The following is a 57,671-nucleotide window of genomic DNA, read 5'->3' on the forward strand; positions in this document are numbered from 1 at the left end:
AAGATGAAGTAAGCCCATGGCCACTGGAATCATGAGGACATTGTAAATGAATGCCCAAAATAAATTTTCCTTGACAATTCTCATAGTCACTCGACTCAATGACATAGCTTTCACCAAATCCAGCATATCAGGTTTCATCAGAATCACATCCGCCGATTCAATGGCAATATCTGTCCCTGACCCCATAGCTATCCCAATGTCTGCTACAGCCAATGCCGGAGCATCATTAATACCATCACCTACCATTGCAACTTTTCTCCCTTGAGAGCGGAGGTCTGCTATCACGCCTGCTTTTTGATCAGGTAAGACTTGACTGATCACATCTGTAATCCCCACTTGAGAGGCAATAGCCTTAGCGGTAGCATCGTGGTCACCTGTTAGCATGATGGTGTGAATTCCCAGTTGATGCAAAGCTTCGACGGTAGCTTGACTATCTTCTTTGACAGCGTCAGCAATACTGAAAAGAGCTCGTAGCTGCCCCTCTTTAGCATAATATACAAGGGTTTGGCCTTTCTCAGAAGCCTTAGCACAAACCGACTGAACACAAGATAAATCGATACCAAGAATTCCCATTAAAGCAGCATTTCCAATCGCCAAACGACGCCCTTCAAGCTGACCAGTAACTCCTAGGCCGGTTAAAGACTCAAACTCTTCCACTGGTAGACTATCGTAACCAGCTTCCTGAGCAGCACGAACAATAGCCTCCCCTAAGGGGTGTTGAGAATAGGCCTCCAAGGAAGCAGCTTCTTGCAAGATAAGGTGATCATCTCCCGAAAAAGTTAGGAGCTTTTGAAGACTTGGTTTCCCCTCCGTAATCGTCCCCGTTTTATCAAAAACAACCGTATCTACCTGATGTGCTTGTTCTAAGATGTCACCACCTTTAAAAAGAATACCATTTTCAGCTGCACGCCCTGTTCCAACCATAATCGCTGTCGGCGTTGCTAAACCAAGCGCACAAGGGCAAGCAATGACTAGAACAGCGATGGCTGTTGTCAAACTAAAACGAAGACTTTCCTGCATGAATACCAACCAAAACACCCCTGTTAACAGAGCTAATACCAAAACCACCGGAACAAAGACACCTGAGACTCTATCAGCAATAGCTGCAATAGGTGCTTTATTTTCTTGAGCATTCTCAACTAGTTGGATAATTTGTGCTAACAAGGTATCATTTCCAAGCTTATCTGGTTTAATCGTGAGGGCGCCTGGCCCATTCAAGCTGCCCGCAAAGACATTATCTTTTTCTCCCTTTTCAACAGGCAAACTTTCCCCGGTTAAAAAGGATTCATCCAAACTGCTATGTCCTTCCACGATAATACCGTCAATAGAAACTTTTTCACCTGGTTGAACCAGGACAAGGTCATCATAGCTAACTTCTTCTAATGGTAACAATTGCCATTGGCTGTTTCTCCATACCCTCACAACAGTAGCCTTCAAGGATAGGAGCTTTTGAATAGCTTGAGAAGTACGGCCCTTAGAACGACTTTCAAAATACTTTCCTAGACCGATGAGTGTCAAAATCACTACCACCGATTCAAAATAAAGGGAGTGCACAAAGTGCGCCCGGCCCAGACTGATTTCAACCACTCCATAAAGACTATAAGCAAAAGCAAAGCTGGTTGCTAAAGCTACCAAGGAGTCCATATTAGGATGTCCCTTAAACAAAGCTTTAAACCCATTATGGTAATAATGACGATTTAATACTAAGACTGGAATCGTCAAGAGTAGCTGACTAAAGCTGTAAACGAAAGGATAGCGATCTGGTTGCAGAAATGGAGGAAGCCATAAGCCCACCATGTGACCCATAGCTAGGTATAATATAGGAATGGTGAATAGGGCAGACCACAAGACCTGAGACCAAATAACCTTTAGGTCTTCGTCACGACGACCTGTTTGCATGTGTTTTGCATGTTCATCAAAGACTTGTGCACCATAACCAGCAGCTTTCACCGCTTGAATAACTTTGGCCGTTTCTAAATCGTCATCTTGATAAGTAACCGTGAGCTTCTCAGTCGCTAAATTCACAACAGCCTGTTCTACTTCAGGCAATTGATTGACCGTTTTTTCAATTGTTAGAGCACAAGAGGCACAACTCATTCCCTCCACTAAAAATATCTCTTTAGCCATTAATACGTCTCCTTTCTCTGACAGTGGCACTGCCCAGGCAGACAATTACACGGCACCTCAAGAACTGCATTTTCTTTTTTGACTTCTAGTAGCTCTTGGAATGCCCCGATTTCCTCTAAGGTCATCGGTAAGTGATAAAGCCGTTCAAGAAGTAGACGCGTGTGTTGCCGCTGACAAATACCGTCTAAAACAGTCGCTAGTGCTTCTTTTTGTAGCAAAGTCTCATCCAAAAGAGCTTGATAAATATAAGCTCTTCCTTGCCGATAAGACGTTAAAAAATTTTTTTAACTAGCCTACCAATGAGGGTCTTAATAGTGGAATCTGACCATTGATATTTTTTCCTTAAAATAGTAATAATATCGCTACTTTTAATATCACCACTGGCCCACACCACACGCATGACTTCCCATTCAGCAGCTGATATCTGTTGCATAACGTCACCTTCATTCACAATATATTTACGTTTGTAAATTAATTATAACGAATTTAACTACATTTGTAAATAAATAACTTTTCTCATTTTTCTATCCTTATATTGACAAATGAATCGTTTTTACTATAATATTATTGCAATAAAAATAACATTTACATTAAGGAGATACCCTTGAAACATCCTATTCGAAAAACACTTGTCACCTTAGGTCTATTACTGACCTTATGCCTGCCGACTCCAGTTGCAGCTAGTTCTCGTTCTTGGAAGAGCTGGTTTATCGAGCAATATTTCTGGTTAAAACGTGACAAGAGTTACTATTCTAAACAAGATGACCCAAGCTTCCAAAGATACCTTGATGCCTGTCGTGAACAATCTGATAAACCTTATCAACTAGATACTAATTTAGTCAATGGTCCCCTTGTTCAAGAAAATCTTTATGGCATGCAGGTTTACTCTTGGAATGATAATGGAAAACCTGATCAAAAAACAATTATTTATCTTGCCGGTGGTTCTTATCTTAACAATCCAACGACATACCATATTAATATGTTAAAGACATTATCCACAAGTCTTGACGCTAAAATTGTTTTACCCATTTATCCTAAAGCCCCACGTTATACCTATAACTATACTATGCCAAAATTGGTCAATCTTTACCAACACTATTACCATAAAAATCAGAATGTTTTCCTTATGGGAGATTCAGCAGGTGGAGGTTTAGCCTTAGGTCTAGCTCATGCCCTACACAATGAATCAGTCCCTCAACCAAAGCAGCTCGTTCTTTTATCACCTTGGTTAGATGTTACTATGTCACACCCAGAGATTCCAGAATACGAAGATGCTGATCCTATTCTATCTTCTTGGGGATTAAAACGAGTGGGAGAATTGTGGGCCTACTCTGCTGATAATACCAACCATATTTATGTCAGTCCTAAAAATGGTCCGATCACTTATCTACCACCAATTACTTTATTTACTGGGACACGAGAGATCTTTTATCCTGATATTCGCGATTATGCCGCAAAACTGAAAGCCGCTAACCACAATATTACCTTTATTACCCAAGAAGGCATGAACCACGTTTACCCAATTTATCCTATCGAAGAGGCAAAAACAGCTCAATACCAAATCATTGATGCCATCAACAAAACTCCTTAATGAGGGGAATAACTCCTACCTGCCACCAGTTAATCTGGTGTTTTTTTTGTAGTTTGCACCACAAAATAACAATTAAAAAGAGCCCTATCATAATGATAAGGCTCTTTCTGTCATAACATCCGCACCGCAATACTTAGGATTTGTTGTCAAGATCTCGTAAGAGTTGATCAATTTTATTACCATAGGCGATGGAATTGTCTTTTTCAAACACCAAATCTGGAATTTTGTACATGGTCAATTGTTCGCCAAGTTCACGTTTAATCGTTCCAGTCGCTTTTTCAAGCCCTGTTTGTGCTTTTTGATTATCAGATGCCAAGTCACTCATAATAGTGTAATAAACTTTAGCAAGTGACAAGTCACCCTGCATTTGCACTTCTGTAATCGTTACTCCCTGAACGCGTGGATCACGCACTTTTTTCTGAAGAATATCATTTACTTCGCGCTTGATTTCCATCCCAACGCGGTCAATACGATGATTAGCCATAGCCATTTCCTTTCCACATTTTAAAACAAAAGCTAGGCTGAAAGCCCAGCTTATGACATTGCTACCTGTTTTGATAACGACAATTAAAGGGAATCTGAGAATTCCATGACGAGACTGGAAGGAATGCCCCAAGTAGCTCATCTGGTAGAAAAAGTCATTATTTCCGACAGAGGAAAAACGTTACATCTCAGACCTTCTTAGCCCCTATTTTCTCACAATTTCTTCCATAATATAGGCTTCAATAGTATCGTCAACTTTAAGATCGTTAAAGTTTTCAATCATCAACCCACCTTCTTGAGCATTACCGACTTCTTTAACGTCATCTTTGTAATGTTTCAAGCTGGCCAGTTTACCATCAAAAATAACGACACTATCACGGATAACACGAACACTCGAATCACGTGTCACCTTACCGTTGATTACCATAAAGCCACCAATTGTTCCCACTTTAGAAACTTTGAAGGTTTCACGGATAATGGCTTCACCAAGAATTTTTTCTTGGTAAACAGGGTCAAGTTTCCCTTTCATGGCTTCTTCTACTTCTTCAATGACTTTATAGATAATACTATGAAGACGAATTTCCACATCATCCGTATCTGCTTGTTGACGAGCTTGTGGGGTAGGGCGAACGTTGAAACCGATAATAACAGCATTTGATGCTTCAGCAAGGGTCACATCAGACTCATTGATAGCACCTACAGCAGAGTGAACGACATTGACACGGACACCTTCCACTTCAATCTTTACAAGAGATGCTGCAAGGGCTTCAACAGAACCTTGAACGTCTGCTTTGATGATGACATTAACAGTCTTGATTTCTCCTGCTTTAAGGGTATCAAAGAGATTATCAAGGCTAACACGCTGTGTATTTTGACGTTGTTTGAGGAGGGCACGTTTTGATCGCTCCTCACCAGCTGCACGCGCAGCTTTTTCATCAGCGTAAACAGCAAAGTGATCACCAGCCATTGGTGTTTCGTTCAAACCAGTAATGGAAACTGGTGTTGATGGCTCCGCAGATTTAACACGACGCCCAAGGTCATTTACCATGGCACGGACACGACCAAAGGTATTACCAACAACGATTGGATCTTGAACATGAAGAGTTCCTTGTTGGACAAGAAGCGTAGCGATAGCACCTTTACCTTTATCTAAGCGTGCTTCAATTACAGTACCAATAGCACGAACCGTCGGATCAGCTTTCAATTCTTCCACTTCAGCAACCAAAAGGACTGTTTCTAATAGTTCATCAATATTTTTATTAAATTTAGCAGATATCTCTACAAATTCGCACTCTCCGCCCCAAGCAGTTGAGATGATACCATATTCTGCCAATTCTGCGATAACACGTTCTGGATTAGCACCTGGTTTATCAATTTTGTTGATAGCAACAATAATTGGAACACCAGCAGCTTTTGAGTGATTGATCGCTTCAATCGTTTGTGGCATAACACCATCATCAGCTGCAACAATCAAAATGGTGATATCGGTAACGGAAGCTCCACGTGCGCGCATACTTGTAAAGGCCGCGTGTCCGGGAGTATCCAAGAAGGTAATTTTCTTGCCAGCTTCTTCAATCTGGTAAGCACCAATATGCTGAGTAATTCCTCCAGCTTCTCCTGTTGCCACACGTGAGTTACGCAAAGTATCAAGCAAAGTTGTCTTACCGTGGTCTACGTGTCCCATGATAGTTACAACAGGTGCGCGTTCTACAATATTTTCAGGATTGAGGTAATTTTCATCCTCAAAGAAGCGCTCGATATCAGCATCATCTACTTCTACCTTAGCCTTAGCCTCAATACCATAATCTACCATCAATAATTCGATAGTGTCACCATCTAAAGATTGGTTTTGAGTTGCCATAACACCCATCATAAACAGCTTTTTAACAATTTCAGCGGGTTCGCGTTTGATACGTTTTGCGATTTCGGCAACTGTCATGCCTTCAGTATATTCAAATTCTTTTGGCAATTCATGGAATTTACGCTCGGTTACTGGTTTTGGAGCGGTGTTGGTATTCTTAACATTTTTGCCTTTTTTGGTCTTTTTATTTTTATTCCAGTTACTATTTTTTTGATTTCTCACTTGGTTTTGACTATTCCAACTCTTCTTATTTTTCTTTTGTCCTTCTTGTGAATGATGAGTTAACTCACGATTCTTTTCAGGACGTGCTTGTTTTTTACGGCGATTATCAGCAGTAGATTTAGCACTAATATTTGATGACTTTAATTTAGTTTCTGCTTCTTCAATAGATTTCAATGCTGCTTCACGATGGCTCATCTCCTCAGCTTGTGCTTTTAGAGCCGCTTCTTTAGCTTCTTGTCTTGCCAACTCAGCTAAACGCTTAGCTTCTTGCTGTGCACGAAAACGTGTTTCACTTTGGCGTGAGTATTCAGCATTTTGTTCAGCTTTTAAGGCAGCAGCACGAGCTTTGAAATCAATTTTAGGACTTTTCGATTGAGGCTCTTGTCGTCCTTGCTTTTTTTGGTTTGTGAATCGACCATTCTTGTGATTCTCCTTAGCAAAGGAACGGTTACGATCACCAACTAGCTGATGATTATCATGTCTAGGTGATACATTCGATGCTTTTCGCTCAATACGCTTATCGTTTGTATCACCTTGAGAACGATGGGTAATCCTCTTATCTCCTTGTTCGTTAGTTTGATGATTATTGGGCTGGCGATAACCTCCTCGACGTTCTTGAGAACGATGAGAAGAGCCATTTGCTTGTTTTCGAGCAGCCTGTTCCTTTGCACGAGCCTCTCTTTCAGCTTTAAAATTACGACTCTTTGGCTTAGAGACCTGTGTTTTCTCTACATGCTCAGAACCTGTTTCTTTGACCACTGTTACAGAGGGTTGAGCAACTTCTTTGGGTTTGACTGTTTGAGAAGCTGTCACATCAGGTTTAGAAGCCTTTGAAAAACTTGAAATAATCTTTTTCGCATCCGCTTCTTCAACACTTGATGCATGGCTTTTCACATCTAATCCTAAGTATTTAGCGTGTTCAACCACCTCTTTACTACTTTTACCAATTTCCTTGGCAATTTCATGTAATCTTTTCTTTGACAATTTGTGTCCTCCTATTCATCTATTCCATAAGAGTCCTCATTTTCTTTGAAAATCCAGCATCTGCAATGGCAGCAACCTTCCTTGGTTTACCTAGTGCAGCACTTAATTCCAGTGCATTCAACACTGTGGAGACTTCTACATTATAATAATTACTTTTATCTGTCACTTTTTTTGTCACATTAGGACCAGCATCATTGGCTAAAAATACTAATATTACCTGCTGGTGTTGAATAGCTTTTACTACTAGTTCTTCACCTGAAATCACTTTTCCAGCCCGTTGAGCTAGACCAATAAGACTAGATAATCTTTCTAAATTAGTCAAGACCTAACTCTCTTCTTTTGATTTTGTGATCAACATAAGCAATCAAGTCATCGTAAAAACTTTCTGGAATGTCCATTGAGAAACTCCTGTTGAAAACTTGTTTTTTCTTGGCCATTAAGGCCTCTTGATTGTCTAATTTGATATAAGCACCACGACCATTTTGTTTACCAGTTGGATCAATGAAAACTTGACCATCCTTAGTTTTTACAATCCTAAGAAGATCTCGTTTAGCAATAATTTCACCAGAAACAAGTGATTTTCGTAAAGGTATTTTTTTGACTTTAGACATCAAACACCTCTTTTCTTATACTTCCTCGGCAGTCATAACATCGTCAACAACTGGCTCTTCCACAGCTGTTGCTGCTTCTTTTTCCGCCTCAAGACGATCATATTCGCTAGCTGATTTGATATCAATACGGTAGCCAGTCAAATGTGCCGCTAAACGAACATTTTGGCCGCGACGCCCGATAGCTAATGATAATTTGCTATCAGGAACTACTACCGTAGCACGTTTAAGATCTTCATCGTCAAAAAGTACCATGTCTACTTCAGCCGGAGCAATGGCATTGTAGATGAACTCAGCTGGATCATCTACCCATTGAATCACGTCAATATTTTCTTCAACTGGAATTTCAAGCCCCGTCTTAGCATCTACACGTTTTGGATGGAACTTGCTGATGACCTTTTTAATATTACTTCCACCACGTCCAACAATTGTTCCGATGGCATCAACGTTAGGATTATGACTGCGCACAGCAACCTTGGTGCGGTCACCTGCTTCACGAGAAACACTCATGATTTCAACAGTACCATCAAAGACTTCAGGAATTTCTTGCTCCATAATACGTTTGATGAATTCTGGATGGCTACGACTAACAAAGACGTTAACTCCTTTAGGATTATTTTCAACTTTGTAGACATAAACGTCAATACGGTCATGTGATTTGAAAGTTTCACCTGGAATCTGGTCTTGGTGAGACAATTGTGCTTCTAAGGAACCAAGATTGACATAAATAAAACGTTGATCAAACCGTTCAACTGTTCCTGTCATAATTTCACCTTCATGCTCTTTGTATTCATTGAACATCACTTCACGCATTTGGCGGCGCATCTTTTCCATAATAGTCTGTTTAGCTGATTGAGCTGCGACACGTCCAAATTCATTGACAGATTCTTCAAAGCGAATCTTATCACCCAATTCATAGGCAGAACTGATAGCAAGAGCATCTTTCAAACTAATCTCAAGCCGGCTGTCAAAAACTTCTTCAACAACCTCACGAACCGTAAATACTTGAAAATCAGCTGTTTTTTCATTAAATTCAATAACACATGATTCTGATTGACCATAGCGACGTTTATAGGCAGACTTTAATGATTCTGTCACTGCGTCAATAATATCTGCTTTATCAATGTGTTTTTCTTCTTCCAAAATACGGAAGGCTTCTAGCATTTCTTTGCTCATAATGTTATCTACCTTGCTTGTAAAGCTTGGCAAAAATCCTTTCTTAAATTAATACGATCAATAGCCCCCTAAAGGCTCCCTTAATTCCTTTTGTTTAGCTTGTATAAACTCTATAGGTGTTGTTTCAAATTTGCTTAAATGTTCCTAAAAAAGTTTAGTGCTTTGAAATAAAAGTTATAATTTGACAGCCATTCTCACCTTAGCAACTGCTTGATATGGTATATTCACGATCTTATGACGTGTTTTATCAAGATAATCAATGGTCAACGTTTCACCATCAAAGGCTAATAAGTCTCCTTGAAAAACTTTCACCTTATCAATAGCTTGATAAAGACTCACATTGATATAAGAGCCAACTGCTGCTTTTAAACTGTCAGCTGTCTTGAGCGGACGCTCCAAACCTGGACTAGAGACTTCTAGCATATATTGGTTTGGAAAAGGATCTGGATCAATCGTATCTAACAGCGGACTAATAATATTCGTCAAGTCAGATGTATCTTCCACTGTGATTCCACCTTCCTTATCGACTAAAATACTAAGGATGTAGTCACTACCCATTTTGTCATACTCAACGTCTACTAATTCATAAGGTGCCTTAATCTCAGGCGTTACTGTCTTGGTTACGATATCGATAATAGATGTATTTGCTATTTTGATTACCTCCTCTATTTTTATGCTCTTCTCTAAGATAATTGGTCCTTGGGAATCCACTTAATACAAAAGTGGCGAGACATATCCCACCACCTTTCTGTATTATTTAAGCCTATTATACCATAATTTAAGAGGAATGCAAGGATATGCACTTTGTTTTACTCACAAGGAGAGGAGGGGATTCGAACCCCCGAGCCTCGTTAAGGACTACACGCTTTCCAAGCGTGCGCACTAAGCCACTATGCGACCTCTCCATTACTAAAGAAGTTAATACTGTATCAACTCCTTTATGTTATCATATTTTGAAACAAAATACTACTAGAAATTTGCCTCAACTCGGTAAATGACTTGACCTTTATTAGAGAACTTCTCTTCATATTCTGTCATGACATTTCCTTCATAGTTACTAGCGTGTAAGTCAAGCCAGATCTGTCTCAAGGTCATGCCGTATTGAGAAAAACTAGCTAAACTGTACTCAAACAAGCCCCGATTATCGGTTTTAAAATGAATTTCACCGTGTTCTGGCAAGATACGCTTGTAAGTGTCTAAGAAATCCTTGTAGGTCAAACGACGTTTTTCATGCTTGGTTTTTGGCCAAGGATCTGAAAAGTTGAGGTACATCATATCCACCTCACCATCTTCAAAATAGTTGGTTAAACTTGATCCATCCACTCGCAGAAGTTTGACATTGGGTACTTCTGAAGCTAATACCTTATCCAAGGCGTAGCTTAGGACAGATAATTGAATATCAATGCCAATGTAGTTAATATCAGGATTTTTCAAGGCCATCCCTGTGATAAATCCGCCCTTTCCTGAACCAACTTCGATATGAATAGGACGGTCATTTCCAAAAACGTCATGCCAACGGCCCTTGGCATCTTCTGGATTTAATATCACATAGTGTGGGTTATTAGCTAAGTGCTCCTCAGCACCTTTTCGTTTTCTAACTCGCATTATTTCTTTCTAAATATTTCTCTAAATTTTCTGAGGGCATAAATCTCCTGATTCACATGCTCCATGTCACGCTTGTCAAAACACTTGAGAATTTGTGTCAGGTGAGAAAATTGACCATACCAAATAATTTTTTGCATAACCTTGTCATTATTTTTATAGCCATAATAAGACAGCCATTCTGACCAACGAGACCGTGGAATATAGTGGCTCAACAGGTAAGCAACATCATACATCCGATCAGTTAGACGAACAGAATCCCAATCTACTAAAAAAATCATACCACTAGTAGTAATCACCCAATTGCTATGTTTAATATCTCCATGCACAATCGTTGCTACTTCTGATTTGAACTCTGGTAAGCTCCGTTTTAATTCTTTAACGATAGCTTGTAAGTATGAATTTTGCTGAATTTGCAAGGGTGCATTTTGCTCAAAATCAACCAATAAATCGTATGGGTTTTCAATCTTATAATTGAGCTGAAGCAGTTGATTGACTAATTTTTTAGATTTGTGAAGGCGCAATAGAATATGAATGATTTGCTTACTGTTCATATCTTCTTTGGTCAATGTACGGCCGTTAAGCCATTCTTGGGCACTCATCATATCACCATTGCCCATGCGTTTGGCCCAAAGTAACTGTGGCGCAATCTGTTCTTTTGCTAAGGCAGGTAGAATAGGGGTCGTATTTAATTTTATAAAGACACATTCCCCATTTGGATAAGTGCCTTTATAAGCTTTGCCACTTTTCCCACGTAAGGGAGTCAAGGTAAGTTCTTGTTCCGTCGTTGTCACCTTATCGCCCTCCTTTTCTATCTTTTATAGTCGTTTACCCCTATTTTACTTGTTTTAGGCTACTTAGTCAATGATCTTCTTTAACTTATAAGGTAGATATATACAAGCTATGAAAACCATACCTACAATCAAAATGAGTGCTTTTGGCGCTGATGAGCAACACAGCATATTGACGATTAACATTAAAAAGCTTAAACCTCGTAAAAAACTTAACATATTTTTCTTCTTGCTCCGACTATTTTCAGGATAAAGACTAGTCATATAATGGTAATCGTAGTGATAATAAAGGGAAAGTAATTGGAATACAACTAAATAGTTAAAAATGAGTGCTAAACTTACTGACAAATAAAGATTATGGATAAAAAATACAGATAATGAGCTTAATAGCATTAGTCGTAAAAATAAGCCCAAATAATCTGAACTACGTAAAAAGGCTCTAGCATAAAGGGACAGCCAAAGGTTTGAAGGAGTTTGCTTAACTAATTTTAAAAGAGGATTTAGATAAGTTCTTTCTTTCACTTTTGTAGAAATTCCTTTGACTGTTGTAAAAAGAGAATAAAACTTTAAAATACTTTGCTTGCGATTGCTTTCAAATGCGACAGCTTTTGCCCAATCTAAACGATTTCCTCTCAAAAAATATCTTGTCTTTCGACTAAGCACTACTCTTTTTAGTGCCAATAATATCAAAACTAAGATAATAAAAATAAATAAAGACAGACCTAAACGTCTAAAAATAGGATATAAAAAGAGCAATACAGCAGTCTGCAAAGTTCCCCAAAGCAAAAAAGAGAGTCGTTCAGCTTGTTTGATATAAGAAATCACTTCTTCTTCTTTTGGAAGTAAGAAATGCTGATCTGCCTCTTCTAGATACGTTGCTATAGATCCCATACTGAGCAATAATGGGATCAATATCCCAAGGCAAACCTGAATAGGTAGATGATTCGTTGGAAAATGGTTTAGTAGCTGACCATACTGCACCATAGCAAAGCCTAATAAAAACATCAACACCAAAACAAAGTGATCATTTAAGACGTAACGAAGGTATTTGTTTTGTTGTTTTTGAAAGTCTTGACGGCGTTTCAGAAATAATGCTTTCATACTTAATCCTCTTTTGTTAATGCAAGATAGATATCATTTAAGCTCGCTGAACGGTCACCAAAAGCTTCTTGCAAGTCAGCAAGAGTTCCTTGGGCACGAACTTGTCCATGATGCAAAATCACAAAACGATCACACATTCTTTCAGCAGAGTCCAAAACATGTGTACTCATCAAAATAGATTTTCCTTTTGCTTTTTCGACTTCTAGCGTTTGGATTAAGTCTGAAATAGCTAAAGGGTCTAACCCTAAGAATGGTTCATCAAGAATAAATAGACTTGGATCAATGACAAAGGCACAAATAATCATGACTTTTTGTTTCATCCCTTTAGAAAAATTGACAGGAAACCATTCAAGTTTGTCAGTTAAACGAAACATTTCCAAGAAAGGTTGTGCTCGTTTTTGTGCCACTTCTAAGTCGATATCATAAGCCATAGCTACGGTGTTGATATGCTCTGATAAGGTCAATTCTTCATAGAGACTAGGAGTTTCTGGGATAAAACCTATTTTTTGACGGTAGGCAACTGCATTTTCTGCTAGAGTTAAACCATCAATAGAAATACTTCCTTGATAAGGCTTCAAAAAGCCAATAATTTCGTTGATAGTTGTTGACTTTCCAGCACCATTTAGCCCGATCAAACCGACTAACTCTCCATTGTCTACAGAAAATGAGACATCGTTTAAAACAGGGATATTGTGATATCCTCCTGTTAGATTTTTAATGTTTAACATATAATTTCTTTCTAGTTTTTGATATACTTATAATATATTATAACAAATTCAAGTAGAGAAGGTGATATAAAATGGAAAATTGTATTTTTTGCAGCATCATTCAAGGGGATATCCCCTCTTCGAAAGTCTACGAAGATGAGCAGGTCCTCGCCTTTTTAGATATCTCACAAACTACAAAAGGGCATACTCTAGTCATTCCTAAGCAACATGTTCGTAACTTACTAGAAATGACTGCTGAGACAGCTAGTCATCTCTTTGCTCGTATTCCTAAAATTGCTCGTGCTATCCAGTCAGCTACTGGCGCTACTGCCATGAATATCATTAACAATAACGAAGCCTTAGCGGGACAAACTGTTTTCCATGCTCATGTTCATCTCGTTCCTCGTTATAATGAAGAAGACGGTATCTCAATTCAATACACCACTCATGAGCCTGACTTTCCTGTCTTGGAAAAGCTCGCCCGACAAATCAATCAGGAGGTTAGTTCATGAAAGTTAAAACCGTGATAGCCGTCGGATTATTATCTTTTACCGCTTACAAAGCATATCAAAAACGTTGTACCATAAAAGAGCTGTTATCCATCAGTAGACAAGCAAAAGATGCTGCCCAACTTGATTTAGATAACATTAAAGCAAACCTTGACCTCATTCACAGTCAAGGAAAAGTAATTCAAAATATTAGTCAGGACTTGGCCCATAAATGGCGCTACTTTAACCAAGAGACACAAGCACACCTCACTGAAATCCAAAATCGTATGGCCAAATATCAAGAAGATAGTGAGCTAATTTCTAGTGAATCACCTACTTGCCAAACCGTCATTTTAACTAACAACCATTCCAGATAGTATTATCTCCCTCATATACTTTATTTGAAATCACAGACAGCTATCATCTTTGATACCTGTCTTTTTTATATTCAAAATCGGATATTTTAAACATAAAAACCCTCAGAACGTTAGGTCTGAGGGTTGATATTAGCAGGAGGAACTAATGATCCAGACCCTGATGAGCTAGACTCATCAGCTGCTAAAGCATCTGATGAAGAAGACGGCGTAGCTGGCCTATGGCTTGAAGCAGTAGAGTCCTGGTCTGTACTAGCACTCTGGCCGGTATCTACTCCACTTGAATAATTAGCGTAAGAGCTATGACTATCAGAATAAGATGGAGCCTGGCCTGAAGAGTCATAGTTGTTGTTTACTGTCTGAGACTTAGTTGACCCATACAAATTTTCATAAACAGTAGCATTTGTTTTTAATTGATTAACCTTATGAAGTCCTAATTCTGTTCGGATACGATTTTGGATTTCTAACAAATGATTAGAGGTAACAATTTGGTATGATCCACCATCTGATAAAGTGGCATCTTCTCCTTTTAGTTGATAAGTCTTAATAGTTCTAAGTGCGTCACGATAACCTAATAGACTAGGGATAGTGCGAGAAGAGATTTCGATATTCGTTTGCATATTACTACTTACAGCAGATAAAATCTTCCGATAAGAGCTAATGCTATCAAGAGCAAGGATTTTTTTCAATACCTTTTGAATGACTTCACGTTGACGCTTTTGTCGACCATAATCTCCCTCAGGATCATCATAACGCATACGAGCATAAACCAAAGCTTGTTCACCGTTAATTTTGTGTGTTCCAGGCGCAACAGTAGCTTGATATTCAGGTTCGTTTTCAGCAATCGAGATAGGAAAATCAAACTCATTTGTAACTGTAATCCCTCCAACTGCATTCACAAGATCAATAAGGCCTTGCATATTAATTTGAACATAGTTATCAATGGTGATATTCAAAAGATCTTGCACGGTCATAATAGCCATCTGAGCGCCACCTGCTGCATAAGCAGCGTTAAGCTTAGCTTCAACACCATTCATTTCATTATTTTTGGGTCCAGATAACGTGGTTAAGGTATCTCGTTCTAAACTAGTCATAGTTGTTTTCTTGGTCTTTGGATTAACCGTAACCAAAATCATCGAATCACTGTTTCCTTCCCACTTGGAGGCACGCTCTGAAGAGCCTGTATCAACACCCATCAACAAGATAGAAAAAGCTCTTGTTTGTTTAATGGCATCACTTTTGTTTGAAGATGTCGAAAAATCTTTAAAGGTCTTTGATAATTCTCCTGTTGAGAAGGTATAAGCACTAGTTAGATAGACACCTAATGCCAAGACAGTTGTTAACACAATAGCTGTGAACATTAAAACTATTTTTTTTCCAATTTTCATCGATTCACTTACTGACTTACAGATTTACGCATATGATAAACATCTAAGTCATCTCCATTTTTTGATTTGATGTCGTTTTTTCGCATACTTTCAATACGAAAACCATACTTTTTATACAGGTAAATAGCCTTAGTATTTCTTACTTGAACGTCCAACTTAAGGCTTTCGATATAAGGGTTTTCTTCAGCCCAATCAAGAGCAATCTCTAACAATAATTGACCGATACCATAACCACGGTAAGTCTTAGCAACTAACATAAATACATCTGCTTCAGCTTGGCCTTGGGATAATACTTCCCCAGAAAGATTTAAAAGCCCTACTACTTTTTCATCTAATCTAGCTAGCAGGCAAAAATCAATAAAAGAGGTTTGACTTCTTGATAAAAAGTCTGACAATTCTTGAGGAGTAGCCTCTAATATAGTCTCTACGCCTGTTATAAAATCTGTTTCTTTGGCAGCTGCCGTCACTAAGGAAAGTACAGCTTTTGCATCTTGAGGTACGCCTTCTTCAATAACGAGACTTTGCTGAACCATGTGACATTATCTCCAGAAGCTGACGAGAGCGCTCACCATGCGCTAACAAGTCTAGTTGACGACCTTTGTCTCGTTTAGTAATGGTAATTTGCAAATAGTCTTGTAATAATCCCTCTCCTAATAATTCTCCCCACTCAATAACGGTAACACCATTACCAAAAAGAAAATCATCTAAATCAATAGAGTCTGGATCATCACCAACACGGTAAATATCTAAGTGATAAAGAGGTAGACGTCCTTCATATTCTCTAACAATAGTATAAGTTGGGCTTTTGATCATTTGACTAATCCCCATCCCTTTAGCAATACCTTTTGCCAATGTTGTTTTACCGGCACCTAAGTCGCCAGACAATACAATCACATCTCCAATAGACAAATAAGTACCTAGGGTTTCTCCGTAAGCTTTAAGAGTATATTCATTTTCACTATAAAACATAGCAACATTATATCAGAAAAAAAACATACTTCCAAGCACTACCTAGAAGATGACTCCAATAAGGTATTCGTAAAGTAAAAACGCTTCTTTATATTAAAGGTTAAAATCAATTAAAGAAGCGGCAGTTAGTAGCAAAATAAGTAAATTATTTGGTTATAAGATAGTTAATATGATGAAATTTACAATGAACAAGAAGGTTGCTCCCCAAATAATAGGGTGAATATCTTTTGTTTTTCCCTCAACAACTTTTACTAGACAATAGAAAATAAAGGCAGCGGCAATACCATAGGAAATAGAGTAACACAGCGCCATAAAGAAAGCTGCAAAAAAAGCTGGAAGAGCATCTGCAAATTTACTCCAATTAACATCAAGAAAAGAAGACACCATCATGACACCCACAATAATTAAAGCTGGAGCCGTAGCAGCAGCTGGGACAATACCTACAAGCGGTAATAGCAATATTGATAATAAGAAGCATACTGCGGTGGAGACTGCTGTTAGTCCAGTACGTCCACCTTCAGCAATTCCTGCTGCTGATTCAACATAGGTAGTCGTATTTGAAGTTCCAACCAAAGCCCCAATAGAAGTACCGATAGCATCTGCAAAAAGCGCACGGTCCATTTTTGAACTAAAGCCTATACTATTTTCCAAAGCATTCTCATCGTCTTGAGAGAAAATACCTGTTCGACGACCAGTTCCGATAAAGGTACCAATTGTGTCAAAAGTATCTGATAGACTAAAAGCAAAAATAGTCATGAAAACTAGCGGTAAACGACTTGAATCGCTAAAAAGAGAACTCAAACCATCGAAAGCTGCAAGGAAAGTTGTACCTAATTCAGTCCAAGCTTCACCAATATGGCTGATCCCAAAATTGAGGTTGGACACATCCACTATTCCTAAAGGAATACCTACAAGAGTTGTTGCGACAATACCAATTAAAATAGCACCTCTAAAATTTCGAATCACAAGAGCTGTCGTTAAAAGTAAACCAAAAATAGCAAGTAATACACCGGAATCCGTAAAACTAGAAATCGTAGGTACAACTCCACCATTGGCGTCTACAAATAATAGACCATCTGCAAATGTTTTAGCCGATGCTTTAGCCGGTTCAACACCATTTACCATTACTATATTTTCAGCAGAGATAGAAAAAGTAATGATATTTGCGTTTTTAAATCCTAAATAAGCTACAAAGACACCAATTCCCCCACCAATAGCATGCTGTAAACTAACTGGAATCGCCTTGATGATACTTTTACGAAACTTGGTTACGGTAATAAAAATATTGAATAATCCACAAATGAAAACCATTGCCAAGGCTTCTTGCCATGAAAACCCTAAAGCAAAAACAACTGTATAAGTGAAAAAAGCGTTAAGTCCCATTCCTGGTGCCAACGCATAAGGCACATTGGCAAATAGTCCCATAATTAAGGTTGATATGGCTGCTGCGATAATCGTAGCCAAAAAGACAGCATTAGAGGGCATCCCCGCTGCACCTAAAATACTTGGGTTAACAAACAAAATATAGGACATGGCAAAAAAGGTCGTTAAACCAGCCATAATCTCAGTTGAGACAGTTGTCCCATTTTCGCTTAACTTAAAAAACTTTTCCATTGAAATGGAGTCTCCTTAATTAAATAGTAGGTAAAATCAAAAAGCGCTTATCACTAGATAAGTCTTTTTGACACCTCATTATTATTGTTATTGTTCGTATTAAAATGAACAATAACAATATGTTACCATTTTTTTGTTCACTTTTCAACGTCTATAACTTCATTTATTCATTAAAAAAACAGTTATCCTATCTTTTTTACTAATGAATACGCTTAACTTATCTTTTCTCTTTATCTTGGAGCAAAATTTGCTATAATTTAATTATGACTAAAAAATTGATTGCCATTGATTTGGATGGAACCTTATTACATCATGACAACACCATCTCTACCTATACTCAAAAAACCATCAAAGCTGTCCAAGACAAGGGCCACCACGTCATTATTTCAACAGGCCGTCCTTACCGCATGGCACTGGGCTACTATCTGCAGCTCAATTTAAAGACCCCAATCATCACTTTTAATGGGGCCTTGACCCACATGCCTGAACAAAAATGGGCCTATGAACATAATGTCACTTTGGACAAAGGCTACCTACTAAGGTTACTAAAATATCAGGATGATTTCCAGATGGATTTTATTGCCAGTGAGTATCGAAAAAATGTCTACATCACCATGACCAATCCAGAAAGTATCGACCCGCAACTCTTTGGTGTTGATGAAATTACTCAGGACATGGCATTAGAGATTACCAAAATCACTCGAAATCCAAACGCCTTATTGATGCAAACGCATCACGAAGACAAGTATGCCTTAGCTAAAAACATGCGTGCTTGCTTCAAAGATGAAATTGAAATTGATTCTTGGGGAGGCCCTCTCAACATTCTTGAAATTTCGTCTAAGAATGTCAATAAAGCTTACGCTCTGAACTATCTCCTTGGAATTTACAATATGGATAAAAAGGATTTAATCGCCTTTGGTGATGAACACAATGACACTGAGATGCTAGCTTTTGCTGGAACTGGTTATGCTATGAAAAATGCTAGCCCTGTGCTACTGCCTTATGCTGATCAGCAGCTTAATTTTTCCAACGAAGAAGACGGTGTTGCCAAAAAATTGGAAGAACTTTTCTTGTAGTAGCAAACGAAACCACTATTTTTCAGAAAATGGTGGTTCTTCTTCTGTCAACAGCTATCAAAAAATGAAAATCATTTTAATAATTTCAACATTTTTCAGCATATTTTTGTTTTAAACAGCTTGAAAACACCTTTAATATCAATAATCTGCCTATTTAATCCTAAATTCTGAAAATTTTTTCATGTTTTGTACTATTTTTCCGAAAGGGCTTGATTTTTTAGTGAAAACGTTTTAAAATAGAAACGTTCTTGAATTTCGTTTAAGTGAAAAAGAATTGCCAAAATTTAGTTTTGGAAGGAGATTATTCTTCTTCATTTCAACGAAAAATATTTTAAAGGAGGAAGAACAAGAATGGGTATCGGTATTATTATTGCCAGCCATGGTAAATTTGCTGAAGGTATTCATCAATCTGGTTCTATGATTTTTGGTGAACAAGAGAAAGTTCAAGTTGTTACTTTCATGCCAAACGAAGGACCAGATGATTTGTATGGACACTTCAACAATGCTATCCAACAATTTGATGCTGATGATGAAATCCTTGTGCTAGCTGACCTTTGGAGTGGTTCTCCATTTAACCAAGCTAGTCGTGTGGCAGGTGAAAATCCTGACCGCAAAATGGCGATCATCACTGGTCTCAACTTGCCTATGCTTATTCAAGCTTACACTGAACGTCTTATGGATGCTGGTGCAGGTGTTGAACAAGTTGCTGCAAACATCATTAAGGAATCTAAGGACGGTATCAAAGCCCTTCCTGAAGACCTTAACCCAGTTGAAGAAACTGCTGCAACTGAAAAAGTTGTTAACGCACTTCAAGGAGCTATTCCTGCTGGAACTGTCATCGGAGATGGTAAATTAAAGATCAATCTTGCTCGTGTTGACACTCGTCTTTTACACGGTCAAGTTGCAACAGCATGGACTCCAGCTTCTAAGGCTGACCGTATCATTGTTGCTTCTGATGAGGTTGCTCAAGATGACCTTCGCAAACAATTGATCAAACAGGCTGCACCTGGTGGTGTCAAAGCTAACGTTGTTCCAATTAGCAAATTGATTGAAGCTTCTAAAGATCCTCGTTTTGGTAACACACACGCACTTATTCTTTTCCAAACCCCTCAAGATGCCCTTCGAGCGGTTGAAGGTGGTGTTGAAATCAACGAATTGAACGTTGGTTCAATGGCTCACTCAACTGGTAAAACAATGGTTAACAACGTTTTATCAATGGACAAAGAAGACGTTGCTACTTTTGAAAAATTACGCGACCTAGGTGTTACATTCGACGTCCGTAAAGTTCCTAACGATTCTAAGAAAAACTTATTTGAGCTTATCCAAAAAGCTAACATTAAATAAGTTTCAAACGCTATAAGGTTTTAAAACGATGACTAGCTAACTTATTAGCAAAAAGTCCTCGTTTACTATACTTTGAAAGGATTACAACATGTCAGATATTTCGATTATTTCTGCAATTTTGGTCGTTATCATTGCCTTCTTCGCTGGTCTTGAAGGTATCCTCGACCAATTTCAAATGCACCAACCACTTGTTGCCTGTACTTTGATTGGACTTGTAACTGGACACCTTGAAGCTGGTGTCATCCTTGGTGGTACACTTCAAATGCTTGCTCTTGGTTGGGCAAACATCGGTGCTGCCGTTGCCCCTGATGCTGCCCTTGCCTCTGTTGCAGCTGCTATCATCATGGTCAAAAGTGGCGACTTTACTCAAAAAGGAATTACCTTTGCTTACTCAACAGCTATCCCACTTGCTGTTGCTGGTCTTTTCCTTACAATGATCGTTCGTACTTTGTCAACTGCCCTTGTACACGCTGGTGACAAAGCTGCCGCTGAAGGTAATTTCGCAGGTATTGAACGCTTCCACTTTATTGCCCTTCTTCTTCAAGGATTGCGTATCGCTGTCCCTGCAGCTCTTCTTGTTGCTGTTCCTACTTCAGCCGTACAATCTGTTTTGAATGCTATGCCAAACTGGTTGAACGAAGGTATGCAAATCGGTGGTGCGATGGTTGTTGCTGTAGGTTATGCTATGGTTATCAACATGATGGCTACTCGTGAAGTATGGCCATTCTTCGCCCTAGGTTTTGCTCTTGCAGCTATCAGCCAATTAACCCTTATCGCTATGGGTGTTATCGGTGTAGCAATTGCCTTCATCTACCTTAATCTTTCTAAAAAAGGTGGTAACGGTGGTAATGCAGCAGGTTCAGCTGATCCAATCGGCGACATCTTAGAAGACTACTAGAAAGGGGTAAGAACAAATGACTGAACAAATTAAATTAACTAAATCAGACCGTCAACGTGTTTGGTGGCGTTCACAATTCTTACAAGGTTCTTGGAACTACGAACGTATGCAAAACATGGGCTGGGCTTATGCACTTATCCCTGCTCTTAAAAAATTGTATACGTCTCCTGAAGACCGTGCAGCTGCTCTTGAGCGCCACATGGAATTCTTTAACACTCACCCATACGTTGCAGCTCCAATCATTGGTGTAACACTTGCCCTTGAAGAAGAACGCGCAAATGGTACGCCAATTGATGACAAGGCTATCCAAGGGGTTAAAATCGGTATGATGGGACCTCTTGCTGGTATCGGTGACCCAGTATTCTGGTTTACGATTCGTCCTATCCTTGGGGCACTTGGTGCTTCTTTGGCTTCAACAGGTAACATCGTTGGTCCACTTCTGTTCTTCTTTGGATGGAACCTTATCCGTATGGCCTTCTTATGGTATACTCAAGAATTTGGTTACAAAGCTGGTTCTGAAATTACTAAAGACATGTCAGGCGGTATCCTCCAAGACATTACTAAAGGTGCTTCAATCCTTGGAATGTTTATCCTTGCAGTGCTTGTTCAACGTTGGGTATCTATCAACTTTACTATCGACCTTCCTGGAAAACAATTGTCAGATGGTGCCTATGTGGTCTTCCCAGATGGCGCTGTTAAAGGTGCTGAATTGAAAACTATCCTTGCCAACGCTATTGGTGGTATGAGCCTTGATAAAGTCCAAGCTCAAACCCTTCAAGGACAATTGGACTCTCTTATCCCAGGTTTAGCTGGATTACTCCTTACATTCCTTTGCATGTGGTTATTGAAGAAAAAAGTTTCTCCAATCGCAATCATCATCGGCTTGTTTGCATTTGGTATCCTTGCTCACCTTGCAGGTATTATGTAATCAACCAATGGAAGTCTGAGATGAACTCAGGCTTCTTTTTTATGCTTTATGTCAGGAAAATCCCACTTAAAATATGGTATAATAACTACAACTACGCAATGAAAGGAACTTAAATGGCTCAATCTTTAAACACTAGTGTCGAATACAAGACAAAAGCTGTCTCCTACCTTGGAATGGGAGGCAAAGTTGGTCATATTTTACTCGGTGACAAGGCCCTTGAATTTTACAACGATAAAAATGTGAATGATTATATTCAAATTCCTTGGACAGCTATCAATCACATCGGGGCTAATGTTTCAAGAAAAAAAGTTAGCCGCCACTTTGAAATTTTTACGGACCAAGGCAAGTTTTTATTTGCTTCTGGAGACTCTGGAAAAATCTTAAAAATCACTCGTCAACATATTGGTAATGAGAAAGTGATTACATTACCAACCTTGATGCAAACCTTTATTAACAAATTTTTTCGACATTAAAAAAATAATGAGCAGTGCCGATTTATCATTTCAAGAAAGCAAAGAATAGTAGCTCTAAATTGCTATTTAGTGGAAAAGATTCCCTCATTTGAGTTTACTTTTTCTTGTTTTTTGTTATAATAGTCCTAACGGATAAGTAATACCTTTTTTTCATTCAGAGAGTCTGTGGATGCTGTGAACAGATAGGGAAAATGATATGAAATTCTACCGTGTCATCAATAAAATAGAGATTAAGTGCACAGATTGTGAAGCTGGATGGAACCGCGCCAAAGCGCTCCAGCATCTTCATAAGCTGTGCTTTTTCTATCGTCAGAGAATCACAAGACCCAACTGTCTTACTTAGCCTTGTTTCACTGACAGCTACTAATAACTATCTTAAAGGAGCTTCTGTATGCTAGATCTTAAACGTATCCGTACCGATTTTGACACTGTCGCTGCCAAATTAAAAAACCGCGGTGTTTCTGAAGACACCCTGACCCATCTTAAAGAACTTGATGAAAAACGTCGTGCTCTATTAGTGCAATCAGAAGAATTAAAAGCAGAGCGTAATATTGCTTCTGCAGCCATCGCCCAAGCAAAACGTCAAAAAGAAGATGCCACTCAACAAATTGCCGATATGCAAAAAGTCTCTGCAGATATCAAAACTATTGACAATCAACTAGTAGCTATCGACCAGCAAGTTACTGACATCATCACTGTTTTACCTAATACTCCTCACGATTCTGTCCCTGTTGGAGCTGACGAAGAAGACAATGTCGAAATTCGCCGTTGGGGAACGCCTCGTGACTTTGACTTCGAAGTTAAGGCTCATTGGGATCTAGGCGAAGATCTTGATATTTTAGACTGGGAACGTGGGGCAAAGGTAACTGGTGCTCGTTTCTTATTCTATAAAAATCTTGGTGCTCGTTTGGAGCGTGCTCTTTATAACTTCATGCTGGATGAACATATCAAAGAAGGTTATCAAGAAATCATCACACCTTACATGGTTAACCACGATTCCATGTTTGGTACAGGACAATATCCAAAATTCAAAGAGGACACCTTTGAATTAGCTGATACCAACTTTGTCCTGATTCCAACTGCTGAAGTGCCTTTGACCAATTATTACCGTGGGGAAATCCTAGACGGCAAAGAATTGCCAATTTACTTTACTGCAATGAGCCCATCTTTTCGTTCTGAAGCGGGTTCTGCGGGTCGTGACACACGTGGCCTTATCCGCCTACACCAATTCCACAAAGTTGAAATGGTTAAATTTGCTAAACCAGAAGAATCTTACCAAGAACTAGAAAAAATGACTGCTAATGCTGAAAATATTCTTCAAAAACTTGGTTTGCCATATCGCGTCATTTCCCTTTGTACTGGAGACATGGGCTTCTCAGCTGCTAAAACCTATGACCTTGAAGTCTGGATTCCAGCTCAAAATACCTATCGTGAAATTTCATCATGTTCAAATACAGAAGATTTCCAAGCACGTCGTGCTCAAATCCGTTACCGTGATGAGGCTGACGGTAAGGTCAAACTTCTCCACACCCTTAATGGGTCAGGACTTGCTGTCGGTCGTACCGTAGCAGCCATTTTAGAAAACTACCAAAATGAAGATGGTTCTGTTACCATCCCTGAAGTACTCCGCCCTTACATGGGTGGCGAAACCGTCATTTCACCTAAATAATAAATTCACCCCAGAGATCATTAAAGTGATTTCTGGGGTTTACTATTTTAAAGAGCCACCACATCACTTGAAACTCACTACATTGCCCCTTTAACAACACTTTTCTTCACACTAGTTTATCAAAAGTCTTATTAGTATACCCATTTCCTTATTTACAAGACTAGTTAAAAACCCTTTTGGAAAGGCCTCCCTTCACGTAGGGAGACTCCAAAAGGATGTTGTTAATATTTACGAAAGCGTTGGTAGCGCTCATCTAATAATTGGTCTAATGGCTTAGCTTGCAAACTGGTTATTTGTTCGATGAGGTTAGCTTTGATGATGTCAACGATTTCACTTGAAAAATAACCATGTTCTGGAATAATACGGTCTACTATTCCCATTTTGTAGAGTTCACCCGCTGTGATTTTCATCAATTCAGCGGCCTCGGTCGCCCTTGAACCATCCTTCCATAAAATAGAAGCAAAGCCTTCTGGGCTAAGAACCGCATACATAGTATTTTCAAGCATCCAGACCTGATCGGCAACCGCTAAGGCTAATGCACCACCAGAGCCTCCTTCACCAATAATGATGGCGATAATGGGAACCTTGAGATCACTCATTTCCATCAAATTTTTAGCAATGGCCTCACCCTGTCCTCGTTCTTCCGCACCGACACCTGGATAGGCTCCTGCAGTATTGATAAACGTAACAACTGGTCGTCCAAATTTTTCTGCCTGTTTCATAAGGCGCAAAGCTTTACGATAACCTTCTGGATTGGGCTGGCCAAAATTCCTTGCCAAATTATCCTGTAAATTCTTACCTTTTTGAATACCAATGACCGTAACAGGTTGTCCCGCCAAATAAGCTAGGCCACCTACAATGGCACCATCATCTGAAAAATGGCGATCGCCATGCAGTTCCATAAAGTCATCGAAAATAAGGTTGGCGTAATCCAAAGTTGTTAAACGCCCTTGATCACGCGCTTCTTTTAAAATTCTTGATACATCTGTCATTGGCCACCTCCATGAAATGCTACTAAGTGGGCAATCTTGTCTCGCAACTCTGTTCGTTTCACAATAGCATCCACAAAACCATGGTCTTGTAAAAATTCTGCTTTTTGGAAATCATCTGGCAAGTTTTCACGAACTGTGGTCTCAATGACACGACGACCTGCAAAGCCAACCAAGGATTGAGGTTCTGCCAAAATAATATCCCCTTCCATGGCAAAACTAGCTGTTACCCCACCAGTAGTTGGATCTGTCAAAATAGTGAGGTAAAAGAGGCCTGCATTAGAATGTCTTTTCACAGCTGCAGAGACCTTGGCCATTTGCATGAGGCTCATGATACCCTCTTGCATACGGGCGCCTCCTGAAGCCGTAAAAATCACCACCGGCAGGTTTTCTTCGATAGCCAATTCAAACAATCGGGTAATTTTTTCCCCAACAACAGTTCCCATACTAGCCATAATAAAGTGAGAATCCATAATAGCAAGAGCAATCTTTTGCTCCTTAACCATAGCTTTCCCTGTCAAAACAGCTTCATGCAGACCTGTCGTTTCCTTGGCTTTTTGTAATTTTTCCTGATAACCTGGAAAACGTAACGGATCCTTGGTTTCAATACTTGTAAATAATTCTTGGAAAGAGCCTTCATCAACTGTTAAGGTCAGCCGCTCTTGGGCAGAAATCCTAAAATTGTAAGAACAGGTTGGGCAAATCTTTGCCAATCCCAAATCTTTCTTATAAATCATGTGCTTACAAGCTGGGCATTTCGCAAAGAGTTCATCTGGAACTTCTGGGACATTATGGCTGACAGATCCTTTGAGGGAATTATTGGGAGTAATACGGATGTATTTATCTTTTTTACGAAATAAAGCCATATTTTCTCCTAATCTTTATTGTAATGTGGCAGGAACGTTTCCATCAAGAAAGAGGTATCATAATCTCCTGCAATCACTCGCTTATCTGAAATCAAATCGAGCTGGAAGTCTGTATTGGTGATAATGCCTTCAATTTCCAATTCAACTAAGGCACGTTGCATTTTCATCAAAGCGTCAAATCGATTGCTTCCATGAACGATGATTTTAGCAATCATGCTGTCATAATAAGGAGGAATGGCATAGCCATTGTAAACTGCTGAATCAACTCGTAGTCCTACACCACCACTTGGCATATACAAGTCTGTAATCTTTCCTGGACTCGGTGCAAAGTTAAAAGCAGTATTTTCAGCATTGATACGACATTCAATAGCATGTCCCGTGATAGTGATGTCTTCTTGATTAATCGCCAAAGGCTGACCTGCTGCAATTTTGATTTGCTCTTTGACAATATCCACTCCTGTCACAAATTCGGTGACAGGATGCTCAACTTGGATACGGGTATTCATTTCCATGAAATAGAATTTCTCGCTGTCTTCGTCCAACAAAAACTCAATGGTTCCCGCATTTTCATAGGCTACAGCTTCAGCTGCTCTAACCGCTGCTTGCCCCATTTCGTGTCTGAGGGTATTGCCAATAGCAATGGATGGACTTTCTTCCAAGACTTTTTGATTATTCCGTTGCAAGGAGCAATCCCGTTCTCCCAAGTGAATGATGTTACCGTAAGCGTCTCCTAAAATTTGCACCTCAATATGTCTAGCTGGATAAATTACTTTTTCCAAATACATGGCGCCATTTCCGAAAGCTCCCAAAGCTTCTTGACTGGCAGCATTGAAAGCCGCCTCCAAATCTGCTTCTGTCTCCACTTTACGAATCCCTTTACCTCCACCACCTGCCGATGCTTTTAGCATGACAGGATAACCAATCTTATTGGCAATAGCTAAGGCTTCTTGAGCGTTATAAACTTCACCATCTGACCCTGGAATAACGGGCACTCCTGCCTTAATCATTTCAGAACGAGCATTGATTTTATCACCCATTTTATCCATAACCGATGCGGATGGACCGATAAATTTAATATTCATCTCTTCACACATGGTCGCAAACTTTGAGTTTTCACTTAAAAAGCCAAACCCTGGGTGAATCGCTTGGGCTCCTGTCACAATAGCTGCTGACAAGACGGAATTCATATTAAGATAGGATTCCTTGGAACGGGCAGGACCAATACAGATAGCCTCGTCCGCCAAGATCGTGTGCAGAGCTTCCTTATCCGCTTCCGAATAAACTGCAACTGTGGAAATCCCTAATTCTCGTGCAGCACGAATGATACGCACTGCAATTTCACCACGATTAGCAATTAAGATTTTTTTAAACATAAGGGTTTCTTCCTCCGCAGAACAATCATTCTCATTGCCCACAGGCAAAGGTTAATGTTCCACTTGCTGCTAGCTTGCCATCAACTTCTGCCCTGGCTTCAACGACAGCAATGGTACCGCGACGCTTGATAAAGGTTGCTGTCATCACAAGTTGATCACCAGGGACGACTTGTTTTTTGAACTTCACTTTATCCATTCCAGCGTAAAAGACCAACTTGCCTTTATTTTCTTCTTTTGACAATTCTAAGACACCAGCTGTTTGAGCCAAAGCTTCCATAATCAGAACACCTGGCATCACAGGATAGTGAGGAAAATGCCCGTTAAAGAAAGGCTCATTAATAGTCACATTTTTAATGGCAACGATATGGTCGTCTGACACTTCTAACACACGATCAACCAATAACATTGGGTAGCGATGAGGCAAAGCCGCTTGAATTTCTCTAATATCCATCATTTGATCCGCACCAATCCTTGTCCAAATTCAATGACATCTTCATTTGATACCAAAATTTCTGTAATCACACCATCACATGGCGCTGGCACTTCGTTCATCACCTTCATGGCTTCGATAATCACAAGGGTTTGTCCTTTTTTTACAGTATCTCCGACTGCCACAAATGGTGGCTTGTCAGGGCTAGCTGCAAGATAGGCTACACCGACTAAAGGACTTTCAACAATATCACCTTCTGCTACAAAAGATTCTGCTTGTGGTTGCTCCTCTACAGGAACATCCTTAACTGATGCTGGACTGGACGCTTCCGAAGCAGTTGGATTCGGAACAAGTTGTACCTGTGGTACAGGCACAGCATGTTCTTGATTTGATGTCGATGCATTGAGGTGTTGTTCGTTTTTACTAAAGATTAGCTCACCTTCATTTGTTTTGAATAAAAATTCACGTAGGCTTGAGGTATCAAACTGAGCCATCAAATCTTTGATTTCTTGAATATTCAACCTACTCCTCCCAACATTTGAAAGCTAATACAGCATTATGACCACCAAATCCAAAAGTATTTGAAATGGCATAGTTGATAGCTGTTTCTTTTCCTTCTCCAAAGATGACATTTGCTTCGATATCCTCTGATAAAGCTTGTGTCCCAGCCGTCATCGGAACATAGTTATGACGCATAGCCTCGATAGTGGCAATAGCTTCAATAGCGCCTGCTGCTCCAAGAAGGTGACCCGTAAACGATTTTGTTGAAGACACCGGAACATCCTTACCAAGAACGGCTACAATTGCTTGACTCTCTCCTTTTTCATTAGCTGGGGTTGAAGTTCCGTGCGCATTGACATAATTAATAGCACTGGCTTCAATACCAGCTTCTTGTAAGGCTAAGTGGATGGCTTTACGAGCTCCTAATCCCTCAGGATTTGGAGATGTCATATGGTAGGCATCGCAGGTATTTCCATAACCCACAATTTCTGCTAAGATTGTCGCCCCGCGTTCTTGCGCATGTTCTAGGCTTTCTAAAACAAGCATTCCTGATCCTTCTCCCATGATAAAACCATTGCGGTCTTTATCAAATGGAATAGAGCTTCTGCTTGGATCTTCAGTTGTTGAGAGAGCTGTTAAACTTTGGAAGCCAGCAATGGCAAACTTGGTTATGGCCGCCTCTGACCCACCAACTATCATCACATCTTGAGTCCCAAATTTAATGGCACGAAAGGCATCCCCAATCGCATCATTTGAAGAAGCGCAGGCAGTATTAATTGATTTACATACTCCTTGAGCTTTTAAAGACATGGCGACATTTCCTGCAGCCATATTTGGTAGCGCTTTTGGCAACGTCATTGGCTTCACACGTTTTGGCCCTTTTTCATGTAAGCGAATCACTTGCTCTTCAATCTCCGCAATTCCACCAATACCTGAAGCAACAATAACGCCAAATCGATCGGAATCAACCATCTCAATATTTAAATCAGCATGATTAATAGCCTCTTTCGCTGCGTAAAGAGCATAAAGAGAATATCTATCGAAACGGTTCAAATCTTTTTTCACAAAGTATTTGTCAAATGGAAAATCCTGAATTTCAGCAGCATTCTTGACTGCATAATCAGTCGTGTCAAATTTAGTAATAGGACCAATACCAATTTGGCCAGCTTTCAGATTGTTCCAAAACGTTTCAGGATCATGCCCGATTGGAGATGTTAGACCATAACCTGTTACCACTACTCTTTTAAATGTCATTTCACTACGTCTCCTTATTGCATTGTCATACCGCCATCAATAGCGATAACTTGTCCCGTAATATAATCTTGTTCCACCAAGAAGCTTGCTAAGTGAGCAACTTCTTGAGCTTTTCCAATACGTTTCATTGGGATTTGACTTAAGATTTGCTCTTGCATTTTTTCAGGAAGGACACCTGTCATGTCGGACTCGATAAATCCTGGAGCAATAGCATTCACGCAAATGTTACGAGCAGCAACTTCACGGGCAACAGACTTGGTAAAACCAATCATTCCTGCCTTAGAAGCAGCATAGTTTGCTTGCCCAATATTGCCTGTTAAACCAACCACACTAGAGACATTAATAATTGCTCCTTGGCGGGCCTTGATCATTGGTTTTAACACTGATTGAGTCATGTTAAAAGCACCGGTCAAATTGATTTTCAAGACGCGCTCAAAATCCTCTTCCGTCATTTTAAGCATCAATTTATCATTAGTAATGCCAGCATTGTTAACTAAAACATCAATCGAACCTAAACTTTCGATAGCTTCATTGACCATACGTTTAGCTTCTGATGCTTCTGAAACATCCCCAGAGATGGTAACAACTGTAACGCCGTAGTCAGTAAAACTAGCAACAAGCTCCTCAGAGATAGCAGAGCGACCATTTAAGACAATATTAGCTCCTAAACTGGCGAATTGATGAGCCATTGCTAAACCGATACCTCTCGTTGAGCCTGTGATAAATATATTTTTTCCTTTAATTTCCATGAATGTCCTCTCTATCTAAAAATAAACGTAAGCTTACCATGTTTTCAACACTAGTACATAGTAAATTTTTATCAATTTTCTTCACAAAACCTGTCAAAACCTTACCTGGTCCTACCTCAATGAATTGTGTTATGCCACTTTCTACTAAAGTCGCAACACTGTCATAAAAACGAACAGGCTCCATGACTTGACGGGCTAATAGTTCTGGGATACGGTCTTTTTCCATAATATTAGCTTCGGTATTACCAACCAAAGGAATCTTGAAGTCACTGAAGTTGTATCTTTCCAACTCTTTAGCCAACAAGCGGCTAGCTGGTTCTAACAAAGCAGTGTGGAAAGGACCTGACACGTTTAAAGGGATTAAACGCTTAACTCCCCTTTCCTTTAAAAGTTCAACTGCCACGTTCACAGCATCTGTCTGACCACCAATTACAATTTGACTAGGAGTATTATAGTTTGCTGGAGCAACCACTCCATGTTTAGCAGCTATTTGACAGACTTCTTCGATGACTTGCACGTCTGTATTCATAACGGCAACCATCTTTCCAGATCCTTGTGGTGCTGCTTCCTCCATCAAGCGGCCTCTCTTAGCTACTAAGGATAGGGTATCTTCAAAAGAGAGTGCCCCTGATGCTACCAAAGCTGAGTATTCTCCTAAGGAAAGACCAGCTACCATATCCGGTTTAACGTGATGTAAGCCCAAAACACGGTAAATAGCAATTGATGATGTCAAAATAGCTGGTTGCGTATAGCTAGTTTGATTAAGTTTTAACTCGTCACTATCAATCAAACGGCGCAAATCGTATCCCAATACTTGACTAGCTTGATCAAAGGTTTTTCTTACAATAGCAAAGTTATCATAAAAATCCCTTGCCATCCCTAATTTTTGAGCACCTTGACCGGCAAATAAAAAGGCTGTCTTTGTCATTATCATTATCCTTCATGTGTTTATCTACTTTTCTATTGAAACAGATTGCCAGCGCTTAGCTTCATTTTGAATAACACGAGCTGCACCATAATAAATATCTTTTAAAATCGTTTCACAGCTTTCTTCTTTTCTCACAAGCCCTGCAATTTGGCCAGCCATAACAGATCCATTGACTACATCGCCTTCAATAACAGCGTGTCGAAGCGATCCTGCTCCCATTTCTTCAATATCAGTAGCTGTTTTTTGACCAATTAAAAATGCTTTTTCTGCTTTAGCGTAAGCTGAGGTCAATTTATTTTTAATAGAACGGACAGGGTGGCCCACAACCTGCGCAGAAATCACCGTATCAATATCTTTTGCTGCTAAGATTTTATCTTTAAAATTTTGGTGAGCATTGGATTCTTTAGCAACAACAAAGCGAGTTCCAATTTGAACAGCCTCTGCTCCTAACATAAATGCTGCTGCTGCACCATGACCATCAGCTATACCACCTGCCGCAATGACAGGAATCGAAACCGCTTCAACAACTTGTCTTACTAAAGACATAGTCGTTAACTTGCCAATATGTCCTCCAGCTTCCATACCCTCAGCAATAACAGCATCTACCCCAAGCTTTTCCATACGTTTGGCTAGCGCAACGCTTGGGACAACAGGAACAACGATTATACCCGCCTGGTGCAGTCTTTCCATATACTTTCCTGGATTTCCTGCGCCTGTTGTTACTACTTTAACACCTTCTTCAATGACCAGATCAACGATATCATCAGCAAAAGGAGATAAAAGCATGATATTAACCCCAAAAGGTCTATCAGTAATAGCTTTGACACGATCAATATTAGCTTTAACGACTTCTTTGGGAGCATTGCCACCACCTATAATGCCTAAACCACCAGCATTAGAAACTGCACCTGCTAAATCACCATCAGCAACCCAAGCCATTCCTCCTTGAAAAATGGGGTAATCAATATTAAGTAATTCTGTAATACGTGTTTTCATAATAACTTTCTATAAAAAATAAGGAGAATAATTTGATAATCAAACTATTATAGTAAGAAGAAAGAGCGAGCTAGATCCTAAAAAGAGTCTAATCCCACCCTAATGGTTTGATTAATACTTATTGTTTTTTTTAGTGATGAACATGAACATAACAGCAGTAAGCTTTTCATAGACTTCTGATGTTACTTGTCACTTTTATCCTTATTTTGACTTTTCTTCAACGTAAGCAACAAGGTCACCAACAGTATTTAATCCTTCTTCTGTTTCAATTTGAATATCAAAAGCATCTTCAATTTCTGAAATAACTTGGAAAACATCAAGTGAATCTGCATCTAAATCATCAAATGTAGTTTCTAGTGTTACTTCTTCTGTCTCCTTACCAAGTTCTTCAACAATAATTTCTTGTACTTTTTCAAATACTGCCATGTTTATTTCTCCTTAAAAAATATAAATTTGTTTTTATAAATGTGCTAGGCACATGAATAACTAGATTCTAACAATTAGACTTCCCCATGTCAAACCTCCACCAAAACCGGAAAGTAAGATTTTTTGGGTACCATCTAACCTAATCTGTCCCTTTTGAACAGCCTCTGACAAGAGGATTGGGATACTAGCAGCACTAGTATTACCATAACGCATCATGTTTTCAAGGAATTTTTCCCGAGGAACATCAATCTTGCGTGCTATTTTATCAAGTATACGACGATTAGCTTGATGCAATAAACAATAGTCTATGTCATCTTTTGTAATATCTGATTGCGCCATTAGTGTGAGGATGCTTTTTGACACATCCCTAATCGCAAAATCAAATATGGCACGTCCATCCATCTGAATAGTCGCTATGGCTTTTTTGCCAATTGAGTAAGGAGATGAAAGACTAGTTTCTCCTGAAATCAAACTCTGACATCTCGCACCATCTGTGTGTAATGTTTCCGCTAAAACATGCTTATCTTTACTGGCTTCCAGTAGCACGCCACCAGCTCCGTCTCCAAAAAGAACGGCTGTCGCTCGATCCTGCCAGTTTACTAACTTAGATAAAGTCTCTGCACCTATTACCATTCCGTTTTGGTAGGCACCTGATGCAATAAGCTTATCTGCCATAGCCAAGGCAAAGACAAAGCCACTACAAGCAGCAGTCATATCAAAAGCAAAAGCACTTGTAGCCGCAATAGCTGCTTGAACTTTCGCAGCTGTTGATGGCATAGTGGCATCAGGGCTGATAGTTGCAACAATAATAAAATCAATAGCATCAGCTTTTAACCCAGACTGAGTTAAAAGCTGATCAGCAACCTGAATAGCTAGGTCACTAGTCATTTCATCTCTAGAAATATGGCGTTCTGCTATTCCTGTTCGAGAAAAGATCCACTCATGACTAGTGTCCATTATGCTAGCTAAATCATTATTAGTCACTAACTGCTGTGGAACATAGTGGGCTACCTGACTGATTTTAGAAAAAATCATTTAAACCAAATCCTCCAAAAATTGATGTAGATTCCCTAGTCCACGCACCAATGCCTGCATCTCTTCATCACTCATATCAGCAATGACATGTCCAACCATATTTTTATGGAACTTTGCATGGAGGCGGTCCAAAAGTCGACCCCTTTTTGTTAATGACAGGTAAACAACTCGCCTATCTGAGCGTGATCGCGTTCTTGCGATATAACCTTTTGCTTCTAATTTATTTAAGCTAGTGGTTACTGTCCCTAACGTTACCATTAATTCTCTGGCGATATCACTTGGAGTCACCTGATCATATTTGCCGATAATTTCAATAGTGTGCATCTCTTTTAAAGAGACATCACTAAACTGACTCGTCTTTAAGCTCATTTCTTCAATAACCAAAATCCGGTTGAAAATATCAACTAAGTATTGGTTAATTTTGTCATATTCCAAGTAAACACCTCCTAGCAATAAACTTTGACAATCAAATTATATCAAAGGTCAAAGTATTTTGCAAGCAATAGCTGTCTTACTTACCTTGAAAATTTGGTCGGCGCCTTTCTCCAAAAGCTATGACACCTTCTTTAAAATCTTCCTTGAAAGCTAGCTCCTCTTGAATAGCAAGCTCTGCCTTAGCATAATCTTCCCATCCTGTGAAAAAACTTTGCCAGACCAATGATTTCATTCCAGCATAAGAATTTGAAGAGCCACGTCTCAATCGCTTTAAAAGTTGAAGACAAACTTTGTCTAGTTTATCAGATTCTGCCGTACGGTAGACAAACCCATAATCGAGACCTTTATCAGCAGTAATTCCTTCACCTGTCATCACAAGGTGAGTTGCACGATTAAGTCCTACTGCACGAGTCAATAGAAATAAACCACCGGCATCCGGTGCTAGTCCAACATTTACAAAAGCTTGGATAAATTTTGTTTGAGTACTAGCGATACAAAAGTCAACAGCTAAAGCTATATTAAAAGCCGCTCCAGCTACAGCTCCATCGGCGCAAAGGATGACTGGTTTTGGCAAATGCTTTATTGCAAAAGAAATTTCTTGTACCAGTTCAGCAATCTTGACTAGCGACTGCACATTATCTTTTGCAACAGCTTCTTGCATTTCAACTAGGTCACCACCAACTGAAAACACTTTTCCAACGGCTTTAATTAATAAAAAACGCACAGATGTATCGCGTTTAACTTCTGCTAATGCTACCAGAATCTCTTGACAAATTGGAATATTAAAACCGTTTGAAACCTCTGGACGGTTTAAAGTCAATGTCGCAAGATCATCTACAACATCAAAGATGATGTGTTTAAACTGCATAACAATCCTCTTTTCTGATAATTTATTTGACTAAGAAATTATTTCTCTTTAAAATCATTTGATAATCAAATCAATTACCTAATTATGATATACTAAATAAACCATTTTGACAAGAGAAAAAAACGATATCTATAAAAGAAAACGTTTTCTCTAACTGTTTTGACGTAAAAAAACGTATAACTTCGGGAAAATTATCCTGAAATTATACGTTTGACATCTTTAAATATCCTCTAAGGCATCTTTCACTTTATCAAAAAAACCTTTTTTCTTTGGATGTAACATTTTTTCACCACTCGCTTCTGCAAATGCTTGCAAGGCTTCCCTTTGAGCGTCATTGAGTTTGGTTGGGGTCACAATATTAACGGTAACATGTTGATCCCCTTGACCTCCACCACGGAGTTTTGGTGCTCCTTTGCCTTTGAGGCGGAAGGTTTTACCTGTTTGTGTCCCAGCAGGGATAGCCATCTCAACATCGCCATGAACCGTTGGAATTTCAACAGTATCTCCTAAGGCTGCTTGAGTAAAAGAAATATCTAAGTTGTAGTAAATAGTGGAACCATTGCGTTCAAATTGCTTACTTGGTAAGACATTCAAAATAACAAATAAATCACCATAAGGTCCGCCATTAAAGCCAGCTTCTCCTTGACCTTGTAAACGGATTTGCTGACCAGTCTCTACACCAGCTGGAATCTTAACAGACACTTTATGAGCTTGCTTTTCATGACCAGTACCGTGACAGGTTTGACAGGGTTCTTTAATTTCCTTACCACTACCATGACAAATATCGCAGGTGACTTGTCGACGCATCATACCAAGTGGTGTTTGGGTGTCAATTGTCATTACACCTGAACCATGGCACTTACGACAAGTTACTGGAGCGGTACCAGGTTTTGCACCTGAGCCTAAACAAGTGCCGCAGGTTGCTTCGCGATTATAGCTAACTTCTTTTTCAACACCAAATACAGCCTCTTCAAAAGATAAATTAACACGATATTGCAAATCGTCACCTTGACGAGGGGCATTTGGGTTTCGGCTTCCACCGCCACCAAAGAAGCTTGAGAAGATATCTTCAAAACCACCAAAGCCACCTCCGTCAAAACCACCAAAGCCGCCTGCTCCGCCACCAAAGCCGCCTTGAGCACCTGCAGCGCCGTATTGATCATAAGCAGCACGCTTTTGTGAATCACTTAAGGTTTCGTAAGCTTCTTGAACATCCTTATACTTTTGCTCCGCTCCAGCTTCTTTATTGATATCTGGATGATATTTTTTAGACATTTTTCGATAAGCTTTTTTGATATCGTCCTGAGAAGCGTCCTTAGAAACCCCCAGACGATCGTAATATTCTGTATTGTTCATAATGTAAGATACCAAGCTGTAAAACGACTTAATGAAAAATAGGAAATCCGACAAAGATACTCTCGTATCTAGGAGGTATTTCTCTTTTTTCGCAGAGTCGTAGGCGTGTTCAAATCCGCAAAAGAGTCTTTACACGCTTTAGCCTGTGTTCGAATAATCGAACTTGTATTCCTTTCTTAAAATATTTTGACGTCAGCATTTTTACATTTTATTTAGCCAAAAACAGAGGTTTGGTACAACCTCTGAATTCGGATATTAATGTTACTAGATAACTAAATCATTACTTTTCTGTAAATTCGCCATCTACAACATCATCATTATTTGCTGAATCATTAGCTTGTGCACCTTCTGCACCTTGTGCTGCTTGTTGAGCTGCTGCAGCTTGCTCGTACATTTTAACAGCCAAAGCTTGCGCTTTTTCATTTAATGCTTCAAGTTTAGCTTTCATGTCGTCAAGGTTGCCAGATTCTTGCGCAGCTTTTAACTCGTCAAGAGCTGATTGCGCTGCATCGCGTTCTGTATCAAAGCCTTTACCTTCAGTTTCTTTGATTGTTTTTTCAGTAGCAAAGATAGCTTGGTCAACTTCGTTTTTAAGGTCAACTTCTTCTTTACGTTTCGCATCGGCTTCGGCATTAGCTTCAGCGTCTTTCATCATGCGATCAATTTCTTCTTCAGAAAGTCCGTCGTTTGATTTGATAACGATGTGTTGTTCCTTTTGCGTACCAAGGTCTTTAGCTTTTACAGAAACAATACCGTTTTTATCGATATCAAATGTTACTTCAATTTGTGGGATTCCACGAGGTGCAGCTGGGATATCAGTCAATTGGAAGCGACCAAGAGTCTTGTTATCTGCTGCCATTGGGCGTTCACCTTGAAGAACATGGATATCAACAGCTGGTTGGTTGTCTGCTGCTGTTGAGAAGACTTGTGATTTAGATGTTGGGATAGTTGTATTGCGGTCGATCAATTTAGTGAAGACACCACCCATTGTTTCAATACCAAGTGACAATGGTGTTACGTCAAGAAGGACAACGTCTTTCACATCCCCAGTGATAACACCACCTTGGATAGCAGCACCCATAGCAACCACTTCATCAGGGTTTACAGATTTATTTGGTTCTTTACCAGTTTCAGCTTTTACAGCTTCGACAACTGCTGGGATACGAGTTGATCCACCAACAAGGATAACTTCATCAATTTCTGACAATGACAATCCTGCATCTGAAAGGGCTTGACGAACTGGAGTTTTCGTACGTTCTACAAGGTCGCGAGTGAGATCGTCAAATTTAGCACGAGATAAGCTCATCTCCAAGTGAAGAGGACCGGCAGAACCAGCAGTGATGAACGGTAATGAAATTTGTGTTTGTGTCACACCTGAAAGATCTTTTTTAGCTTTTTCAGCAGCATCTTTCAAGCGTTGAAGTGCCATCTTATCTTGTGATAAGTCAATGCCATTTTCTTTCTTAAATTCAGCCACTAAGAAATCAATAATTTTTTGGTCAAAGTCGTCACCACCAAGTTTGTTATCACCTGCTGTTGCAAGAACGTCGAAGACACCATCACCTAATTCAAGGATTGATACGTCAAATGTACCACCACCAAGGTCAAAAACTAAGATTTTTTCATCCTTGTCAGTCTTATCCATACCATAAGCAAGTGCGGCTGCTGTTGGTTCGTTAACGATACGTTCTACTTCAAGACCTGCAATTTTACCAGCGTCTTTAGTTGCCTGACGTTGTGCATCGTTGAAGTAAGCTGGAACAGTAATAACTGCTTTTTCTACTTTTTCTCCAAGATAGTCTTCAGCATAACCTTTAAGGTATTGAAGAATCATTGCTGAAATTTCTTGAGGAGTATATTCTTTACCATTTGCAGAAACTTTTTCAGAAGTTCCCATTTTAGATTTAATAGAGATTACTGTTTCTGGGTTTGTCACTGCTTGACGTTTTGCAGCATCACCCACGATAATTTCACCATTTTTGAATGATACTACTGAAGGAGTTGTACGATTGCCTTCTGGGTTAGCAATGATTTTTGATTCAGTCCCTTCAAGAACTGCTACTGCTGAGTTTGTTGTACCTAAGTCAATACCAATAATTTTAGACATGTTAATACCTCTTATTTTATAATACTTTATTACTTTTTATTTCAATTTATCTTAGTAAGCACTCGAATTATTTTACTTCCAATTCTAAGCAATCACTATAGTTTAATCAGCAAGCGAAATAGCTTCTAACTTGCTATCTAGTTTACTGTCATTACGGACAAAAACGAAAACTCATTTACCTTAGTTATAAACAACTACCATCGCTGGTCTTAGCAGACGCTCGTGCAATTTATATCCCTTTTGAAAGACTTCTGCAATGCTATCGGCTGGATGTTCATCATCGGCTGGGAGGGTCTGAACTGCCATATGAAAGTTGTGGTCAAACGAGTCGACTTCTACTTCTTCTACGCCTTCTTCCTTTAGTGCTTGAATAAGGCTATCACGAGTCATTTCTAAACCTTTTTTAACATCATCTGTCAACCCTTCAACAGCCAAGGCACGTTCTAGATTGTCAAGCGATGGTAAGATTGCTTTTGCCAGATCCTGAGAACGATAGCGTTGAAGTTGTTGACGTTCTTCACTAGAGCGACGCTGTATATTCTGCATTTCTGCATGAGCTCGCAAGTATTTATTTTCAAACTCATCAGCACGTTCGTTTGCAAGTTCTAACTCTGATTTTTCAGGAGTTTCTTCAATAACTTCCTCAACTGTCTCTTCAGTTTCAGTGGCTTCCACTTCTTCTTGTAAATCGTCTTTTTTAATTTCTTCTGACACTGAGTGCCTCCTTTTAAATAACTTATTGAATACTGCCATTATCAGTGAACTTCATAATGGTTAGAATTTAGGTATCGATAATAATCACCTAATTTAGCAGCCAATACCTTTCCAATAATGTTTACCAAACTAACAGACCTACGATAATCCATATCAATAGGACCAATCAAACTCAGGAGTCCAAACCCACGGTAAGGAATCAAAAATTTGTGAGTTAAAACTGACACATCTGCAAGTGCGGCTTCTTGACTATCTGCCACTTGGACAGAAGCCATCTCACCTTCTTTCAGACTTTGCCTCAAAGAAATTGCTACTTGCTGTTCATTATCCAAAAACTGATACGTTGATAGATCTGAATACGTTAAAGAATTTACCTTGCCAGCAACAAATACCGTTTCCAAAAACAGCTCTGAAAAAACATAATCAAATAGTTGTAAAACATTATCCGTAGTCACAAAATACTTTTGAACGATCTGAGGAATTTCTGTCCTCAACTTATAATGAATATCTATGACACTATTATCCAGCAAGCGCTCCTCTACGATAGCTTTAAATGCTATCAAGTCACGTGTCAAAAAGTTTCTTGGAATAGCAAACTGCACTGTCACTGGCTTAGATTCATCTAAAGTCATGACTGCTAGAGCATCATGGTTGCTAAGCTGAACAACATCAAACCCTGTTAAACGTTGACGAGCTGGCTCCACATCTAAAATAACGGATGTATAGCCCGTCATCTCCGCTAAAATGTGACTAGCTTTTTGAAGCATGTCTTCTAATTTGAATGCTTCAAAATCAAAAGCTTTTATGACATGATAAATATCTTGCTCATCAATACTATCTAGCCTGAGGGAGTGCTCTACAAAATACTTAAAACCAGCTGGACTTGGCATCCGTCCACTAGAAGTGTGCGCTTTTTCCAACAATCCCAACTTCTCTAGTTTTGCCATATCATTACGAATAGTGGCGCTACTAGAATCAATCGTTCTCTGTAAAGCTTTAGACCCTACTGGTTCATGAGTTTGTGTAAATAGCTCAACGATTAAATTCAAAATATCATTTTGACGTTGTGTAATCACAAACCAACCACTCCCTTTCGTTTAGCACTCTATTTAGTAGACTGCTAATTTATAATTCTATTATACTCTTTATGGGAGACATGTCAAGAAAAAAACTCAAAAAAATTAGCACTCTTTTATAAAGAGCGCTAATTTCAGTCATAGTTTGTTAAATCGTTACTTTCAATGACCTGAATTAGTCGCCTAGCATAGGTTTTATCAGTATAATGCAAATACTTTTGTAAACTTTTAGCTGGTGCTTTATACCCTTTTTCTGTAGCAAGATTACGATACAAACGCTTATCGACTTCTTTTCCCTGCCGAAGCATTCGTAAATAATCTCTAATTGCACTAGCGTCATCTTTATAAATAGCATATCTCACGTTTTGGTTGGTTTGTTTAGGGGACTTTAGGGTAATGGCCACTTGTCCTGGAGTTGCTTTCTTGCTAAAAAGATTATGATACTTAGACGCTAGTAATGTTTTTCCATCATGGGTTTCCAAAAGAATTTGAGCAATCAAAATAGATGGTCTAATGCCATAATATTTTGCCAATGGTTTAACTTCTTTACCCATTTTTGTAATAAATTGTTTTTGGCTGTAGTTCACCCTTACTTCTTTATCTGCACTAGCTATCCTTTGGCTACTCAGTAAGGGACAAACAATCAGCAATAAAAAGCAAGCTAGAAGCGTTAAAAAATACGGAAACTTTAGTCGTTTTCTCATCGTTTCTCCTTTAAAGCAGCAATGTACTCTTCCAACGTTAGGTTGTGCTGAGCCATATAACGAGCAGACGCCTTGCCTACATAGCGGTAATGCCAATCCTCATAATCAACCCCTGTACTAGTCTTTTTTCCTTCTGGAAAGCGCAAGACAAACCCATAATCAGGTGCAATTTTTTGAACTGCTTTAGCTACTGATGGATCACTGGCATTTAAAGTATCTACAGTGCTCATGTCAATAGCAAGACCAGTGTGATGTTCACTAGCCCCTGGCGGCTGTGAATAGGTTTGCACCAAAGCCTCCGCAGCTTCTTGTGTCAATGTTGGATCGTTAGCCATCTCTTTTTTAATATAAGATTGGTAAAGCTCTGTTTGGTAGTCTACGGAACGGTACCCAGAGATAAGATGTTCTTGCAAGTCGATAGCTTGTGCTGCTGCTAAAAAGTCACTAGTGGCTTGCTCAATGCGTTTATCCACAGAAATACCATTAATGTCAGCTAATTCAGGACTCATTTCTTTTGTAATGTGATCGCGGTTTACTAAAACCAACTCCCAATCTTCAACAGATACCTTAGGTAAAGCTCGTAAACGGTCCGTTTTTTTGATATCTTTTTGTTGGATTTCTTTTTTATTCAACTGAGTTGGTGTTACTGACTCTTCTGGTTTTATAAAGAGGTAAAGCCCTCCTAAAAAAACAATAACAATTAGCAATTGCACTAAATAGTTTAACGAATTATATTTCATCTGACCGTTCTTCTATTATTTCACGACCGCGGTAGCGGTAACTCATATCTCCAATAGTCTTTATCGTAAATTGGCCATCATCAAATTCAACAACTGTAACGCTCCCATTATCAATATACTGTTTGTCTCGATCTGGATCAATCAACCACAGAAACGTTCCAATTGTCATACCATGGCTAACCACAAGAGCATTTCCGCCGCCAGCATTTTGAATAGACAAGGCAATAGCTTCAAACCCCTCCCAAATGCGCTTACGAAGAACTTCCCATGGTTCTGCCCAATTAGCGGTATCTACTTCCACGATGCTTTCTGCCAGTTCAGAATAGGGAACATCACGTAGGTTATCACGATTTTCAAAGGCTTTTGTTCTTGGAAGGACACCTAGAAATAATTCTGAATCATAAGTCCCTTCTAGACTCCCAAAACACCACTCACGAATACGATTATCTTTAGTATAAGGCAAAAATTCGTTTTCTGATTCTCTTAAAATAATTTCTATTGTCTGCATGGTTCGACCTGAATCACTTGAAAACGCAGCCTTAAATGGTATAGTTGCATCTTTTAAACCTAGGCCAAGTTCTCGAATACCTTCTTCTCCTTTTTTTGTAAGAGGTGTGTCACTCCAACCCTGAGCGCGACCAATGGTATTAAACATCGTTTTTCCATGTCTGGCAATATACAACCTTGTTTTTGTCATTTCAACCTCCTAAACTGTCTTATTAATTATTATAGCATTTAAAGAAAACACTTGCAAAACACTTCCTGATGGCTATTTGAGATCAAATAGACCACTGACTTATTGTCTATTTTATTAAAAACAATGCTATTGCTACAATTCAAATCATCACATAAATTTCCAAACGATTACATTTGTGTATTTCGCTCAAATATATATAACAACAGACCCACACTACAACTAAACTGACGTTACAAAATGATGTCAAAACAGTAACAAAATCTAACTATTTGTCAAGAAAACGATATTAAATTTTCACACAACTATCTTATAATGAGGATGCAACCAATAAAAAGATAAGACATTTTATGTTGCAAAAAGGCTGCTTGGAAACTTCCATGCAGCCTTTTTTTAATACCTTTTTCCAAAAATAGCTGAAACAAGTACAATTACAATTGCTGCTCCCAAAATGGACGGGAAAATAGCCATACCTGCCAACTGAATTCCCCAATCCCCAAAAAGCCTTTGCCCAACAGCTGACCCTATGAGACCTGCGATAATATTAGTAAAACAACCCATGGACTGGCTTTTTTCAGTCATTTTACCTGCTATCATGCCGATAAAGGCACCTACAATTAAAGACCATATCATCGTTAACACCTCCTTTCTTGTAAAATCCTTTTAGAAGAACTGCTATCCATTAAATGTTCTTAACTTTAGTTGATTCCTTTACCTTCTTCTTTAGTAAGTGTTTCCGTGCCTGAGTAAAATAGAAAAAACAATTCCTTCTATTAAGATAGATAGACCGAGAACGACTAGAAGTCTTCACACACTAAATAACTTAACAAACTTTATCACACAGCTAATCGCTAATAATAGTGTAGACAAACGTGATAGTTCATTAAATACCCGTCAGAAACTCCTGAAGGTTCTAAAGCAATACCTGTCAGTCTTATTTTAGCATAGATGATGGTCTTTTTATAGGCGGTCACTAACATGACATACAAAAAGGCAGCCTGTGAAAGACCGACCGCCTTTTTTTCAGAGACAAAATACTTTAACTTATTGCTATCAGCAACTATCAATCTCGCAATTTTTGCAATTCTTGTGCCAATAATTGTTGAGCGACTTGTGGATTAGCTTGACCTTTGGTTGCCTTCATCAAGAAGCCTGTGAAAGCCTTATCAGCATTACGTTTGCCTGATTTGAAATCAGCTACTGCAGCTTCATTATCAGCAAAGACTTGGTGAATAATTGGTACCAAAACAGCGGGATCAGAAATCTGAACAAGTCCTGCCTTTTCGACGTAGGCACGTGCTGAGCCACCGTTTTTAGCCAAATGCACAAAGACCTTCTTAGCCATTTTAGAAGAGATTGTACCATCAGCAATGATAGCAATCATCTCCACCAAATTTTCTGGTGTCAGAGCGATTTCTTCAATGGTTTTGCCTTCTGCATTTAAGAATTGGGCAACTTCTCCTTGCAACCAGTTAGAGACTTGCTTGGCATCGCCACCAAGACTTACTGCAGTTTCAAAGAAATCTGACAAGACTTTGGTAGCTGTTAGCTGGCTAGCATCATAAGCTGAGAGGCCAAGTTCCTCTTCGTATTTAGCACGACGCTGAGCTGGGAATTGAGGTAATTGAGCACGCATCTCGTCAATCCAAGCATCATCAATCTCATATAATGGCAGGTCTGGTTCTGGGAAATAACGATAGTCCGCTGCCCCTTCTTTGACCCGCATCAAAATAGTCCCCTTATTCGCTTCGTCATAGCGGCGCGTTTCTTGGCGTATCACACCACCTGAACGCAAGAGTTTGGCTTGACGTTCCACCTCAAATTCAAGCCCTTTACGGACATTTGAGAAGGAGTTCAAGTTTTTCAATTCGGTCTTTGTTCCAAATTGTTCTTGCCCGTAAGGACGAAGAGAAATATTGGCATCCACACGCATGGAGCCTTCTTCCATCTTGACATCAGAAATACCCGTATACTGGATGATTTCTTTCAGAGCTGTCAAATAAGCATAGGCTTCTTCAGGAGAACGCATGTCGGCTTCTGACACAATCTCAATCAAAGGAACTCCTTGGCGGTTAAGGTCCACATAAGAATAACCATCTGTGCCATGAGTGTTTTTACCAGCATCTTCTTCCAAGTGTGCGCGTTCAATACGAATTTTCTTGGTTGAACCGTCTTCTAGTTTGATATCAATCCAGCCGTTGTAGCCAATCGGCTCATCAAACTGTGAAATTTGATAAGCTTTAGGATTATCTGGGTAGAAATAATTTTTGCGGTCAAAGTGCATCTCTTTATGGATGTCCATATTAAGGGCAAGCGCTGCTTTTATGCCCGCATCAATCACCCCTTTGTTCATGACTGGTAAGACCCCTGGGAAAGACCAATCAATCACATTCGTGTTGGCATTTGGGTCCTCACCAAAGTGAGCTGACGAAGGTGAGAAAATTTTGGAATTGGTATTTAATTCCACATGGACTTCAAGCCCAATAATGGTTTCAAAATTCATTACTTGTCACCTCCAAAAATAATCGGTTGTTGCTTGTGATAATCTGTCACCGCTTCAAAGGCTGCTGCTGCTTGATAGATGGTTTCTTCAGCGTATTTCGGACCAATTAATTGAAGCCCTACTGGCAAGCCATCGACGAATCCTGCTGGAATAGAAATACCTGGCAGACCAGCCAAGTTAACCGGAATGGTCAATAAGTCGGCCAAATACATGGCAACAGGATCGTGGTTGAGTGTGTCTAAGCCAAAAGCAACCGTCGGTGTTGTTGGGCCTAGAATAAGATCATAATCCGCAAAAACCTTGTCAAAATCTTGAATAATCAAAGTGCGCACTTGACCGGCCTTTTTGAAATAAGCGTCATAATAACCCGATGACAAACTAAAGGTTCCAAGCATGATACGACGTTTCACCTCATCACCAAAGCCTTGGCTACGAGTGTTAACATAGATTTCATCCAAGTTTTTAGCATCGTCAGCACGGAAACCATAGCGAATGCCATCAAAACGTTGTAAGTTTGAAGACGCTTCTGACGAAGCGATAATATAATAAACAGCCACACCGTACTTGCTATGTGGAAGGCTGACTTCCTCAACAGTAGCTCCTAAGGCTTCAAATTGTTTAACTGACGCAAGAACCGTTTCCTTAATCTCAGGATCAATCCCTTCGCCAAGATACTCTTTAGGAAGGGCAATCTTCATGCCTTTAATGTCACGACCAATCTTAGATGTGTAGTCTGCAATGCGGACAGGCGCTGAAGTGGCATCCTTGACATCGCTACTTGCAATCACATTTAATAATTGGGCGTTTTCTTTAACTGTCGGAGCAAAAGGTCCAATCTGATCAAGTGAACTTCCAAAAGCAATGAGACCATAGCGAGAAACAGTGCCATAGGTTGGTTTCAAACCGACAACACCATTAAATGCAGCTGGCTGCCGAATAGAACCACCAGTGTCTGAACCAAGAGATAAACGGACTTGTCCTGAAGCGACTGCTGTTGCCGAACCACCTGATGAGCCTCCAGGTACTTTTGTGTGGTCCCAAGCATTTTTCGTTTTCTTGAAATAAGAGGTTTCTGTTGAACCACCCATGGCAAATTCGTCCATGTTGGTTTTTCCAATAACAATCATGTCTTTAGCGTAGGCATTTGCTACTGATGTGGCATTAAAAATCGGCTCGTAGTTATACAACATTTTTGAAGCGGCTGTGGTTAGGATTTCCTTGGTTGAAATATTATCCTTAACAGCTAACGGAATACCTGACATGAGGTTATCAGCATCAATACCTTTGGCATCAATTGCCGCAGCTTGTTTAAGAGCAACTTCTTCTGAAACAGTGATAAACGATCCGACAGCCTCCTCACGAGACTTGATGTCTTCAAGTGTTGCTTGGGTCAATTCTGTTGCTGAAATCTCCTTAGCTACAAGGAGGTCATGCAACTCTTCAATGGTTTTATGATTAAAAGACATTAGGCATCTCCTCCGTCATCCAAAATAGCAGGTACCTTGATAAAGTGATTTTCTTTTTCAGGAACATTTTTAAAGAGCAAGGCACGGTCTGTTCCTTCTTCAGCGACATCTTGACGCATCACATTTTTCTTATCTGCCATGGTTGTTGTAATGGCGACACCTTCGGTATCAACTTCGTTCAGCAATTCAACCATATCAACGATTTTGGATAAGGTCGTTGCAAAGGTTGTTGTCTCACTTTCTGAAAATGATAATTTTGATAGCTTCGCGACATGGCGAACTTCTTCTTCAGAAATTTTCATGATTTCTCCCATCCAAGATGATCAGAAGTATTCCAATTCCAAAGAACAGCCCTGCTATTCTCCAAAGGTAGCGGAAAAACTCCTCACATCATTTTTACATAGTCTCAATTATTATATCACAATTGCTCCCATTTACCATAGGTGACTAATGCAATTCTAGAAAGCCATACAGCAAAAAACTTCCTGACTAAGGTCAGAAAACCTTAGTCAGGAAGTGTGACAAACTAAACTCTATTTGTCTTGGGTAAGACTGTGGCCTGAAGCTTTGATGGCAGCCTGAGCAGCCGCCAAGCGAGTAAGCGGCACTCTAAATGGCGAACAAGAAACGTAGGTCAGGCCTTGGCTGTGGCAAAAGGCAATGGAAGCAGGATCGCCACCATGTTCCCCACAAATACCAAGTTTCAACTCAGGCTTAACCGAACGGGCTAAAGAGACGGCCAATCCCTTTCTGATCAAAGGTCTGGAACGGCTCCTTATCAAAAATACCCCTGTCAACGTATTCTTCCAAGTATTTTCCTACAAACATCACAGAAAAAGTAACGTTCTTTCAAGTCGGTAATATGTTTACGAAGGTAGTAAAGGGGTGCTTTATTCTAATTTACCAAATCCTCAACGATTGTAACAACATGTGATGTGATAAGCCTAAGATAAAAATGGTACAGACTCTAGCATTCAAGAGTTTGAAGCTTTATTTATATTCTAATGCTGAAAAGACTAGAGTTTGTCTAATGGCTGTGAGACGATCCTCTAAACCATCAACTCAAATCATTTCTCAAACAGCTAAAATCCTGTCTCCTTCAAAAAAACATGTGTTCTATCTGACACAGTCCAAAGTTTAGTTGCCTTTTAGACAGCACAAGAATCATCAGGACTAATTCTGACCAGCATGTCACATACCTCATCTACCTAACCCATACATACGGTAAAACCACATAGAGCAATGATTACGGTTACCAAACTCTTAGTCACTGAATCAATAGTTTGGTAGGCTCTTTTAGTAATCGTTAATAAGCTTAGCACCAAGAACCTGCTCAAAGTGAGCCAAAGACCACTCATAAGATTCTTTTGTAAGGCTAGCGACAGCCGATTTAACAATCTCTAATTGATAACCAAGATGATAAGCGTCAATAGCAGTATGTAAGACACAGATATCAGATAAAACTCCTGTTAACACTAATTGAGTGATACCTCTTTCTCGTAGTCTAATATCTAAATCAGTCCCCGAAAAAGCTGAATAATAACGCTTATCAATCCAAAAAACTCTGGGATGTTGCTTCATATAACTGTAAACTTCAGCTAGTGGACCATAAAGATGGCGTCCAGTAGTTCCTTTGATATTATGTGCTGCAAATAGCTTACTCTCAGGATGCCAAGAATCATTTTGATCATGACAATCAATAGCAAAAAAAATATAGTCTCCTTGATCAAATGCCGTTTTAGTTACCTCTGCTATTTTAGTGGCAATAGCCTGAGCAGATTTACCTGCACTTAATTTACCATCATCTGCTACAAAATCATTTGTGTAATCAATTGAAATCAATGCTCTCATCACTATCTCCTAAACAGGGAAACCTCTCCCCTTATCTCTTATATATGGCATTGTATCAGTTTTTATTACAGGTATCAAGACATCTATTTGCATCTACCATTAACAGCAAAAAACATCTCTTTTCAAGAGATGTTGTCTTTTTCTATTTAAAATTCTTTTAATTTAGCAAAAATACCTTCGTTGATAACTTTGAGGTATGTCCCTTTCATACCAAGAGAACGACTTTCAATAATCCCTGCACTTTCTAGTTTACGCAGAGCATTGACAATAACAGAACGGGTAATACCAATACGATCAGCAATAACAGAAGCTGTCAATCGTCCTTCGTTACCATCTAACTCTCCAAGAATTGCTGCAACAGCTTTCATTTCTGAATAAGAAAGCGTATTAATTGCCATGTTGACCGCTGTTTGTTTACGGATGGTGTCTTCTAAGTTTTCTGTCTGAAGATTTAATAGTTGAATCCCCACAACAGTACTTGAGATCTCAACCAAAATCAAATCATCATCACTAAACTCATTGTCATTACGCCAGATAATGAGTGATCCAAGGCGCATCCCTCCACCATAAATCGGCGCAATAGTCGTTAGACCTCCTGGATAAGTGTCTTTAGACTCAACAGGGAATATAGTCAATTCATTTTCGACAGAAAGGTTAGCTTCTGTATCGTAAACTCGGCTAGCAGCCTTTACATAAGTATCTGGAAATTGTTTAGCTTCAAAAAATTCCTCAACACGATCAGTGTTAGTTTTATATTTCATGGCATAACCAAGCAGTGTGCCGCCGCCATTGATAATACAAGCATTGCAGTCAATGATATCTGCTAGGCGAGATGCCATTGTGTTATACGGTAATTCTGTTTCTAGGCTATCTACGGAACGCTGCAAAATAGATGTGATTTTACGAGTTTTTTCTAATAAGTTAGGCATTTTTTTCCTTTTCCTTTGAATTATTTGCGCTTTCATTATAACAAAGCTAACTCGCTTTTGCAAGGAATTATCAGAAAATTTTCTATTCTTACTACAATTCCAACTATTGATGCCTTATTATCACTTCATTTAAAGGAGATAAGCACTAGCTTGTTAGAGCATAGGGTCACATTCTTTTAAGAAACGCTATTTTTATTAATCAAAGATGAGCATTGCATTAACGTCTATACTGGTATAAGACACGTGTAATCTTTTCTTGGACATCTTCTAATTCTTCTACACTTGGTAGGTAAACAATACGGAAGTGATCTGGATCTTTCCAGTTAAAACCACGTCCATGTACCAACATCACTTTTTCTTGCTTTAATAACTGTAAGACAAATTCTTCATCATCATCAATACGATACATCTGACGATCAATTTTCGGAAATAAATAAAGACCTGCTTCAGGTTTAACTGCCGATAAGCCAGGGATAGCATTAATAGCTTCATAAATAAAATTACGTTGCTCAAAAATACGCCCTCCTGGCAGTAACAGTGCATCAACTGATTGATGACCTCCTAAGGAAGTTTGAACAACTTGTTGGGCTAAAACATTGGAGCATAACCGCATATTGGCAAGCATGTTTAACCCTTCAATGTAACCTTTAACATGGTCTTTAGGACCTGATAAGACCATCCATCCAACACGAAAACCAGCAATACGATGAGATTTGGAAAGACCATTCATAGATACACAAAAAACATCAGGTGCCAAACTTGCAATAGCAATATGCTCTTTACCATCCATCACCAAACGATCATAGATTTCATCGGCAAAAATAATCAGCTGGTGTTCTCTTGCCAAAGCAACGATGTCTTCTAAAATCTCCTTAGGATAAAGGGCTCCTGTTGGGTTATTAGGATTGATGACCACAATAGCTTTGGTGCGACTCGTGATTTTTGATTTGATATCAGCAATATCAGGATACCAACCAGCTTCTTCATCACAAAGATAATGGACCGCTTTTCCTCCACCAAGACTCACACAAGCCGTCCATAAAGGATAATCCGGCATTGGTACTAAAACTTCATCGCCATTATCTAGCAAAGCTTGAAGGGATATGGATATCAACTCTGACACGCCATTTCCCAAATAAATATCTTCAATGTCAACATCTGGGAAGCCCTTGAGTTGGCAATACTGCATGATAGCCTTACGCGCTGAAAAAATCCCTTTACTGTCAGAATAGCCCTCACTTAGCCTCGCGTTGACAATTAAATCACGAATCACTTCATCTGGTGCTTCAAAACCAAAAGCAGCAGGATTGCCAGTATTTAAACGCAGAATTTTTTCACCACTCGCAATCATGCGATTAGCTTCATCCAAAACAGGCCCTCGAATATCATAGGCAACATGTTCTAATTTTGATGATTTTTCAATAATTTTCATAGTCTCATACACCTCGTATTCCATATTATAAACCAAAATACTTAAAATAGAAAGAATTTATCCATCAAAGCTTAGGACAGCTAATCGTTTTAACACAGGTCTTATGAGACGATAATACAGTCTTTAGTTTAGCAAAAATAATGGATCGCTTTCAAAATGACTCAAAAAAGAGTATAATGAAAAAAAGAATAAAAGCTATTCTTGTCAAACTGTTAAAGGAGGACAGTTCTATGTCACTAAAATATAAACGTATCCTCGTTGCTATTGATGGCTCTTATGAGTCTGAATTAGCTTTCAATAAAGGCGTTAACGTAGCACTACGTAACGACGCTACCTTACTACTAGTACACGTTATTGATACCCGTGCCTTGCAAAGCGTAGCTACTTTTGATACTTACATCTATGAAAAATTAGAACAAGAAGCTAAGGATGTTTTAGATGATTTTGAAAAACAAGCACAGATAGCAGGAATTACAAACATCAAACAAATTATTGAATTTGGCAACCCCAAAAACTTACTAGCTCACGATATTCCAGATCGTGAGAACGCTGATTTAATTATGGTAGGAGCTACTGGTCTTAATACCTTTGAACGCCTCCTTATTGGCTCATCTTCTGAGTACATTATGCGACACGCTAAGATTGACTTACTTGTAGTCCGAGATAGCACTAAAACACTCTAGTCTATTACAATTTTCAAACACCAAAAAACAAGCAGCATCTACAACGAAATTGCTTGTTTTTTTGTGCTGAGCTAAGTCTAGTCAATATCTTTTTATTTCTTGATATTTAAAAGAGTAAACCTCTATTTATCGAATCGTTGTAGTGATTTTTGTAATTGTTTGTCTAACTCTTTTTTTATGGCTACTTCAGGTGCGTGACGCTCTTGCCAATAGTCAGGTTTTTGAATTTTATGGGTAACGGGGTCAAAGTGTGCCTTGCCATCTGGAAAAATTTTAGCCATATTTGCTTCATGTACTGCTTCAAATATAGGTTGTGGATCTACTCCCATCAGTACAAAAGAACCATAAGTAAAATAAAGCAAATCCGCTAAGGCATCAACTTGCCCAATCAGGGGCGTTTCAACATGTTTTTTAGCTTGTACCTTATTAGCTGCTTGGTCAACAGCACCATGCAAATCGAAAATAGCCTGTGTAAATTGTTGTTGGTCTCCCTTGCTTGCTGCGTAAAGAAACTCAACAATTTCTTCTACTTTAAAGCCTGACCTATAACCAGCTTCTGAAATGGTATAACTACGCGGTGTTTCAATAGTATCTGAGTCCATCAGACGATGAAAATCTTTGACTTTATTAAAATTTTCATCACGGCTTTTAAAGCTCTTCTCTATATCAAAATGGATGAGACCGTAGTGAGCTAAGGCTTTGGAAATCCCATCATTATTATTAGAGTCGGTAGTGAAATGGGCTCCATCTTTTACCACAGTTTCAGCATTTCCCATAGCAATACCGATACCAACTCCTGATAACATTTCAAGGTCATTATCTGAATCTCCAAAAGCCATCACTTCAGACAAGTCAAATCCAAACATCTCTCCCAAACGTTCAATTCCTTTTATTTTTGATTGATCAACAGAGATCAGATCCAAGGAATAAGGACTACTTCTTGTAATTTTTATATGAGGGAACTTCTCTTGTATTTTCTTAGTTTCAGCTTGTGACGCTACCAGAACAACCTGATAAATAGGCTCCCGCATAATAGTTACTAAATTTCTAAAACTCTGAGGCTTGATTCGGCGAATCAAATGCTTAAAACTACCCTCAACTGTTCTTGCCCAACTTTTGGGCACAAAACTACTAATGACTTGTCCAAATGGGCTAGTCCCCATATCAATAATACGCGATCCTGCTAATCCAGAAGCTGTTCCAAGAGAAATTTCTCGCTTTTTTTCGTTGGCATAGCGAATCACTTTGTAAATCATCGACTTTGGCAATTGATTCTGATATAAGACCTTATCTCTTGTTAAGATATATTGCCCATTGTAAGTAACGGCAAAATCTAATCCAAAATTTTCTAGAAAAGGTTGTACAAATCCCGGTCCACGACCAGTTGCTAAACCGACCATAATGCCTTGTTTTTTGAGTTGTTGGATGGCTTTTTGCGTTGTTTTTTGGATATTTTTACGATCATTGAGAAGGGTCCCATCAATATCAAAAAAGACTGCTTTTACTGTCAAAACCTTCTTTTGCCTCCTGTGTTTATGATAGAATAGATTATATCATAAATAAAAGGAAGTTTGACAATCAAATGAAAAAAATCCTAGTCTTACACACTGGTGGAACCATTTCTATGCAAGCTGATAACTCTGGTAGGGTTGTTCCAAATCAAGATAATCCTATGACGAAAATACATGCTGCAGCCCAAGATATTCAGCTTACCGTTAGTGATTTTCTAAATCTTCCGAGTCCTCACATCACGCCTCACCACATGTTATCTATTTATCATCATATTCAAGAAAGAACTGATGTCTTTGATGGTATAGTCATCACACATGGAACAGATACCTTAGAAGAAACAGCTTATTTTTTAGATACCATGGCATTGCCTACTAATATACCTGTTGTCCTAACAGGTGCTATGAGGTCTTCTAATGAAGTTGGTAGTGATGGCATATATAATTACCTTACCGCACTTAGAGTTGCAAGTAGTGATAAAGCTAAAGAAAAAGGGGTACTTGTTGTTATGAACGATGAAATCCATGCTGCTAAATATGTTACTAAAACACATACAACCAATATTTCAACTTTCCAAACACCCACACACGGACCGCTTGGTATCATCATGAAAAATGACCTACTTTTTTTCAAAACTGCTGAACCTCGTATTCGTTTTGACTTGAGATGCATTTCTGGAACCATCCCCATTATCAAAGCATACGCAGGTATGGGCGATGGTAGTATCTTGAGTCTATTAACTCCAGGTAGCATTCAAGGTCTAGTTATCGAAGCTCTAGGGGCAGGAAATGTCCCACCATTAGCAGTTGGGGAGATCGAGCACTTAATTACTTTAGGTATTCCTGTCATTCTTGTTTCCCGTTGTTTCAATGGTATGGCAGAACCTGTCTATGCTTATGAAGGTGGTGGTGCGATGCTACAAGAAGCAGGTGTTATGTTTGTAAAAGAATTGAATGCTCCAAAAGCCCGTCTAAAGTTATTAATTGCTCTCAACGCCGGACTTACTGGTCAAGAGCTAAAAGATTATATTGAAGGATAATCTAGCTTCCTTTAGAAATGTCCCACTAAAACATATTAGTGGGACATTTCTAGTACTTTAAGCTTTAAATTAGGACATCTCCTAAATGTCTAGAATAAACAACTATGTTTCAAACTATGAGATTGTGCACTCATAATCATTTCTATAACAGTTTGAGACCAGTATTCCAATAAATCCAACTCTTAGCAATCAGATACCGGGTAAACAAGTCTTTATTTTGTCTCATTAAGTATGAGCTTACTTGAATAATAACAAAACTACTTGCTTATCCTTTTTTAGTAATGATGAAGACGACCTTTTTCTAAGAACTTCTTTGTCTTTTAAAATAAACAAAGCACATATTACCCTTTATTTTAGTTCTCGTTTGGAAAAAAGAAAGACATTGCCTAAAAGATAACAAAGAGTTAAACCAAAGGCCACTAATATGCTAGTACTAGAAAGGTGTTTATCACCAAGAGACAAGGATAGGTGTTTAAACATCAAAACTGGGCTAATATCTAACTTAAAAAAATGGTTTGCTAAAGTAGCAGATACTTTATCAAAAAGAAGGACATAAAGTATATAAGCTGTGATTGACTGATAAGTTTTACGAAGTATATTAAACAAAAATTGACACAAAGCAATAATAGCAATATAAAAAGGCAGTTGTTTAATCATCCGATCTATGACTATTCCATAGTATGCTTGACCAGTAAATAAATGAAATGCTAAAGCACTAAGAAGATAAGTTAAACTAATAAATAAAAGAGATAAGCCAAAACTAACTAGCAGTTTATAGATTATAATTAAAGTACGATTTTGTTGTTTGACCACAACATTATTAATCGTACGGTAGTTATAGTCATCACTAAAAAAGATACGGGCTGGTGTTAAAAAGAAAAGCGTCACAAAATCAGTAATAATATTAATGATTTGTATCATGATGACTTGGTTAGGTGTCTTGCGAAAACTATAGGCTACACCAACAGCAATGACAACAAGTAGCATACAAGAAAATAGAGCTAAACGCTCTTGGCGTATCCGAAATAAATCTGCTTTAAGATAGGAAATCATAAAAACCTCTTTCTAAATTAATGGTGATGCTGCATCTTTACCTAACAAATCGAGGTAATAATGTTCAAAGCTCACTTGATGATGATAAATGTCAAAAATCTCAACAGGCAGATCTAGAACAATTTTGATAAGCTCCATTACTGATAAAGTTGGTTTTATTAGTAGCATCTGACCATCAGTCTCAACTCTAAGCCCCAATTCTAAAAGTCTATTTTTTACCAGCTGATCATCGCTTGTATGAAGGGCAATTTGTACTTTTACTTGAGCTTTAAGCTCTGCTTTGTCCATACTCTTAATAACTTTGCCTTTATGCATAATCACGTAACGATCAACAACTAAGTCTAATTCTGATAAAATATGACTGGAAATCAAAATCGTAATACCATAGCAATCTCTTAGGTTCAAAATAATCTGACGCATTTCTTTGATTCCTGCTGGATCAAGACCATTAATGGGTTCATCCAAAATTAAAAATTCTGGAAAATCCAGTATCGAAAGACCAATAGCCAAACGTTGGCGCATCCCTAAAGAATAATCTTTCACCTTTTTCTTTTTGCTCACTTTTTCTAACCCAATAAGTTCCAAAACCTCATGTATGCGCTCTTTTGCATCAGCTAATCTCAATTGCAACGCTGCATAGTAAAGATTATCATGAGCTGTCATATTGGGATAAAGTGTCGGTGACTCAATAATTGATCCCATTCGATAGGGTTGTAACTGTTTGATTTGCCCTGAATCTTTTCCAATTAGGCCAGATAAAATACGCATTAACGTTGTCTTTCCAGCACCATTTTGACCCACAAGGCCGCAAATTTCTCCTTTGTAAATATCAAAAGAGATATCACTTAAAACCTGATTTTTACCATAGGATTTATTTACTTGCTCAATACTTAGTAACATTGATTGCTGTGTCATTTTCCGCTCCTTTTTTGTACTTATCGATCAATACAATATCTTACACATAATAACATCTGTAAACGGTTGTGACAAGTTCTTCTTTTTATTAAAAAAATATAAATAAGAATTTTAATAATATGATTATTTTAGCAATAAAAAAGTTATACTGAAAATGGGTTAATACTGCTTCACATAGCAGTCTCATCGTAAAGCATAAGTAAAAAAGGCCAGAAATAGTGACCTCTTTATACTTTATAACAGTTTATCTCAAAACTAACTAAATATTTGTAAAACAACGACTTGTTTTAAGTTAATCATAAACTTCTTTTTTTCTAATATTTTGTGCCACTAATTGCCACTGTTTTTCATATATCCAGTTAGGATCAGAAACAATCGCTGCAGAAACTTTGCGTGCTTCTTCTAAAATAGGATAATCCTCAACGATATCAGCTACTTGAAATTCTGGAATTCCAGACTGACGAGTACCAAAGATTTCACCAGAACCACGCATTTTTAAATCCGACTCAGCTAAAACGAAACCATCTGTCGTTTCTGTCATGATTGTCATTCGTTTTTTCCCCGAATCAGTTTTGGGATTAGCCACTAAAACAGCGTATGATTGTTTATATCCACGACCAACACGCCCACGAAGTTGATGTAACTGACTTAATCCAAAACGATCGGCATCCATAATAATCATGATCGTTGCATTTGGGACATTTACCCCTACTTCAATAACTGTTGTGGATACTAAAATATGACTTTTTTTATCCTTGAAATCTTGCATTATAGCATCTTTTTCATCATTTTTCATACGTCCATGTACAAGAGCAACCTTAGCAATTCCTTCAAAATAAGTAGATAATTCAGCATGCAATGCTACTGCATTCTTTAAATCTAAAGCTTCTGATTCTTCAATCAACGGTGAAATGACATACACTTGAGCATCTTTTTGCAATTCACCTTTTACCCATTCCAACACAGTACCTAGCTGCTCGTGTTTCACCCAGCGTGTCATAATAGGTTTACGACCGGCAGGTAATTCATCAATAATAGAAACATCCATTTCTCCAAAAGCTGTGATTGCTAGAGTTCGGGGAATTGGGGTGGCTGTCATCATTAAAACATCAGGATTTTCTCCCTTTTCACGGAAAATTCTACGCTGTTTAACACCAAAACGATGTTGCTCGTCTGTAATGACAAGCCCCAGTTTATGGTACTGTACCGAGTCTTGGATAAGAGCATGAGTTCCTACAATCATATCAACCGAGCCATTTGCAATAGCTGCTAAAACCGTACGCTTGACAGCTGCTTTCATACCCGAAGTTAATATAGCGATTGATAAATCTGGAAATAACTCTTGCAGACTAATGTAGTGTTGTTCAGCTAGGATTTCCGTTGGAACCATCAAAGCCGATTGAAAACCTGCTGTATAAGCTGCATACATTGATAGACCAGCAATGACTGTCTTTCCTGATCCTACATCTCCTTGCAATAAACGATTCATATGAGCTCCCGATGACATATCAGATAATATGTCATCTAAAGAGCGCTTTTGAGCATTCGTTAGAATAAAAGGTAAAGAGGAAATCTT

General features: G+C 38.9%; 59 protein-coding genes, 1 tRNA gene and 1 pseudogene (2 of these 61 cut by a window edge). 11 read left to right on the forward strand and 50 right to left on the reverse strand.

The features are described 5' to 3' along the window. Nucleotides 1-2,127, reverse strand: partial view of a heavy metal translocating P-type ATPase gene (locus B6D67_RS08005; protein ID WP_011285671.1) — the 5' portion only. Its footprint begins 105 nt before the window's first position; only the first 2,127 of its 2,232 coding nucleotides appear in the window; it begins with the start codon at nt 2,125-2,127; the stop codon falls past the left edge of the window. Next, nucleotides 2,127-2,560 (reverse strand): annotated as a pseudogene (locus tag B6D67_RS08010) (CopY/TcrY family copper transport repressor). Before B6D67_RS08010 ends, B6D67_RS08005 begins: the two are co-directional and overlap by 1 nt. 183 nt (nt 2,561-2,743) lie before the next feature. On the opposite strand from B6D67_RS08010, the gene B6D67_RS08015 reads away from it, so the two are divergent. Beyond that, entirely contained in the window at nt 2,744-3,718 is a 975-nt protein-coding gene (locus tag B6D67_RS08015; protein WP_227869327.1) for an alpha/beta hydrolase fold domain-containing protein, read from the forward strand. Between the two features lie 133 nt (nt 3,719-3,851). Here the strand turns inward: B6D67_RS08015 and rbfA are convergent, their stop codons facing one another. The 11 genes from rbfA to B6D67_RS08070 all read right to left on the reverse strand — a co-directional run bounded on the left by rbfA (nt 3,852) and on the right by B6D67_RS08070 (nt 13,274). Then, nucleotides 3,852-4,202, reverse strand: coding sequence for a 30S ribosome-binding factor RbfA (gene rbfA, locus B6D67_RS08020; protein WP_029714082.1), 351 nt, complete (start codon nt 4,200-4,202; stop codon nt 3,852-3,854). A 204-nt stretch (nt 4,203-4,406) separates the two neighbouring features. Next, nucleotides 4,407-7,268 (reverse strand): translation initiation factor IF-2, encoded by a 2,862-nt coding sequence (infB, locus tag B6D67_RS08025; protein ID WP_002983491.1) that lies wholly within the window; start codon nt 7,266-7,268, stop codon nt 4,407-4,409. A gap of 19 nt (nt 7,269-7,287) precedes the next feature. Next, a complete protein-coding gene (locus tag B6D67_RS08030; protein WP_002983488.1) occupies nt 7,288-7,590 on the reverse strand; it encodes a YlxQ-related RNA-binding protein in 303 nt (100 codons plus the stop codon). After that, nucleotides 7,583-7,879, reverse strand: coding sequence for an RNase P modulator RnpM (gene rnpM, locus B6D67_RS08035; protein ID WP_002983486.1), 297 nt, complete (start codon nt 7,877-7,879; stop codon nt 7,583-7,585). Before rnpM ends, B6D67_RS08030 begins: the two co-directional genes overlap by 8 nt. A gap of 15 nt (nt 7,880-7,894) precedes the next feature. After that, complete coding sequence (gene nusA / locus B6D67_RS08040) at nt 7,895-9,052, reverse strand: transcription termination factor NusA (RefSeq protein ID WP_002988817.1); 1,158 nt, start codon at nt 9,050-9,052, stop codon at nt 7,895-7,897. 174 nt (nt 9,053-9,226) lie between these two features. After that, nucleotides 9,227-9,763: a ribosome maturation factor RimP gene (gene rimP / locus B6D67_RS08045; protein WP_002988815.1), complete on the reverse strand. Its 537-nt coding sequence runs from the start codon at nt 9,761-9,763 to the stop codon at nt 9,227-9,229. 107 nt (nt 9,764-9,870) lie between these two features. Next, a tRNA-Ser gene (locus B6D67_RS08050) sits at nt 9,871-9,957 on the reverse strand. Between the two features lie 64 nt (nt 9,958-10,021). After that, nucleotides 10,022-10,657 carry a tRNA (guanosine(46)-N7)-methyltransferase TrmB gene (trmB, locus tag B6D67_RS08055; protein ID WP_002983387.1) on the reverse strand — a complete coding sequence of 212 codons (636 nt, stop codon included), beginning with the start codon at nt 10,655-10,657 and terminating at the stop codon, nt 10,022-10,024. Further along, complete coding sequence (gene ccrZ / locus B6D67_RS08060; RefSeq protein WP_002983385.1) at nt 10,657-11,448, reverse strand: cell cycle regulator CcrZ; 792 nt, start codon at nt 11,446-11,448, stop codon at nt 10,657-10,659. The genes trmB and ccrZ overlap by 1 nt, the downstream gene beginning before the upstream one ends. A 63-nt stretch (nt 11,449-11,511) precedes the next feature. Next, nucleotides 11,512-12,546: an ABC transporter permease gene (locus tag B6D67_RS08065; protein ID WP_010922583.1), complete on the reverse strand. Its 1,035-nt coding sequence runs from the start codon at nt 12,544-12,546 to the stop codon at nt 11,512-11,514. 2 nt (nt 12,547-12,548) lie between these two features. After that, nucleotides 12,549-13,274 carry an ABC transporter ATP-binding protein gene (locus B6D67_RS08070; RefSeq protein WP_002983379.1) on the reverse strand — a complete coding sequence of 242 codons (726 nt, stop codon included), beginning with the start codon at nt 13,272-13,274 and terminating at the stop codon, nt 12,549-12,551. A 71-nt stretch (nt 13,275-13,345) separates the two neighbouring features. Between B6D67_RS08070 and B6D67_RS08075 the strand changes: the two genes are divergently transcribed. Both B6D67_RS08075 and B6D67_RS08080 read left to right on the forward strand, forming a co-directional pair. Beyond that, nucleotides 13,346-13,765, forward strand: a complete 420-nt coding sequence (locus B6D67_RS08075) for an HIT family protein (protein ID WP_002983376.1) — start codon at nt 13,346-13,348, stop codon at nt 13,763-13,765. Next, entirely contained in the window at nt 13,762-14,118 is a 357-nt protein-coding gene (locus B6D67_RS08080) for a hypothetical protein (protein WP_002988657.1), read from the forward strand. The genes B6D67_RS08075 and B6D67_RS08080 overlap by 4 nt, the downstream gene beginning before the upstream one ends. 110 nt (nt 14,119-14,228) lie before the next feature. Here the strand turns inward: B6D67_RS08080 and lytR are convergent, their stop codons facing one another. The 4 genes from lytR to B6D67_RS08100 form a co-directional block, all read right to left on the reverse strand. Then, nucleotides 14,229-15,503, reverse strand: a complete 1,275-nt coding sequence (lytR, locus tag B6D67_RS08085; RefSeq protein ID WP_010922584.1) for a glycopolymer--peptidoglycan transferase LytR — start codon at nt 15,501-15,503, stop codon at nt 14,229-14,231. 8 nt (nt 15,504-15,511) lie between these two features. Continuing rightward, nucleotides 15,512-16,036 carry a GNAT family N-acetyltransferase gene (locus B6D67_RS08090; RefSeq protein WP_009880752.1) on the reverse strand — a complete coding sequence of 175 codons (525 nt, stop codon included), beginning with the start codon at nt 16,034-16,036 and terminating at the stop codon, nt 15,512-15,514. Continuing rightward, a complete protein-coding gene (gene tsaE, locus B6D67_RS08095; protein WP_009880751.1) occupies nt 16,011-16,472 on the reverse strand; it encodes a tRNA (adenosine(37)-N6)-threonylcarbamoyltransferase complex ATPase subunit type 1 TsaE in 462 nt (153 codons plus the stop codon). Before tsaE ends, B6D67_RS08090 begins: the two co-directional genes overlap by 26 nt. Nucleotides 16,473-16,625: 153 nt before the next feature. Beyond that, a complete protein-coding gene (locus tag B6D67_RS08100) occupies nt 16,626-18,086 on the reverse strand; it encodes an NCS2 family permease (protein ID WP_011285677.1) in 1,461 nt (486 codons plus the stop codon). 263 nt (nt 18,087-18,349) lie between these two features. On the opposite strand from B6D67_RS08100, the gene B6D67_RS08105 reads away from it, so the two are divergent. The 6 genes from B6D67_RS08105 (at nt 18,350) to serS (ending at nt 24,474) form a co-directional block, all read left to right on the forward strand. Continuing rightward, nucleotides 18,350-19,162 (forward strand): Cof-type HAD-IIB family hydrolase, encoded by an 813-nt coding sequence (locus B6D67_RS08105; protein WP_010922586.1) that lies wholly within the window; start codon nt 18,350-18,352, stop codon nt 19,160-19,162. A gap of 351 nt (nt 19,163-19,513) precedes the next feature. After that, on the forward strand, nt 19,514-20,506 hold the full coding sequence (locus tag B6D67_RS08110; RefSeq protein WP_002983363.1) for a PTS sugar transporter subunit IIB: 993 nt from the start codon (nt 19,514-19,516) through the stop codon (nt 20,504-20,506). A gap of 88 nt (nt 20,507-20,594) precedes the next feature. Next, complete coding sequence (locus tag B6D67_RS08115; protein WP_002983360.1) at nt 20,595-21,404, forward strand: PTS mannose/fructose/sorbose transporter subunit IIC; 810 nt, start codon at nt 20,595-20,597, stop codon at nt 21,402-21,404. A gap of 16 nt (nt 21,405-21,420) precedes the next feature. Beyond that, nucleotides 21,421-22,332, forward strand: coding sequence for a PTS system mannose/fructose/sorbose family transporter subunit IID (locus tag B6D67_RS08120; RefSeq protein WP_010922588.1), 912 nt, complete (start codon nt 21,421-21,423; stop codon nt 22,330-22,332). Between the two features lie 113 nt (nt 22,333-22,445). Beyond that, nucleotides 22,446-22,805 (forward strand): DUF956 family protein, encoded by a 360-nt coding sequence (locus B6D67_RS08125; protein ID WP_002988634.1) that lies wholly within the window; start codon nt 22,446-22,448, stop codon nt 22,803-22,805. A 391-nt stretch (nt 22,806-23,196) separates the two neighbouring features. Beyond that, nucleotides 23,197-24,474 (forward strand): serine--tRNA ligase, encoded by a 1,278-nt coding sequence (gene serS, locus B6D67_RS08130; RefSeq protein ID WP_002983351.1) that lies wholly within the window; start codon nt 23,197-23,199, stop codon nt 24,472-24,474. 221 nt (nt 24,475-24,695) lie between these two features. Here serS and B6D67_RS08135 read toward each other — a convergent pair whose 3' ends face one another. The 29 genes from B6D67_RS08135 to B6D67_RS08285 all read right to left on the reverse strand — a co-directional run bounded on the left by B6D67_RS08135 (nt 24,696) and on the right by B6D67_RS08285 (nt 50,896). After that, entirely contained in the window at nt 24,696-25,466 is a 771-nt protein-coding gene (locus B6D67_RS08135; protein ID WP_010922589.1) for an acetyl-CoA carboxylase carboxyl transferase subunit alpha, read from the reverse strand. Beyond that, nucleotides 25,463-26,329: an acetyl-CoA carboxylase, carboxyltransferase subunit beta gene (accD, locus tag B6D67_RS08140; RefSeq protein WP_010922590.1), complete on the reverse strand. Its 867-nt coding sequence runs from the start codon at nt 26,327-26,329 to the stop codon at nt 25,463-25,465. Before accD ends, B6D67_RS08135 begins: the two co-directional genes overlap by 4 nt. Before the next feature lie 8 nt (nt 26,330-26,337). Then, complete coding sequence (locus B6D67_RS08145) at nt 26,338-27,702, reverse strand: acetyl-CoA carboxylase biotin carboxylase subunit (protein WP_010922591.1); 1,365 nt, start codon at nt 27,700-27,702, stop codon at nt 26,338-26,340. A 31-nt stretch (nt 27,703-27,733) separates the two neighbouring features. Further along, a complete protein-coding gene (gene fabZ / locus B6D67_RS08150) occupies nt 27,734-28,156 on the reverse strand; it encodes a 3-hydroxyacyl-ACP dehydratase FabZ (protein WP_002983343.1) in 423 nt (140 codons plus the stop codon). After that, a complete protein-coding gene (locus B6D67_RS08155; protein WP_370659241.1) occupies nt 28,153-28,626 on the reverse strand; it encodes an acetyl-CoA carboxylase biotin carboxyl carrier protein in 474 nt (157 codons plus the stop codon). Before B6D67_RS08155 ends, fabZ begins: the two co-directional genes overlap by 4 nt. Before the next feature lie 28 nt (nt 28,627-28,654). Next, nucleotides 28,655-29,887: a beta-ketoacyl-ACP synthase II gene (gene fabF, locus B6D67_RS08160; protein ID WP_010922593.1), complete on the reverse strand. Its 1,233-nt coding sequence runs from the start codon at nt 29,885-29,887 to the stop codon at nt 28,655-28,657. A 14-nt stretch (nt 29,888-29,901) separates the two neighbouring features. Next, the gene (gene fabG, locus B6D67_RS08165) at nt 29,902-30,636 is read right to left on the reverse strand and encodes a 3-oxoacyl-[acyl-carrier-protein] reductase (protein ID WP_011018156.1); all 735 of its coding nucleotides are present in this window, start codon (nt 30,634-30,636) and stop codon (nt 29,902-29,904) included. After that, complete coding sequence (gene fabD, locus B6D67_RS08170; protein ID WP_010922595.1) at nt 30,626-31,564, reverse strand: ACP S-malonyltransferase; 939 nt, start codon at nt 31,562-31,564, stop codon at nt 30,626-30,628. The genes fabG and fabD overlap by 11 nt, the downstream gene beginning before the upstream one ends. 24 nt (nt 31,565-31,588) lie before the next feature. Next, a complete protein-coding gene (gene fabK / locus B6D67_RS08175; RefSeq protein ID WP_002983333.1) occupies nt 31,589-32,560 on the reverse strand; it encodes an enoyl-[acyl-carrier-protein] reductase FabK in 972 nt (323 codons plus the stop codon). A 201-nt stretch (nt 32,561-32,761) separates the two neighbouring features. After that, nucleotides 32,762-32,986, reverse strand: a complete 225-nt coding sequence (locus B6D67_RS08180) for an acyl carrier protein (protein ID WP_002983328.1) — start codon at nt 32,984-32,986, stop codon at nt 32,762-32,764. A 60-nt stretch (nt 32,987-33,046) separates the two neighbouring features. Continuing rightward, nucleotides 33,047-34,021, reverse strand: coding sequence for a beta-ketoacyl-ACP synthase III (locus tag B6D67_RS08185; protein WP_010922596.1), 975 nt, complete (start codon nt 34,019-34,021; stop codon nt 33,047-33,049). Next, on the reverse strand, nt 34,022-34,456 hold the full coding sequence (fabT, locus tag B6D67_RS08190) for a fatty acid biosynthesis transcriptional regulator FabT (RefSeq protein WP_002993768.1): 435 nt from the start codon (nt 34,454-34,456) through the stop codon (nt 34,022-34,024). A 76-nt stretch (nt 34,457-34,532) separates the two neighbouring features. Beyond that, complete coding sequence (locus B6D67_RS08195; protein ID WP_010922598.1) at nt 34,533-35,324, reverse strand: enoyl-CoA hydratase; 792 nt, start codon at nt 35,322-35,324, stop codon at nt 34,533-34,535. Between the two features lie 219 nt (nt 35,325-35,543). After that, complete coding sequence (gene dnaJ / locus B6D67_RS08200) at nt 35,544-36,680, reverse strand: molecular chaperone DnaJ (protein WP_002993772.1); 1,137 nt, start codon at nt 36,678-36,680, stop codon at nt 35,544-35,546. Between the two features lie 280 nt (nt 36,681-36,960). After that, nucleotides 36,961-38,787, reverse strand: coding sequence for a molecular chaperone DnaK (gene dnaK, locus B6D67_RS08205; RefSeq protein WP_010922599.1), 1,827 nt, complete (start codon nt 38,785-38,787; stop codon nt 36,961-36,963). 180 nt (nt 38,788-38,967) lie between these two features. Further along, on the reverse strand, nt 38,968-39,540 hold the full coding sequence (gene grpE / locus B6D67_RS08210; protein ID WP_002983313.1) for a nucleotide exchange factor GrpE: 573 nt from the start codon (nt 39,538-39,540) through the stop codon (nt 38,968-38,970). A gap of 2 nt (nt 39,541-39,542) precedes the next feature. Further along, complete coding sequence (gene hrcA, locus B6D67_RS08215) at nt 39,543-40,577, reverse strand: heat-inducible transcriptional repressor HrcA (protein WP_002988568.1); 1,035 nt, start codon at nt 40,575-40,577, stop codon at nt 39,543-39,545. A gap of 134 nt (nt 40,578-40,711) precedes the next feature. Beyond that, nucleotides 40,712-41,281 carry a glycoside hydrolase family 73 protein gene (locus B6D67_RS08220; RefSeq protein WP_010922600.1) on the reverse strand — a complete coding sequence of 190 codons (570 nt, stop codon included), beginning with the start codon at nt 41,279-41,281 and terminating at the stop codon, nt 40,712-40,714. Continuing rightward, the gene (locus tag B6D67_RS08225; protein WP_010922601.1) at nt 41,278-42,021 is read right to left on the reverse strand and encodes a M15 family metallopeptidase; all 744 of its coding nucleotides are present in this window, start codon (nt 42,019-42,021) and stop codon (nt 41,278-41,280) included. Before B6D67_RS08225 ends, B6D67_RS08220 begins: the two co-directional genes overlap by 4 nt. After that, nucleotides 42,011-42,718: a histidine phosphatase family protein gene (locus tag B6D67_RS08230; protein ID WP_002995490.1), complete on the reverse strand. Its 708-nt coding sequence runs from the start codon at nt 42,716-42,718 to the stop codon at nt 42,011-42,013. The genes B6D67_RS08225 and B6D67_RS08230 overlap by 11 nt, the downstream gene beginning before the upstream one ends. Before the next feature lie 390 nt (nt 42,719-43,108). Continuing rightward, entirely contained in the window at nt 43,109-43,348 is a 240-nt protein-coding gene (locus B6D67_RS08235; RefSeq protein WP_002988565.1) for a GlsB/YeaQ/YmgE family stress response membrane protein, read from the reverse strand. Nucleotides 43,349-43,566: 218 nt separating this feature from the next. Then, entirely contained in the window at nt 43,567-43,782 is a 216-nt protein-coding gene (locus B6D67_RS08240) for a hypothetical protein (RefSeq protein WP_002991523.1), read from the reverse strand. After that, on the reverse strand, nt 43,779-45,218 hold the full coding sequence (gene gatB, locus B6D67_RS08245; RefSeq protein ID WP_010922602.1) for an Asp-tRNA(Asn)/Glu-tRNA(Gln) amidotransferase subunit GatB: 1,440 nt from the start codon (nt 45,216-45,218) through the stop codon (nt 43,779-43,781). Before gatB ends, B6D67_RS08240 begins: the two co-directional genes overlap by 4 nt. Beyond that, nucleotides 45,218-46,684 (reverse strand): Asp-tRNA(Asn)/Glu-tRNA(Gln) amidotransferase subunit GatA, encoded by a 1,467-nt coding sequence (gene gatA / locus B6D67_RS08250; protein WP_011285681.1) that lies wholly within the window; start codon nt 46,682-46,684, stop codon nt 45,218-45,220. Before gatA ends, gatB begins: the two co-directional genes overlap by 1 nt. Then, nucleotides 46,684-46,986, reverse strand: a complete 303-nt coding sequence (gene gatC, locus B6D67_RS08255; RefSeq protein ID WP_002988561.1) for an Asp-tRNA(Asn)/Glu-tRNA(Gln) amidotransferase subunit GatC — start codon at nt 46,984-46,986, stop codon at nt 46,684-46,686. Before gatC ends, gatA begins: the two co-directional genes overlap by 1 nt. A gap of 231 nt (nt 46,987-47,217) precedes the next feature. Continuing rightward, nucleotides 47,218-47,442: a putative PEP-binding protein gene (locus B6D67_RS08260; protein ID WP_002988560.1), complete on the reverse strand. Its 225-nt coding sequence runs from the start codon at nt 47,440-47,442 to the stop codon at nt 47,218-47,220. Nucleotides 47,443-47,980: 538 nt separating this feature from the next. Continuing rightward, nucleotides 47,981-48,535: a cysteine hydrolase family protein gene (locus B6D67_RS08275; RefSeq protein WP_010922604.1), complete on the reverse strand. Its 555-nt coding sequence runs from the start codon at nt 48,533-48,535 to the stop codon at nt 47,981-47,983. A gap of 146 nt (nt 48,536-48,681) precedes the next feature. Further along, a complete protein-coding gene (gene codY, locus B6D67_RS08280; RefSeq protein ID WP_002983278.1) occupies nt 48,682-49,464 on the reverse strand; it encodes a GTP-sensing pleiotropic transcriptional regulator CodY in 783 nt (260 codons plus the stop codon). Between the two features lie 217 nt (nt 49,465-49,681). After that, entirely contained in the window at nt 49,682-50,896 is a 1,215-nt protein-coding gene (locus B6D67_RS08285; protein WP_010922605.1) for a pyridoxal phosphate-dependent aminotransferase, read from the reverse strand. A gap of 230 nt (nt 50,897-51,126) precedes the next feature. Between B6D67_RS08285 and B6D67_RS08290 the strand changes: the two genes are divergently transcribed. After that, nucleotides 51,127-51,579: a universal stress protein gene (locus B6D67_RS08290; protein WP_002992571.1), complete on the forward strand. Its 453-nt coding sequence runs from the start codon at nt 51,127-51,129 to the stop codon at nt 51,577-51,579. Nucleotides 51,580-51,701: 122 nt separating this feature from the next. Here the strand turns inward: B6D67_RS08290 and B6D67_RS08295 are convergent, their stop codons facing one another. Beyond that, nucleotides 51,702-53,090 (reverse strand): Cof-type HAD-IIB family hydrolase, encoded by a 1,389-nt coding sequence (locus tag B6D67_RS08295; protein ID WP_010922607.1) that lies wholly within the window; start codon nt 53,088-53,090, stop codon nt 51,702-51,704. A gap of 71 nt (nt 53,091-53,161) precedes the next feature. On the opposite strand from B6D67_RS08295, the gene B6D67_RS08300 reads away from it, so the two are divergent. Continuing rightward, complete coding sequence (locus tag B6D67_RS08300) at nt 53,162-54,127, forward strand: asparaginase (RefSeq protein ID WP_011285687.1); 966 nt, start codon at nt 53,162-53,164, stop codon at nt 54,125-54,127. Nucleotides 54,128-54,475: 348 nt separating this feature from the next. Here B6D67_RS08300 and B6D67_RS08305 read toward each other — a convergent pair whose 3' ends face one another. From B6D67_RS08305 to recG, 3 genes are all read right to left on the reverse strand, one after another. Then, the gene (locus B6D67_RS08305) at nt 54,476-55,180 is read right to left on the reverse strand and encodes an ABC transporter permease (RefSeq protein ID WP_002988556.1); all 705 of its coding nucleotides are present in this window, start codon (nt 55,178-55,180) and stop codon (nt 54,476-54,478) included. Between the two features lie 12 nt (nt 55,181-55,192). Further along, nucleotides 55,193-56,095, reverse strand: coding sequence for an ABC transporter ATP-binding protein (locus tag B6D67_RS08310; RefSeq protein WP_002991995.1), 903 nt, complete (start codon nt 56,093-56,095; stop codon nt 55,193-55,195). Between the two features lie 292 nt (nt 56,096-56,387). Next, on the reverse strand, nt 56,388-57,671 hold the 3' portion of the coding sequence (gene recG, locus B6D67_RS08315; protein WP_010922609.1) for an ATP-dependent DNA helicase RecG. 732 nt of this gene lie beyond the right edge of the window; the window shows 1,284 of its 2,016 coding nt (coding positions 733-2,016); its start codon lies beyond the right edge, outside the window; it ends in the stop codon at nt 56,388-56,390.

The organism is Streptococcus pyogenes, from assembly GCF_002055535.1.
Classification (GTDB): Bacteria; Bacillota; Bacilli; order Lactobacillales; family Streptococcaceae; genus Streptococcus; species Streptococcus pyogenes.

What these genes read in the sequence shown, in the direction of transcription:
- fabZ (WP_002983343.1), bottom strand. Translation starts at nt 28,156, where the DNA reads ATGATGGATATTAGAGAAATTCAAGCGGCTTTGCCTCATCGCTACCCA.
- dnaJ (WP_002993772.1), bottom strand. Translation starts at nt 36,680, where the DNA reads ATGAACAATACAGAATATTACGATCGTCTGGGGGTTTCTAAGGACGCT.
- B6D67_RS08180 (WP_002983328.1), bottom strand. Translation starts at nt 32,986, where the DNA reads ATGGCAGTATTTGAAAAAGTACAAGAAATTATTGTTGAAGAACTTGGT.
- B6D67_RS08105 (WP_010922586.1), top strand. Translation starts at nt 18,350, where the DNA reads ATGACTAAAAAATTGATTGCCATTGATTTGGATGGAACCTTATTACAT.
- B6D67_RS08230 (WP_002995490.1), bottom strand. Translation starts at nt 42,718, where the DNA reads ATGACAAAAACAAGGTTGTATATTGCCAGACATGGAAAAACGATGTTT.
- gatB (WP_010922602.1), bottom strand. Translation starts at nt 45,218, where the DNA reads ATGAATTTTGAAACCATTATTGGGCTTGAAGTCCATGTGGAATTAAAT.
- B6D67_RS08220 (WP_010922600.1), bottom strand. Translation starts at nt 41,281, where the DNA reads ATGAGAAAACGACTAAAGTTTCCGTATTTTTTAACGCTTCTAGCTTGC.
- trmB (WP_002983387.1), bottom strand. Translation starts at nt 10,657, where the DNA reads ATGCGAGTTAGAAAACGAAAAGGTGCTGAGGAGCACTTAGCTAATAAC.
- B6D67_RS08310 (WP_002991995.1), bottom strand. Translation starts at nt 56,095, where the DNA reads ATGACACAGCAATCAATGTTACTAAGTATTGAGCAAGTAAATAAATCC.
- B6D67_RS08080 (WP_002988657.1), top strand. Translation starts at nt 13,762, where the DNA reads ATGAAAGTTAAAACCGTGATAGCCGTCGGATTATTATCTTTTACCGCT.
- B6D67_RS08115 (WP_002983360.1), top strand. Translation starts at nt 20,595, where the DNA reads ATGTCAGATATTTCGATTATTTCTGCAATTTTGGTCGTTATCATTGCC.
- B6D67_RS08090 (WP_009880752.1), bottom strand. Translation starts at nt 16,036, where the DNA reads ATGGTTCAGCAAAGTCTCGTTATTGAAGAAGGCGTACCTCAAGATGCA.
- nusA (WP_002988817.1), bottom strand. Translation starts at nt 9,052, where the DNA reads ATGAGCAAAGAAATGCTAGAAGCCTTCCGTATTTTGGAAGAAGAAAAA.
- B6D67_RS08195 (WP_010922598.1), bottom strand. Translation starts at nt 35,324, where the DNA reads ATGCAGTTTAAACACATCATCTTTGATGTTGTAGATGATCTTGCGACA.
- fabG (WP_011018156.1), bottom strand. Translation starts at nt 30,636, where the DNA reads ATGGAAATTAAAGGAAAAAATATATTTATCACAGGCTCAACGAGAGGT.
- B6D67_RS08235 (WP_002988565.1), bottom strand. Translation starts at nt 43,348, where the DNA reads ATGATATGGTCTTTAATTGTAGGTGCCTTTATCGGCATGATAGCAGGT.
- B6D67_RS08225 (WP_010922601.1), bottom strand. Translation starts at nt 42,021, where the DNA reads ATGAAATATAATTCGTTAAACTATTTAGTGCAATTGCTAATTGTTATT.
- fabD (WP_010922595.1), bottom strand. Translation starts at nt 31,564, where the DNA reads ATGACAAAGACAGCCTTTTTATTTGCCGGTCAAGGTGCTCAAAAATTA.
- B6D67_RS08285 (WP_010922605.1), bottom strand. Translation starts at nt 50,896, where the DNA reads ATGAAAATTATTGAAAAATCATCAAAATTAGAACATGTTGCCTATGAT.
- B6D67_RS08065 (WP_010922583.1), bottom strand. Translation starts at nt 12,546, where the DNA reads ATGAAAGCATTATTTCTGAAACGCCGTCAAGACTTTCAAAAACAACAA.
- codY (WP_002983278.1), bottom strand. Translation starts at nt 49,464, where the DNA reads ATGCCTAACTTATTAGAAAAAACTCGTAAAATCACATCTATTTTGCAG.
- grpE (WP_002983313.1), bottom strand. Translation starts at nt 39,540, where the DNA reads ATGGCAGTATTCAATAAGTTATTTAAAAGGAGGCACTCAGTGTCAGAA.
- fabF (WP_010922593.1), bottom strand. Translation starts at nt 29,887, where the DNA reads ATGACATTTAAAAGAGTAGTGGTAACAGGTTATGGTCTAACATCTCCA.
- tsaE (WP_009880751.1), bottom strand. Translation starts at nt 16,472, where the DNA reads ATGTTTTATAGTGAAAATGAATATACTCTTAAAGCTTACGGAGAAACC.
- B6D67_RS08300 (WP_011285687.1), top strand. Translation starts at nt 53,162, where the DNA reads ATGAAAAAAATCCTAGTCTTACACACTGGTGGAACCATTTCTATGCAA.
- B6D67_RS08110 (WP_002983363.1), top strand. Translation starts at nt 19,514, where the DNA reads ATGGGTATCGGTATTATTATTGCCAGCCATGGTAAATTTGCTGAAGGT.
- B6D67_RS08275 (WP_010922604.1), bottom strand. Translation starts at nt 48,535, where the DNA reads ATGAGAGCATTGATTTCAATTGATTACACAAATGATTTTGTAGCAGAT.
- B6D67_RS08185 (WP_010922596.1), bottom strand. Translation starts at nt 34,021, where the DNA reads ATGATTTTTTCTAAAATCAGTCAGGTAGCCCACTATGTTCCACAGCAG.
- B6D67_RS08155 (WP_370659241.1), bottom strand. Translation starts at nt 28,626, where the DNA reads ATGGCTCAGTTTGATACCTCAAGCCTACGTGAATTTTTATTCAAAACA.
- B6D67_RS08075 (WP_002983376.1), top strand. Translation starts at nt 13,346, where the DNA reads ATGGAAAATTGTATTTTTTGCAGCATCATTCAAGGGGATATCCCCTCT.
- B6D67_RS08135 (WP_010922589.1), bottom strand. Translation starts at nt 25,466, where the DNA reads ATGACAGATGTATCAAGAATTTTAAAAGAAGCGCGTGATCAAGGGCGT.
- B6D67_RS08290 (WP_002992571.1), top strand. Translation starts at nt 51,127, where the DNA reads ATGTCACTAAAATATAAACGTATCCTCGTTGCTATTGATGGCTCTTAT.
- rnpM (WP_002983486.1), bottom strand. Translation starts at nt 7,879, where the DNA reads ATGTCTAAAGTCAAAAAAATACCTTTACGAAAATCACTTGTTTCTGGT.
- B6D67_RS08125 (WP_002988634.1), top strand. Translation starts at nt 22,446, where the DNA reads ATGGCTCAATCTTTAAACACTAGTGTCGAATACAAGACAAAAGCTGTC.
- B6D67_RS08145 (WP_010922591.1), bottom strand. Translation starts at nt 27,702, where the DNA reads ATGTTTAAAAAAATCTTAATTGCTAATCGTGGTGAAATTGCAGTGCGT.
- gatA (WP_011285681.1), bottom strand. Translation starts at nt 46,684, where the DNA reads ATGTCTTTTAATCATAAAACCATTGAAGAGTTGCATGACCTCCTTGTA.
- B6D67_RS08305 (WP_002988556.1), bottom strand. Translation starts at nt 55,180, where the DNA reads ATGATTTCCTATCTTAAAGCAGATTTATTTCGGATACGCCAAGAGCGT.
- rbfA (WP_029714082.1), bottom strand. Translation starts at nt 4,202, where the DNA reads ATGGCTAATCATCGTATTGACCGCGTTGGGATGGAAATCAAGCGCGAA.
- B6D67_RS08100 (WP_011285677.1), bottom strand. Translation starts at nt 18,086, where the DNA reads ATGGAAAAGTTTTTTAAGTTAAGCGAAAATGGGACAACTGTCTCAACT.
- serS (WP_002983351.1), top strand. Translation starts at nt 23,197, where the DNA reads ATGCTAGATCTTAAACGTATCCGTACCGATTTTGACACTGTCGCTGCC.
- lytR (WP_010922584.1), bottom strand. Translation starts at nt 15,503, where the DNA reads ATGAAAATTGGAAAAAAAATAGTTTTAATGTTCACAGCTATTGTGTTA.
- fabK (WP_002983333.1), bottom strand. Translation starts at nt 32,560, where the DNA reads ATGAAAACACGTATTACAGAATTACTTAATATTGATTACCCCATTTTT.
- accD (WP_010922590.1), bottom strand. Translation starts at nt 26,329, where the DNA reads ATGGCTTTATTTCGTAAAAAAGATAAATACATCCGTATTACTCCCAAT.
- B6D67_RS08120 (WP_010922588.1), top strand. Translation starts at nt 21,421, where the DNA reads ATGACTGAACAAATTAAATTAACTAAATCAGACCGTCAACGTGTTTGG.
- gatC (WP_002988561.1), bottom strand. Translation starts at nt 46,986, where the DNA reads ATGAAAATTTCTGAAGAAGAAGTTCGCCATGTCGCGAAGCTATCAAAA.
- B6D67_RS08070 (WP_002983379.1), bottom strand. Translation starts at nt 13,274, where the DNA reads ATGTTAAACATTAAAAATCTAACAGGAGGATATCACAATATCCCTGTT.
- dnaK (WP_010922599.1), bottom strand. Translation starts at nt 38,787, where the DNA reads ATGTCTAAAATTATTGGTATTGACTTAGGTACAACAAACTCAGCAGTA.